Here is a 47,610-nt window from a genome sequence, read left to right on the forward strand (position 1 = left end):
GTCTGCGAGGAGACTTGTCCATCCTCTTTATAGACAAACGCCCTAAGCCAAATCGGCCTAGGGCGGTAAAAATATCAAAGACCCGATATCCTGTTAATCACAAGGCAGCTCCGCTTAAGTGAACTACGTTGCGCCATTTGGCGGGTGTTATCAAAGGTTTCAGTCTACCAGGCCTCGGCGCTTGAGCAGCGCATCCACTGTGGGTTTCTGGCCGCGGAACTGGATGTAGTCCTGCATCAGATCCTCACTGTTCCCCTTGGAGAGAATTGCCTGACGATACCTGTCACCATTGGCTCGTTTGAGGCCACCTTCAGCCATGGTATGGGCAAAGGCGTCGGCAGCGAACACTTCGGTCCACAGGTAAGCATAATATCCGGCCGAGTAGCCGCCACCGAATACATGGCTGAAATAAGTCGACTGGTAACGCGGTAACACAGGCGCGTAATCCAGGCCGTGCTTGGCGCGGGCCTTGGCTTCGAATGATTTAACGTCCGCCACTTGTTCACCGGCCTTTAAGGAATGCCACTCCATATCAAGCAGCGCCGCGGCCAGGTACTCTACCGTGTCATAACCCTGGTTGAAGCTGGCCGCTGCACGTACCTTTTCCAGCAAGGCTTGCGGAATCGGCTCGCCGGTTTTGTAGTGCTTGGCATAGTGAGCCAAAACATCCGGATCTATGGCCCAATCCTCGTTGGCCTGGGATGGGAACTCAACAAAGTCCCTCGGGGTAGCAGTGCCTGCAAGGCTTGGGTATTTCACCTGCGAGAACAAACCGTGAATGCCGTGACCAAACTCATGGAACATGGTGGTCACTTCATCAAAGGTCATCAGCGTAGGCTGACCTTCGGCCGGTTTGGGAATATTGAGCGCGTTATAGACCACAGGTTTGTTATCCAAAAGGAAACTCTGGGTCACCAACTCATCCATCCAGGCGCCACCGCTCTTGCCCACTCTGGCGTAAGGGTCCAGATAGAAAAGCCCGATGGAGCTGCCGTCTTCGTTGAATACTTCCCAGGCGCGGACATCCTCCTGCCATACCGGCAGATCCTTACGCTCTTTCATTGTGATGCCGTAGAACTTCTGCATGGCGTAGAACATGCCGTCATTCAGCACTGTATTGAATTCGAAGTAGGGCTTGATCTGGCTCTCATCCAGATCGTATTTGGCTTTGCGAACCTGCTCGGCATAGAAGGCCCAGTCCCATGGCTGCAGCTCAAAGTCGGCACCACTAGCCTTGATTTGCGCCTGGATATCCTTGCCTTCAGCCTTAGCCTTGGCAACGGCCTTAGGTGCCAGGTCATCCAAAATGGCAAATACCGCATCCGGATTAGCGGCCATCTGATCGGCCAGTACATAGTCAGCCCAGGTTTCATAACCCAGCAGTTTGGCCTTTTCGGCACGCAACTGTGCCTGCTTGAGTACGATAGGACCATTGCTGGCCATGGCGCGATTGGCCGAAGTCTGCCAAATTTTCTCTCTCAGACCTCTGTCTTCCAGGCTCGACAGCAATGGCTGACGGGTGGTGTTCACCAGGCTTATCAGGTAGCCCTCTTTCCCCGCTTCCTTGGCGGCGTTGGCCAGGGCGCCTATTTCATCCTCACTCAAACCTTTGAGCTGCGCCTTATCGGTCACCAGGATCACATCATCCTTGAACGACTTAAGAATGTTTTGCGAAAACTCAGTCGACAATGTGGCCAGCTCACCGTTGAGTTCACGCATTTGGGTTTTGTCGGCTTCGCTCAATTTGGCACCGGCACGGACGAATTGATTGTAATAGAAGTCCACCAGGCGCTGATCTTGAGCGCTCAGGCTATCTTTATGGTGGTAGACGGCTTCAACCCGGGCAAACAACTTGGGATTGAGGAAAATATTGTCGCTGTGCTCGGTGAGCTTGGGAACGATTTCCCCTTGAATGGCTTGAAGCTCATCATTGGAAAGCAAGCTCACCATACTGAAAAACACTCTTGTTGTGCGGTTGAGAAGAGCGCCGCTCTTTTCCATAGCCACTATAGTGTTATCAAACGAAGCGGCTTCGCTGTCGTTGATTATGCTGGCGATCTGCTGCTTGTGTTCCTTGAGCCCGGCTTCAAAGGCCGGCAGATAGTCTGCTGTCTTTATCTTGTCGAACTGCGGCGCATGATACTGCAGCGGACTTGGGCTGAGCAGCACATTGCTTGCGGTTTGCTCAGCGCTTTTTGCCTCTGGCATACTTTGACTCGCTTCTTTGGCCGGGGTATTGCTGACGGTTTCTTTGGTTTGCTGTTCGGCACAGGCACTCAGCACCAGTGCAGCGCCTATGGCGGTGGCGATTAATGTCTTACGCATCTTGACTCCATTAACGGCAGGCTATTGCTTAGTTATGATTAAATACCCGGGACACCCGTCTCGGCGGGGCAACAGCCCTGTTGATTCCCGCCATTACCTTAACAACTCTTCCGCTCTTTGGACAATGACTTAACTGTAAGAAATTCTGCTTACTTACCGTCAATTCGATATGAATGCGCACGCGTCCAGCCGATAGCTCAAGCATATCTGTTGGACAAGAAAAGTGTGCGCCTGCCACAGCATCGGGTGGCACCAGCCTGCTCGATGTCACAAAATGTCACTGTTTTTTACCGTCCAATGTCACATAAATGTCTTCGCCTTTAGCTATACTGCGCCTCGCCTAACCTGACTAATCATATGATTAACAGCAGGTTAACAAGGTGATGGCGGGAAATCTCCCGGGGTCAATAATAAAAAACAAGAGTAGTAAACAATGCAAACCAAAACATTAATCACATTGGCGATTGCCGCCGCACTGGGTCTCAGTGCCTGTAACAGCGACGACAATGATGAATCAACGGTCAGCGTAGATCTGCGGGTATTGGAAACCACAGATCTGCACACCAACATCATGGATTACAACTATTACAGCGGCAAGGAAGACCCCACTATAGGTCTGGCCCGTACCGCCAGCCTGATCCATGCCGCCCGCAAAGAAGTCACCAACACTGTATTGGTCGATAACGGCGATCTGCTGCAGGGCAGCCCCATGGGCGACTATATGGCCAAGGTAGGCATAGCCGATGGTGAAGTGCACCCCGCTTACAAGGCAATGAACCTGCTTGATTATGCCGTGGGTAACATAGGCAACCACGAATTTAACTACGGCCTGGATTTTCTGGAAAAATCCCTCGCCGGCGCCCAGTTCCCCTATGTCAACGCCAACGTCTATTGTGATGCCGATGATTGCTGGAAGGGAATCAAGAAAGGCGACAACCTGTTTACCCCTTACCTCATCAAGGAAACCGAGGTTAAGGACACTGACGGCAACAGTCACAAGCTCAAGATTGGTTATATAGGTTTTGTGCCTCCGCAAATTATGCTGTGGGACAAGCAGAACCTCACCGGCAAGGTACGTGCCGAGAGCATAGTGGAGAGCGCCAAGAAATTTGTGCCGCAAATGAAGGCTGAAGGCGCCGATATCATTATCGCCATTCCACACTCAGGCATTGGCTCCACCGAAAACCCCGGCGATCCTGATGCCGAAAATGCCACCTATGCCCTCACCTATGTCGACGGCATTGATGCCATCATGTTCGGCCACAGCCACTCCATCTTCCCCGATGCCCGCTATGGCGACTTGCCCAACACAGATGTGGAAAAAGGCCTGCTCAACGGTGTCCCCGCCGTGATGCCGGGACGCTGGGGCGACAACATGGGCCTGGTCGACTTCAAACTGCAACGTAAAGACGGCAAGTGGACAGTGCTCTCAGCCCGCACCGAGGCCCGCCCCATCTATGACGGCACCAACAAAACGCCTCTGGTGGATGCCGACAAGGATATTCACGACGCGGTTGAGCTGGAACACCAAGGCACTATGGCCTTTGTCGAGCAGCCAATCGGGGTCGCCGCCGCCGACATGTTCAGTTTCCTGACGCTGGTGCAGGACGACCCGACGGTGCAGATTGTCTCCGACGCCCAGATAGCCAACGTCAAGGCCAAGCTGCCGGAAGCGCTCAAGTCATTGCCGGTGCTCTCTGCAGCCGCGCCGTTCAAGGCCGGTGGCCGCCATAGCACCACCAGTGATGCCGATCAGTATGTGATGGTGGACAAAGGGCCGCTGACCTTCAAGAACGCCGCCGATCTCTATCTCTACCCCAACACTATGGTGGCGGTTAAGCTAAACGGCGCTGAGCTGAAAGACTGGCTCGAGTGTTCGGCCAACCAGTTCAACCAGATAGATCCTGTCAGCACTGAGCCGCAGGAGCTGGTGAACTATAACCACCCCACCTATAACTTTGATGTTATCGATGGCGTGACCTACAAGATAGACGTGACTCAACCGAGCAAATTTGACGCCGATTGTGCTCTGGTCAATGCCGATGCTTCGCGGATTATAGATCTGGCCTTCACCGACAGCGAAGGCACTGTCTATACCGGTGAAAACCTGGCGGCCAAGGAATTTATCGTCGCCTCCAACAACTACCGCGCCTTTGGCGGAAAGTTTGCCGGCACCGGCAGCGAGCACGTGGTACTGGAACTGCCGGACACCAACCGTGAAGCTCTGGCGGCTTACATCACAGAGCAGTCCAAATACAATCCTGAAACCGGCAAGTATGACGCCATGGTCAACCCCACAGCCGACTACAACTGGGACTTCAGGAATATAGATACGGATGTTGCTCTGGATATCCGCTTTGTCACTCAAGACAGTGATAAGGCCGCTAACTTCATCCAGGCCAACCAACAAAGGACCATGACCAAGCTGAGTACCGATGAGCTGGGCTTTGCTGTTTACCGCATAGATCTCAAGCCTGCCCAATAAGGCTGTCGATTGAGACTGAAAACAACCCAAGCGCCCTCAGGGGCGCTTTTTTATGTTCTACGCAAGATTAGTCTAAACCTCTGGCAATGTTATAAAGTAGGTACGATAAAACACCAGACTCACTCAGCCGTCACGACGGCAAGATTGCAGGAAATCTTTTATGTCTTCGATACCCGCGCTCTTCTCCCAAGCCTGTGAAAACAACCGCGAGCCGATACTCAAAATACTCAAACAGGCATTCTCAGGCTGCCGCAGGGTATTGGAGATCGGCAGTGGTACCGGTCAGCACTCGGTCTACTTTGCCCCAGAGTTGCCGCACCTGGTGTGGCAATGCAGCGATCAGCCCCAGTATCTGGATGGGATCCGCGCTTGGCATGCCAAACTCCCGGCGAGTAACCTGGCCGAGGTGATCACTCTGGAGGTATGTTCACCCTGGCCGCAGGCGGCAACTGAGCCGGCGCCGGATGCCATCTATAGCGCCAATACTGCGCATATCATGAGTCAGCCCATGGTGGAGGCGATGTTTGCCGGTATAGGCAGAGTATTGCAAAGCGGCGGCCGTTTCTGCCTCTATGGCCCCTTCAACTACCGAGGCGATTACAGCAGCGACTCCAACCGGGTGTTCGATGCCATGTTAAGGCAGCGCGATCCGCAAAGCGGCATTCGCGATCAGGAGTGGATCCTGATGCTGGCTGCAGCCCAGGGGCTTGAGCTTTATCAGGACCATGCCATGCCCGCCAATAACCGCGTGCTGGAGTTTATTCGTAAGACAGCTCTCTAACGAATAAAAATTAACTTGTAAAACAAACACTTTACCTGAAAAGAACAGGCGCTATCAGCCTCTGAAGTGCCTTTGTTTTTACACGGCTTTGGCGTAGAGAAACAGATCTGTGGCCTTAACCTCGCCCTGCTCCAGATAGGGTTTACGCAGGCTGTCGATGAGCTCAAACCCGGCCGCGGCCAACTCACTGACGAAAAACACTTCGGGATAATAGTGGATAAAAACCCTGTCTCCGGCGCTGGAGCTTTGATAGCCGGACTCTTGATAGTCATCCTCCATGGAGGCCAGATACAGGAGCCCGCCGTCATTCAGTAGCGCACGGCAATCTTGCAGTAAGGCAATCACATCCTGACGTTCAAGATAGGGCGTGACGAAGAGCAGAAGTATTGCATCAAAACCCTCTGGCGTGTCTAAGCCATCAAGGGCATTAAAGTCATCAAGGGTATTAAAGCCATCAGAAACCCCAAGGCTTAGGGGCGTTGCTGCACTTTCAGACACATCGAGGGGTGCGATAGCCTGCACGGCATCAGCTTCAAGCAGCGACGAAAGACGACCAAGCTCGCGGCTATCCAGCCGATAAAAACGTCCCTCTGGCAACAATTCACCGGCAAGTGCCACCATGGCCGGCGCCGCATCTATACCCACTATCTCGAGCTCAGGCACCCTTTTTGCCAACATGCCGCTGACATGCCCTGGGCCACAACCGATATCCAGTAACCGCAGGCGCCGTCCGGCACAGGCCTGATACTGCTTCAGCAAAGAGGCAAATCGGTTATGGGCCGAGTCATAACAATCGTTGCCGGCAAACTTATCCCGGTAGGGAAGCGCCATTTTGTCAAAGGTTGCTACGGTTTCCCGGTACTTATCCATTGTGCTTCTCTCCCTGCACCATCAAGAGTCGAGGCTCAGCATACTGACTGGCACAGAAAAAAGCCAACCTCAAGGGTTGGCTTTATCAGAGATTATCAAGGATGGCAGACGTTATGCAGCTCCAGGTTGGTACCTATATCCTTATTGCGGTTGGCCTTGGCATCGTCGTTACGCAACTGGGTCAGATGATCCAGATAGGCCTGATCCACATCCTTGGTGATGTAGTGGCCATCAAACACTGAGGTTTCGAAGCGCTTGATATCCGGGTTTTCCATCCGAACAGCTTCCACTAGGTCGTTCAGATCCTGGAAAATGATGCCATCTGCGCCAATGATACGGGCGATTTCATCGGCATCACGGCCATGGGCAATCAGCTCATTGGAGGTTGGCATGTCTATGCCGTAGACGTTGGGAAAGCGGATCTCTGGTGCAGCCGAGGCGAAATACACCTTCTTGGCGCCGGCTTCACGGGCCATCTCGATGATCTGCTCGGAAGTGGTACCACGCACTATGGAGTCGTCCACCAGCAGCACATTCTTATCCTTAAACTCGGCGCTGATGGCATTGAGCTTGCGTCTGACCGACTTCTTGCGCTCCTGCTGCCCAGGCATAATGAAGGTACGGCCGATATAGCGGTTCTTCACGAATCCCTGACGGTAAGGCAGATCCATGCCACGGGCAATTTCAAGAGCGATATCACAGGAGGTTTCCGGAATAGGGATCACCACATCGATATCATGGTCATACCATTCCTTGCGGATCTTCTCACCCAGCTTGGCGCCCATGTTGACCCGGCTGGCATAGACTGACACCTTGTCTATGGTGGAGTCCGGACGGGCAAAGTAAACGAATTCGAAGATACAGGGGGCATAGCTTGGCGCTTCGGCGCACTGACGGGTAAACAGCTCACCTTCCGTGGTGATATACACGGCTTCGCCGGGAGCCACATCGCGCATCACTTCAAAACCAACCGCATCCAGTGCCACGCTCTCTGAGGCCACCATATACTCGGTACCAGCGGCTGTCTCGTGCTTGCCGAGCACCAGAGGGCGAATACCGAAAGGATCGCGAAATGCCACCAGGCCCTGACCAATAATCATGGCCACCACGGCGTAGGCACCACGGGTATCGGCGTGCACCCGGGAGACGGCATCGAACACTTCATCCGGGCTCAAGGTCAGGCTGTCGGTCTTGTCCAGCTCATCGGCCAACAGGTTGAGCAGCACTTCAGAGTCGGAAGTGGTGTTCACATGGCGGCGCTTGTTGCGCAGCCCTTCGGCCAGTTGCAGTGTGTTGGTCAGGTTGCCGTTGTGCGCCAGAGAGATCCCGAAAGGAGAGTTCACATAAAACGGTTGGGCTTCAGAGGCACTGGAGCTGCCGGCGGTAGGATAACGCACATGACCTATACCCGCATTGCCCTGCAGCCGCTGCATATGTTTGGGTTCAAATACGTCCTTGACCAGACCATTGGCCTTACGCAGGCGAAAGGCATTCTGATCGATAGTCACTATGCCTGCAGCATCCTGGCCACGGTGTTGAAGCACTGTCAGTGCATCATAGATGGTCTGATTGACCGCTGAGCGGCCAACGATTCCGACGATACCACACATGGGTAAGCTTCCTCATTGTAAGATGTTCTGATAATTGTATTTTTTATATTTTGGGTACAAAGCTTGAGGTATTTTCCAAGTAGTCAAAAAACCACTGGATAACCACCCCGAATTCGGGCACCAGTTGCGAACCCTGCCACCAATCGGTTTTGGGCGCGCCGGTAAAGGCATCCATAAAAAAGAGTATGGCACTGACTATCAATGCGCCGCGCAGCGCACCGAAACACAGGCCAAGAATTCTGTCCGTTCCCGAGAGCCCTGTCTTGGAGACCAACTGGCCTATCAAATAGTTCACCAAGGCCCCCACAATCAGGGTGACTACAAACAAGATGGCGATGGCAACCCCGTTTCGCAGCACCTCATCATTAATTTGGGTGATATGAACGGCAAGGTCCTGATAAAACTGGCTGGCGATGAAAAAGGCGGCGAACCAAACCACCAGCGACATGGCTTCTTTGGCAAAACCACGGATCAGACTGATAAGGGTCGATAATCCGATAACTATGATAATGGCGTAATCTATCCAAACCATGGGTAGAAGTATCCGGTGAAGATTTAAGTCGGCGGGATTCTACCAGAGAAGGCAAGCATTCTCACCCCCGGGGCGTAAATAATTGCTTGCCGACTCGGGGCAAACTGTCATCTTTCCTGTGGGTTATAGCGAACCACTTTACCCTTGAGTTTGGTCAACTCTTCAACCTTCTTCTGTTGCTGTTTAATGCGATCACTGGAGACATCCGGACCGACAAATACCCGGGTCAATTTGCCGTCCACAGGCTTGTCCGGCAAGGTATAGGCGCTGAATCCGGCCTTGCGCAATTTGGCTACCAGGGCTTTGACATTGGCCGCATTACTGAAGGCGCCGAGCTGTAAAGTCCAGGCTGCATCACTGGGTTTAGCCTTGGGTTCGGGAGTCTTTTTGACCTCCTGAGGCTTGGATTGGGCGGTGTTGGAAACACTGTTTTCGGTAGCCTTCACCTCGGGCGCCGCCGGTTCGACTTCAACCTGAGGCTCGTCTGTCTCCTGTGCCAAGTCCAGAGTCTCAGCGACATCCAGGGTTTCAAACTCTCCCGGCTCCGCCAATTGCGATTCGGTATCCGGCCGCAGCGGAATTTCAGTGAACTGCTCCTGCTGGCGCTCTTTCTTGCCATCGAGAATGTCAGGTAAAAAGATCACCCCCAAGGCGACCAATACTACGGTACCTACCAGACGGTTATGAAACTGAGTCGACAAAATATCTTCCTTCCAGTCTTAGATAAGCGCTTTAAAGCCCGAAACAGTGTAAAAGGAGCCAAAGACAATTACCACATCTTCGGCGCCGAGTTTGGGTTTGAGGTATTGCCAGCAATCTTGCATCTGTTCAAATTCCCGGGCGTCACAGCCATCCGGCAGGGCTTTTCGCAAACGGCCAGCATCGGCACCACGCTCATTATGCAGCGTCACCAACAACCAGCTGTCTATGCTAGGCGCCAGCGCCTGCATCACGCCTTCGATATCCTTGTCCTTGAGCATACCGCAAACGCCATAGACTCGCCCCTTGGCTTGCAGTTCATCCAGCCTTTGCGCCAGATAACGGGCCGCGTGGGGATTGTGCGCCACATCCAAAATAATCAGCGGCGCCTCACTGATATGCTCCATTCTGCCACTGAGCCTGGCACTAGCGAGCCCTGAGCGAATCGCCGCTTCGGAAAGTTCTGGCCAGAGTTGTTCCAGCGCCGCCAAGCTGGTGGCGGCATTGGGCAGAGGTAATTTCGGCCTGGGTAAGCCCTCAAACTGCCAGTGCTCACCGCAAAAATCCCAGCCTGTGCTGGTTTGCTTGTAGGAAAATGCCTGCCCTACCGTCTTGAGTAAGGCGCCCTTTTCATTGGCAACCTCAACTACGCTGGCAGGCATCTCGGCATCCCCTACTATCGCCGGGCGGTTCTTACGGAAAATGCCGGCCTTCTCACGGCCAACCAGCTCCCGGGTGTCACCAAGATACGCCTGATGATCAAGATCTATGGCGGTTACCACACTGACATCGGCATCTATGATATTGGTGGCATCCAGCCTGCCTCCCAGGCCCACTTCCAGAATAACCAGATCCAGCTTGGCCTGCTTGAACAGCAGTAACCCAGCCAGCGTGGCATATTCAAAGAAGGTCAGCGAGGTGTCGCCCCTGGCCGCTTCTATGGTTTCAAAGGCCGAGATAAAGTCGCTATCCGGTGCATCGACACCGTCTATCCGCACCCGCTCATTGTAATTGAGGATATGGGGCGAACTGTAAACCCCGACCCGATAACCCGCCGCGCGCATGATCTGCTCCAGCATACGGCAGGTGCTGCCCTTGCCATTGGTACCGGCAACTGTGATCACCTTGGTGCAGCCCAGTGACAGCGCCCCGAGCCTGGTGGCAACTTGGGTAACCCGCTCGAGCCCCATATCGATTTCGGTCGGATGAATGGCCAACAGGTAGTCCAGCCAAACAGACAGAGGAGCGTCAGCTCCCGGTAGCTGATGCAGATGAGCGGATGATTGCGACATTTGATTCTTCCCTTAAATCTTGATGTTGCCGCAAGCAAAAGCGTGGCGGCAACAGCATGCTAACGGTTTCAGTCCGGCATAAACAGTGGGCCCATGGCCAACTTGGGCAGTTGATATTGCTCAGGGTAGCTGACATGCACCAGATAGAGGCCATTGGGTTTGGCCGTAGGGGCAGCCTGGGTTCTGTCTTTGAGCTCCAGCAACTGTCCCAGCCAATCCAGCGGCTGATTGCCAAGCCCCACTTCCAGCAGCGAGCCGACAATATTGCGCACCATGTGATGCAAAAAGGCATTGGCTTCGATATCCACTATCACATACATGCCCTGGCGGGTCACACTGACTCTGTGCACATTGCGAAACGGGGTGCGCGACTGGCATTGGATCGCCCTGAAACTGGTGAAGTCGCGCTCGCCCAGCAGATACTGGGCCGCTTGATGCATCTTCTGTTCGTCTAGATCGCCGTGATAATGGCTGACGCCACCACGCAAAATGCCGGGACGGAAATTGTGGTTGTAGATAATATAGCGGTAGCGGCGAGCGGTTGCCGAAAAGCGGGCATGAAAACTGTCATCCACCTCTTTGGCCCAGCGCACCGCGATATTGTCCGGCAGATTGGCATTGACGCCCAGGGTCCAGGCGCCTTCGTTACGAATGGCAGAAGTATCAAAATGCACCACTTGCCCGGTGGCGTGTACCCCGGCATCTGTGCGACCGGCGCATTGCAGGGCTATCGGTTCATTGGCCACTTGGGACAAGGCCCGCTCCAACTGCCCCTGAACTGAATCCACTTCGGCCTGGCGCTGCCAACCGTAATAGCCGCTACCATCATATTCGATACCCAACGCAATACGCATCTGTTTCTCCCCTGATCTCAAGGCGGCGAATTCTACCATAGAGCGGGCATTCGCCTCCAAGAAAAAGCCCGAACAAGCAACAGACTGCATAAAAAACGGCGCTCCAGGCGCCGTTTGAGTATTGACTGGGCTCTAACCCAAGGTTTTTATCAGGGCTGCGGCTTCCTCTTGCTGGCGGGCGTTGCCGTCCAGCTCCACCTCTTTAAGCAATGCCTTGGCGCTGTCTTTATCATCGATTTCGATATAGGCCCGCGCCAAGTCCAGCTTGGCGTTGACAGAGTTTTCCTCATCATCGACATCGACCATAGCGGCGGCGCCTACGAGAGAGTCGAGCTCACCCATATCCACATCCAGCTCCTTGTAGGGGTCGGTATCACTGTTGCCTTCATCGGCTTCACTGAGCAGGCGCTCAATATCGATAAAACCGTTTTCCTTCTGGAAGGCGCTGAGATCGTGCTCAGGCACCATGCTGGAAGCGACCTTGCCCTTTTCTTTGGCATCGAGGGCCGCCAGCGCTTCATCTACTGTCAGTTTATGATCTTCGAGATCCAGCGAGTCATCATCATCCAGTTCGAGACTGAATTCCTCATCCGCTTCGGCTTCCTTGGCAACGTTTTCAGAAAAAGCGGCCAACAGGTCATCGTCGCTCAGACTCTTATCACTGTCATCACTATCCTGGGCCAGGTCAATATCCAGAGCCTGCTCGATATCTGTTATGCTGTCTTCAACATCAACAGCCTGTTCCTGATTAGAGAGTTCCTCTTGAGCCAAGAGATCTTCTATGGCTGAAGGCTCTTGCTTTTCTTGCGCAGAAGGCTCTTCTTGCGCTAAGGGCTCTTCTTTCGCTGAAGGCTCTTCTTTCGCTGAAGGTTCTTCTTTCGCAGAAGGTTCTTCCTCAACAAAGGGCTCTTTAGGTGCGGAGGACTCCCACTCAAGAATATGGGGATCATGGCTCTTGCCGCCGGCCTTGAGATCGTCAAAGAAGCCAGAATCCTTGTCGCTGCGTTGACCGCTTTGCGGCGCGCTGTCGCTATCCCTGCTCTCATCAACTAAAGTGTCTGTTTCATCGGGCTTCTTAGGCTCATCCAAGTCCTCAGCCTGCGACAAGCCTGCCAGCATGGCATCCAATTCGGCATCGCTGCGCTCAGTGGCATCATCAGACTCAACCTCTGGGGTATCTTCCTCGTCAGTCTCAGCTATCGCCTCATCAACGATCGCCTCATCAACGTTATCTATCGCAATTACGTCATCCGCGAGCCCGGCCAACAAGGCGTCCAGATCTTCACTCTCTTCCTCTGCTTGAACCTTCTCTGCTTCCGCTTGAGTCTCGACAGCATCGTCCAAGTCATCGAAGCCTGCCAGCAAGGCATCTATGTCGGCCTCTGTGTCGCTGGAGTCTATGGCAACCTTGTCATCTTCAAGCTCGGCGGCAATAGCGTCGCTTAAGTCTTCCTCTTCAGAATTCTGTGCTGCCGGTGCATCGAATCCAGCCAACAAGGCATCAATGTCTGCTTCTTCGCCCAGCTCGGTATCAGCTGAATCAGCTTCATCCAGTTCGGCGGCAATGGCAGCGCTGAGATCTTCCTCGGCTTCAGTCTTACTATCGCCTTCAACTTGAGTACCGGCTTCAATTTGAGGTTCTGTATCTTCTTTGACATCAAACCCGGCCAGCAGCGCATCGATATCGGCTTCCTGTGTCTCATCCAGAGTCTCGTCAACCTGCTCATCTTCGGCCAACTCGGCTGCGATAGCGGCACTGAGATCTTCATCCAGATCTGCCTTCGCTTCTCTCTCTGAGAGCACCTCTTTGTCTTGTTCAAAAGCAAACTCTTGAGCGAGCTCTTGGCTAAAACCCTGTTCAAAAGCAGCAGTCACATCTTCCGGTAGGGTTTCACTCAGATCAGGCTCTGACGCTGGAATACTTTCGGTCTGCAAATCTTCAGGAATAGTTTCCTGTTTATCGGTATCGTCCAATCCAGCCAGCAATGAGTCCAAGTCCTCCTCGCTGGCATCTTCCTGCTCACCGGCCTCTTGTTCGCCCATGGCTTCGGCCCAGAGATCATCGAGCGACTGACCTTCATCTTCGGCCTCTTGGGGAGTATCCCCCTCGCCTGAGTCGATGAACATCTCCTGCGCCATGTCCATCTGCTCGCTGTCACTCTCAACTTCAGGCTCAGGCTGCAATACAGAGCTATCAACATCCAGCAATGAATCAATGGAATCGTTTTGATCATCGTCAAGACGCACGGCCAATTCGTCGTTGGCGTTGGCCATATCGGCCGTAGCCGCGCCGGCAACAGCTGCGGCAGCCATTGGAGCCGCTTCGGTCTGTGGTGCTTGGGCATCACTTTGTTTACGCCTGCGGCGCAGCATGCTCCATAGCAACAACAACAGCAATACCGCGGGTACTGCGGCAGCCAGTACCAAAAGTAATGGGTTACCCATCAAACTGCGCCAGAGATCGTCCGGCTCATTAGCCGTAGCATTGGCGACTTGAAGCTGCTGCTTGAGGTCAGCATTTTCAGCCTTGAGTTGCTGTTCCTGTTTTTTACTGGCCTGCAGTGACTCTTCCAATACCGACAGACGCTGATTCAGCTCATCAATTTGCGCTTGCAGCCCCTGGTTATCGGTATTGGCGACAGTAAGCAGATCCTGAGCACGCCCCAGTTCATCGGTCAGACTCAGATTGCGGCTCTGCAGCGCTTCAATGCTGTTATCGTCAGCCGTTTCCGGAGTTGCTTCTGTGGCTGTTTTTTCGGTTGTGATGGCTGGTGATTTGTCTGCAGCCACTTGAGCTGGCTCAGTCGATGGCTCACTGACTTTTGACTGCTCGCGGTTTTCCTTAGATGGCTGCGCCGCCGTTTGAGTTTGGGCGACCGCCGTTGGCTCTTTTGCGGCTTGGCTTGGGTGCCCGGGGGCTTTGGCGGTTTCAATTTTGCCATCATCTGCCTTTAGCCGCTTACCGGAAGACCAGCTCTTGTCATCCTGTTCGGCGCGAGCTCTGGCCATACTCAATGGAATAGCCTGCATCACCTCTTTGGAGGGGATCAGCAGTATCATGCCCCGTTCCAGGCTGTTGTAGTTATTGGATGAGAAAGCGTGCGGGTTGGCTTCAAAAATCGCGGCCATGACCTGATAGATACTGACGCCGGGATCCGGTCTGACTTTCTGGGCAATGCTCCAGAAGGTGTCCGATGGCGTTGTCGGACCATACTGGCGTACCTGTTGGCGCACTTGACCGTCGGGGCCGGTAATTTTCAGACCTTCTGCATGGGCCGGTTCTATAAGACTACTTGGGTTCAGGGCAAAAAAAGCGGCCATCAGGCCAACAAGATATGAAGTGCGAAAATTCATCCATTCTTCCCTTTCAAGCGCTGGTTTCGCCGACTGACGACTGGCTTTAGGCATTTGTATTTATTGAGATTACTATAAACCAGAAATGTCCGCGCTGCTACTGTTCACATTTGCAAAACAAAAAAAGCCTGCAAGCAGCAGGCTTTTTCAACAGAAACAAAGCGTTTAGAAAAGTGCTTCCAGCATTGTATTCAAGTCTGAAAGCACAGGCAGAGCCTCCGTAGGACTTACTCGCACCTTCCTTAGAGATAGTCGCGGATCAGGATCTCGCCTATCTGTACACTGTTGAGTGCCGCCCCCTTACGGATATTGTCAGAGACCACCCATAAATCTATCCCCAGATCGTGGGAGATATCCTTGCGCACCCGGCCGACATACACAGGGTCGCTACCGGCGCCTTCGGTCACGGCCGTTGGATAATCGTCATCATCTTCAAACAGCACCACGCCTTCGGCATCCCGCAACACTGCCTTGACTTCGGCAGCATCAACCGGTTGCAGCGTCTCGATGTGAATCGCTTCCGAATGACCATAGAACACAGGGACCCGCACCGCAGTCGGGTTCACCAGAACGTCGCTGTCGCCGAGGATCTTATGAGTCTCCCAGACCATCTTCATCTCTTCTTTGGTGTAGCCATTTTCCATAAACTTATCTATGTGCGGCAACACGTTGAAAGCTATCTGCTTATCATAAACCTTGGGCTCTGAAGGCAAGCCCTGCAACAGCTTGGCAGATTGCCCCGCCAGCTCCTCAATCGCCTTTTTACCGGTACCGGAAACCGACTGATAAGTGGCCACATTGATACGGCTGATCCCAAAGGCATCATAGATAGGCTTGAGCGCCACCAACATCTGAATCGTCGAGCAGTTGGGGTTGGCAATAATATTACGGTTACGGAAGTCGGCAATCGCTTCTGGATTGACCTCAGGAATAACCAGTGGAATATCCAGGTCGTAACGGAAGTGGGAAGTGTTATCTATCACCACACAACCCGCATCGGCCGCAATCGGCGCCCATTTGGCCGAGACATCACCGCCGGCAGAGAAGAAGCCTATCTGCGCCTGAGTCCAGTCAAAGCTTTCTACATCGAGGATCTCCACCTGTTTGCCGTGAAAACTCACGGTTTCACCGGCGCTGCGGCTACTGGCCAGTGGATACAGATTCGCCACCGGGAAGTTACGCTCCTCGAGGATTTCTATCATGGTTTGACCCACGGCTCCTGAGGCACCCAATACGACAACGTTAAATTCCTGCGACATTTACAGACCGACTCCTGAAAAACCTAAATGAGACAACCAATCTACCCCAGAACCGCCGACATTTGAAAGAGTCAAAGCACTGAATTCTCGCCTATGGCGGTGATTTTTTCTCATGTCATCAAAACCTGTGGGGTTTTTCAGCATTTTCCGGAATTTTTCATCGTCATCACGTAGATCATAAATAAATCGGCACAAGGACAATAATGCCTTTTCATCGGGCGAACTGCTGATATCGAGCCGGGAGTTCCAACGCTCTGGCAATAGCGCCACAAGCGACTTGTCCGCCGGGCGATTGAGTATCGCCATCAAGGCCTGATATAACATGAAAGTGCCCCGGGCCTTGCCCTCCAGACTGTAGCCGGCAATATGCGGGGTAGCAAACTCCACCAAAGGCACCAGCTCCAGCATGGGGTTAGGCTCCCCTTGCCAAACATCCAGCACTAACTTGATATCCGGCCGCTTGGCCTTGACCCGGATCAGCGCGCGATTATCTATCACTTCACCGCGACAGCAGTTAAGCAACCAGCAGCCGGGTTTCAGTGTCTCCAGTCGCTGCTCGTCAAACAGATACCAAGTAGGATGTTCGCCATCACGGGTCAAAGGTACATGCAGACTAACGATATCGGCGCCTGCAACCAGTTCATCCAGGCTGACAAAGCGGCGGCTGTCGCCAGCCTTGGCCAGTAAGGGGTCGCAGAGCAAGGTATTTATTCCGTAGGCTTCAAGACAGCGTGCCAGCGCCGAACCGGTATTACCGGCGCCGACTATGCCAACAGTTTTGCCCTTAAGCTGAGTATCAAACCTGTTGGCCAGCTCCAACATGGCGATAAAAGCATATTCGCCAACCGCGGTGGCATTGCAACCAGGTGCATTGGAAAAGGGGATATTGCGGGACGCCAGATAAGCCTTGTCCACATGATCTGTCCCTATGGTGGCACTGCCGACAAACTTAAGCTTATGTGCACCAGCCAACAGTGTCTCATTGACCTTGGTGACCGAACGCACCAGTAAAACATCGGCATCGGCTACTGTGGCCGCATCCAAATGACGGCCATCGACGGCTACTATCTCCCCCAGCTCGGCAAACAAGGGCTGCACATAGGGCATATTTTCATCAACCACCAACTTCATCGACTTTCCTGCTCTGTTGTGGATTAAACCGCTATTCTATCAGCGAGCTAGAGGCTTGTCTGAGTCCGGCGCACATTTGAGAAAGCTACTAACAAGTTCTGCGTCAGCTCATAAGCAAAGAAGGAAGCCATTTGGCTTCCTTCTTGTATTGAGTAGAACAAGGCGCTTACTTGTACTTGCGCATCACCAGGGTAGCGTTGGTGCCGCCGAAACCGAAGCTATTGCTCATAACAGTGTTGAGCTCGGCGTCGCGGTATTCACGCACAATTGGCATACCTTCTGCGGCCTCGTCCAGCTTGTCGATATTGATGGAAGGCGCGATAAAACCTTGTTCGAGCATCAACAGGCTGTATATCGCCTCATGAACACCGGCTGCGCCCAGGGCATGGCCTGTCATTGACTTGGTTGAGGCAATCGCCGGCATCTGGCCGTCGAAGACTTCACGCAGGGCTTCGAGCTCTCGCACATCACCGACAGGAGTAGAAGTGCCGTGAGTGTTAACGTAATCGATAGGTGTATCTACTGACTCCAGCGCCATCTTCATGCAGCGCACCGCACCTTCACCGCTTGGGGCAACCATGTCATAACCGTCGGATGAAGCGCCATAACCTATGACTTCGGCATAAATCTTGGCGCCGCGGGCCAGCGCGTGCTCCAGCTCTTCGACAATTACTATGCCGCCACCACCTGAGATAACAAAGCCATCACGGTCGGCATCATAGGTGCGGGAAGCTTTTTCCGGTGTGTCGTTATACTTGGTGGACAAGGCGCCCATGGCGTCAAAGCCCATGGTCAGGGTCCAATCGATCTCTTCGGCGCCGCCGGCAAAGACCATATCCTGCTTACCCATCTGGATCAGTTCCACCGCATGGCCGATACAATGCGCACTGGTGGCACAGGCCGAACTGATGGAGTAATTCATCCCTTTGATTTTGAAGGGCGTCGCCAGACAGGCACTGGCTGTAGAAGACATTATCCGCGGCACAATATAAGGTCCCACGCGCTTGACGCCTTTAGCGCGCAGGGTGTCAGCCGCCTGAACCTGGTTGGAAGACGAAGCGCCACCGGTACCGACAATGAGACCTACACGAGGATCTGAATACTGCTCTTCGGTCAGACTACTGTCTTCAATGGCTTGCTGCATAGCCAAATAGGCGTAGGCTGCGGCATCCCCCATAAAACGCAACGCCTTGCGATCGATAAGTTCTGCGGGATTGAGTTTGATGTCGCCCCAGACATGACTGCGCAGCTGCATCTCCTCAAACTGATCTGAGTGGGTGATACCACTGCGGCCAGCCTTGAGAGATTCTGTCACTTCTTGTTTGTTATTACCGATACTTGATACAACGCCAATTCCGGTGATCACGACTCTTTTCATGTTTTACTATCCATTCCGTACAATTCAGTACCTACTTTTGCTGACGCCATGTTAGCCGTTTTACAGCATTTAAGTGGTCAGCTTTCCGTAAACTTGGGTAAAATAATGCCGAACAAGGCCTCCAGAGTAAAAAATTGCCCGTGAAACAGGAACAACTTCGGCCATCCGGCAGTGAAAATACGCAAACTTGCAGTCAAAATCCCACATCTGTGGAAACAACACAAGCCCCGACGGCGACTCTTGCGCCCTACCAACAAATCCGTTTCGGTGACAAGCCCTTCGGGCGGCAAATTTGTCTGGCGGCGGTAGGCAGTGAAGCCCTGTTGCCTCTGCTGCAACTCTGGAGCCAACTGCGACAGGATTATCCCAAGCTTGTGTTACAACTCTTGCTGTTTGCCGCCGATAAAGACTCCCGGGCAGAATCGCTCAAGGTTCTGCAAAGCAAACTGCCATTAGGGCAGACCACCGAAGCTACCGCATCCGCCGAGCATCAAACAAGCGAAGTAATATCTCTCCTTGCCGAGCTGCAGGCAGGTAAACCTCTGGCAATCCCCGGCTGCCAACGCTTTGTGCTCGATGGCGGCAGGTTGACACTGGATCTTTACCTTGAATTTGACGCCACTTTGCTCAAAGAGTTGCCTGGTGTAAACCATAACGGCTGGATAGACAACTGGCTCTGGCTTGCTGAGCCCTTACCCTCTCAGGCAGAGGTCTGGCAGATGGCGCGCTTGGCTAAAGACTACGCTTCCTTGCTGTGCCTGCCAAGTAAGAGAAGCGCTCTTGCCTCTATTATGGTCAATAGCGGGCTCAATATAGTAGATTTTAACGGGCCGGCAGCACTGCTTTTGACTCAACAAACTGAGCTCGAGCCCATCGCCAAAGCAGAACGCCTTGCCTTGCGGCGCCAAAGCAATGCCAGACTGGCGCCCTGGCCGCTCTACCGCGAATCCACACTTGCAGCCGATGAATCTATTGCCATTATCGGCGCCGGTGTGGCCGGCAGCCAGCTGGCGTTGTCATTGGCCGAACGTCACCAGCCCAGCCAGGTATTTTGCAGCGAGGAAAACGCGGGTCAAAGTGCCAGTGGCAACCGACAAGGTGCACTATACCCGCTGTTGACACCGGAAACATCCGAGCTCAACACACTATTCCAACAAGGTTTTCTCTTCAGTCGGCGGCGGATAACCGCCTTGGTTGCCGCCGGGTTCGATATCGCCCATGACTTTTGCGGTGTATTACACACAGGCTTTGATGAGCGAAGCCGCACCCGCCTGAATAAGATTGCCGAGGGCCAAAATTGGCACCCGGATATTTTGCGCCGGGTCAACAACTTTGAGGCGACTGAGCTTGCGGGATTGGATATTAAAGAAGATGGTCTTTTTTACCCTCTGGGGGGCTGGGTCTGCCCCAGAGCCCTGTGCCGCGCCGCGATCCAATATGCCGTTGAATCAACTTACTGCGACTTTCAGCGCCGCACCCATATCAGCGAGATTTCAAGAGAAGGTAGCCACTGGTGGCTGAGTGCTACCGATGGTCGCCGTTTTGGGCCATTCAAAAAACTGGTGCTGGCAAGCGGCGCTTCGCTGACAGCACTGCCACAAACCTCGGCCCTGCCCGCCTCACCCTTTCGCGGCCAGGTCAGCGAAGTCGCAACCCAAGGCGGTTTGCGAGCGCTTAAGACAGTACTCTGTGCCAAGGGCTATCTCACCCCGGCCTGGGAGGGGATTCATTGTTTGGGAGCCAGTTATGTCAAAGATCCCGAGCAGCTGGCCTACAGCGACGTCGAGCAGAGAGAAAACCTGCAAAAAATCGCCATGAGTTATCCGGATGCCGACTGGCACCAGGGGCTGGTGATGGGGCAAGGAGCGCGAGTGGGGGTGCGTATGGTCACCCGGGATCACTTCCCCATGTTGGGTCAAGCACCGGATGTCGAGGCACTAATGCAAGTCTATCAGCAGCATCAGCACACTCCCGAGAGTGCCCGCTATTGGCAACAAACACCGGCCCCTGTGCATCCCGGTCTTTATGTTCTCGGTGGTTTGGGCTCCCGCGGTCTCAGCACAGGTCCGTTGGCGGCGGATATTCTGGCATCAGAGCTTTGTCATCAACCCTTGCCGGTAGGAAGTACGCTACTGCAGCGCCTTAATCCAAACCGGATGTGGATGCGTAAACTTATCAAGGGTAAAGCACTTTAATATTGATTGAATTATCCAAGACATACATGGGCGAACCGAGCTTTAGAGAGACAAACTGCCATAATGCACTATTCTAGCTAAAACAAGGCTCTGGATTGGTATTCACAACAGATGAGATAGTCATCAAAGCCTATCACTCAGAAACTATCGCAGCTTGTCAAACAGTTTAAGTTGAATGGAAAGTGCCCGCCCACGAATAACATTTCAAATGAACCAACACAGGAAATCGATCAAGATAAAAAAATGCCGCTCAGTATAACTGAACGGCATTGTGCTTTAAGACTGCTTTTAAAGACTTAAACTATATTACAGTTCTTCAGCATTCTCAGACAGATAGGCAGCAACACCGTCTGGGCTGTCTTTCATGCCTTTCTTGCCTTTTTCCCAACCAGCTGGGCAAACTTCACCGTGCTCTTCGTGGAATTGCAGCGCGTCGATCATACGCAGCATTTCATCGACGTTACGGCCAAGAGGCAGATCGTTAACGACCTGGTGACGCACCATGCCTTCTTTGTCGATCAGGAAAGAACCGCGGAAAGCCACACCGGCTTCTGGGTGTTCAACGTCATAAGCCTTGCAGATGTCGTGGCGAACGTCGGCTACCAGAGTGTATTGAACCTGGCCGATACCACCTTTTTCCACTGGGGTGTTACGCCATGCATTGTGAGTAAACTGAGAATCGATAGAAACACCGATCACTTCAACGCCACGCTTCTTGAACTCTTCCATGCGGTGATCGAAAGCGATCAGCTCAGATGGGCACACGAAGGTGAAATCCAGTGGGTAGAAGAACACTACCGCAGGCTTGCCTTTGATTGCTGCAGTCAGGTTGAAGCTGTCAACAATTTCGCCAGAACCCAGAACAGCTGCCGCAGTAAAGTCCGGAGCCGGACGGCCTACTAATACGCTCATTTTATACCTCCATCTATGGATTGAGCTGTGAATAAAACAGAATCCGTTTTAACTACAGGCCATTATAAGAGGTGCCATCCACCTGACAACCTATTTAGGATCAATATCACGCTTTTGCCCCAATTTAAGGCTTGTCTGGATAAGAAATCGGCAAGAGCGCGGTCACTGCAACAACATGGGTCACAAAGCGGTTCAATAACCTCAGGATCCAGTTCACAAAGGCAGATTTTTTCCCGCAAACACTGATTGCAGCTGGACATCCAAGCCCCCCCAGTCAAAAATAGCCCCTTTGTTTAGCGAATAAGACTTTACTATGAACGCAGTTGTGATTGCCGTCTGTCTGATGCTCGCTCTCAGCCTGGCCAGGGTCAATGTGGTGATCGCCTTGACGATCAGCGCCCTGGTCGCTGGCTTGATGGGGGGACTGGACATCCACCAGACCATAGAAGCATTCAATACCGGCCTGGGCGGTGGTGCCCAAATAGCCCTGAGCTATGCCCTGCTTGGCGCCTTTGCCGTAGCCCTGTCCCATTCCGGGCTGACCACTTTGATCTCCACTACTGTGATCAAGGCCCTTGGCAAGGATCCCAATAGTCAAAACCTCAAGTGGGTTCGCAGCCTGTTGCTGCTGTCGCTGCTGGCCATGGCCATCAGCTCACAAAACATTCTGCCGATCCATATCGCCTTTATCCCCATTCTGGTGCCGCCACTCTTGCATCTGATGTCCAAACTCAAGCTGGACAGGCGTTTGGTTGCCTGTGTTATCACTTTCGGCCTGGTCACCACTTATATGGTGTTACCTGTGGGCTTTGGCGGCATATTTCTAAACGACATACTGCTGGCAAACCTGCAGTCCAACGGCTTAGAGGCCCAGTCAGGTGACATTCCCCAAGCTATGCTTATTCCGGCCGCCGGTATGTTGGCCGGACTGCTGACGGCCGTGTTTATCAGCTATCGCAAGCCAAGAGAGTACCGGGAAGAGCAGATCCTCGCCGCTGAACCGGAAACCGGACTCAGCAAGCGCAACATCATCATTGCTGTGCTGGCTATTCTGGCGACTCTGCTGGTGCAGCTGCAGACAGATTCGATGATTTTCGGCGCCCTGGTTGGCTTTATGATCTTCTCATTCAGCGGCGCGCTCAAACATGTGGCCGATGAAGATATCTTTAACCAAGGCGTGCGCATGATGGCCAACATTGGCTTTATCATGATAGCCGCCGCCGGTTTCGCTGCCGTGGTCAAACAAACCGGTGAAGTACTGACTCTGGTCAGTGCCATAGGTGAGTTGATTGGTGACAACAAGGGCCTGGGCGCATTGTTGATGTTGGTGGTGGGTCTGTTGATCACCATGGGTATTGGCTCATCTTTCTCGACTATCCCCATTATTGCCACCATCTATGTGCCGCTGGCGCTGAACTTTGGTTTCTCTGTGCCTGCGGTTATCGCCCTGGTCGGCACCGCCGCAGCGCTTGGAGATGCCGGCTCACCGGCATCGGACTCAACGCTCGGCCCCACCGCCGGCCTCAATGCCGATGGTCAGCACGATCATATCCGCGACAGCGTGATCCCAACCTTTGTTCACTACAACATTCCGCTGCTAATCTTCGGCTGGATTGCCGCCATGGTACTCTAAGCACTCTTGGGGAGTGATAACCCTGAATACAAAAAGCCAGTCTGTATCAGACTGGCTTTTTTGCTTTAGCGGCCTGCTTTACAAGCCGGGGCCGAGCTTATCGGCGCTGTTTCAGGCCTGAGTTTCTTCTATCAGGCGGTTACCTGAGCCTATCTCAATTTTGCGCGGCTTCATGGCTTCAGGGATCTCGCGCACCAAATCTATATTGAGCAGGCCGTGTTCCAGATGGGCACCTTCGACGGTCACATAATCGGCCAACTGGAAGGTACGTTCAAAGCCGCGCTCGGCAATGCCTTGATACAGGTATTTACGCTCCGGAGCCTGCTCGCCCTTGGTGCCTTTCACCAACAGCTTTTCGCCCTCGCTGGTGATCTCCAGCTCATCCATGGCAAAGCCTGCAACCGCCATGGTGATCCGGTAACGGTTCTCACCCAGGAGTTCGATATTGTATGGAGGGTAACCGGCATTGCCATTGTTGGCGGCGGCATGTTCGGCCAAACGGGCCAGACGATCAAAACCGATAGCGCTGCGGTAAAGGGGAGTCAAATCATAGTTACGCATAGTCATATCCTCATAGATTAAGCAATATGTAGTGTCGGGCCGAATCATCGCACCCTAGGTTCAAACGGCCGCCCAATGGCACGGCCTTTAATTTATCGGTCAAGGCACTTTCCCTGCCGACACTCAATAGATAAGGTCGGGCAAAAGTATTTCAAGTGTCGGTAGAATTAATTGGTTAAAATTCACCCAAAGCCACATGACCACCCTGCTCTTTTGCCACAAAAAAGCAGCCCCGAAGGGCTGCCTGTAAAGTGACTTAATGTGCTATTTACTGAGGTACTTCACAACCCAGCGGGCTGTTGGAGTTTTCATAAACGATATCGCCTACCGGCTCGTAATCAACGGCCTTGATGCTTTGTTTCTCTTTCAGGAAGCTGTAGAAGACTTCGGCATCAACATAGCCAGTTTGTACCGGATCCAGCTTGGGATAGCCGTCACCGCCCGCTGCGTTGAAGCTGGGTACAGTGAAGGTGTAGCTATCTGTTGCGCTGTAATCCTTGCCGCTGACTTCGCTGATAGCGACCGACTTGGCCTGACAATCAACTGTCATTTTCACGCCCGTTATCTGGGCATAAGCCCCTGAACCGCGCTGCATGGTAGCCACTACACCCAGATAATCGCTGAGCTCGGCACCTGTCATAGTGCTCAGGGTTATCATGTTACCGAAAGGCTGCACTGTCAGTACATCACGGTAGCTGATATCACCGGCGGCGATAGAGTCACGTACACCACCCGAGTTCATAACGCCGATATCGGCATTAACCTTGGTGGCCTGCGCCATGGCGAGCAAACGGCCCAGGTTGGTCTGCTGACCACGAACCACGCCGCGATCGCCTTCCAGTTTGCCATCGGTAGTGGCGATGATTTCGCCCAGTTTTTCACTGCCCTTGTCCTGATATTGCTGCAGTACAGCTTTGACTGTGGTATCGGCAGGGATCTGCTCACCGGCCAGTTCCTCTGTCTTCTTGCCTTCGGCATCCAGTTTTCTCAGGTTGACCGGGATCAGCTTGTAGCTGGCCAGGTGCAGTTTGCCGCCATAATATTCAAAATCGGCGCGGCCAACATACTTACCCCACTCATGGGCCTGCATGATCCAGGTGCCTTTGTGCTGATCAGGAAGGCAATCATCACCGGGTTTGAAGTCGGCATAGCTCTGACTACCGGGTTCCATACAAACCGGATTCTGTGAGTGGCCACCTATGATGACCTGCAGCTGTCCCTCTTCCAGGGCGCGAGCCATGGCCACGTCACCCGGGGCATTGCTGCCGTTTTGGCCATCGGCATAGTGCCCCATGTGAGTGGTTGCCACTATGATATCGGCGGCTTTGTTATCATTGATCTCTTTGATGACCTTTTTGATCTCTTCTTTGGGATCAGTAAACTCAAGCTCGCCGATAAACTCAGGGTTACCTATCTTGCGGGTATCTTCTGTGGTCAAACCTATGACAGCCACTTTAAGACCTTTAACATCGAAAACCTTGTAAGGCTCGAAGTAACGACTGCCATCTTTTTTGTAGATGTTGGCAGCCAGCATAGGAAACTCGGCGAGCTCGCGCTGCATATCCAACACGCTCAGTGGGTTATCAAACTCGTGGTTACCCACGGCCATGGCGTCATAACCAATCAGGTTCATGCCGATAAAGTCAGGCTCGGCGTTTTGCAGATCCGACTCAGGCACACCTGTGTTGATATCACCACCGGAGAGCAACAGAGTCTGGCCGCCGTTGCTTTCCACTTCGCTGCGTAAGCGCTCAACCAGCGTCTTACGGGCTGCCATACCATACTCACCGTCACTGTTTTCCCAAAAGCGACCATGGTTGTCATTGGTATGTAAAATGGTGAACTTGGTGCAATTATCGGCGCCGCAGACTTCCGGTGCCGGATCCTTGTCATCACTGTTACAACCGGCGAGTGCAGCCAGAATGGCTGTCGCCAAAAGTCCTTTCATCAGCTTATTAGACATTATTAAATCAACCCCATGTTTTTATTTATTTTTACCATCATCATTAATGAGCGGAGAAGCGAACTTCCCGCGCCCGACATACTAGCAAGATTAAGTCAAAAATGTGTCATTTTTATTAACAAATAAACGTTAACTGCATGATTTTAAGGCGGGAAATAACACAACCTGTTCACAATCCAGAATAGGCTTCCAGGGGCTACTCATACTTTAGCGTGATCTGCTGCTGATATTAGAGTGTAATTAGCACCCGAAAAAAGCTATTTCACTGATATATATGAAAATAACTAAAGTATTAGCAGCAACAGGCTATTGTTTGATAATGGAAACAGCCGCTGAAGGGCCGTTTCTATTAAGGGACGACTTATTTTTCAAAAAATCAAAACTGGATATTAGGCAAGTGTAAACAAGTCCCATCTGTGCTCTGTGTTATTAGACTCAGGCAGGCCCCTGCATACCTTCGGTCCGTAGCTTTGAACGCCAATTCTGTGTAAGTCACTCTCTCAATGAGAACGTCGCTAGGACTTATTCGCACCTTCCCTAATTCAAACGCGCCTGCAGCCACTGACTGATGAGATTCAGCTCCTGCGGCACCACGCCGTGCGCCATTGGGAAAGTGTGCCATTCAAGTCGATATCCCCCCAGCTCGAGCGCTTCTTTGGCCATAAGCCCGGCACTGAGGGCAACCACATCATCCTGCTCACCGTGGCATTGCAAAATAGGTGTATCACGGTTGGCGCTGCTCACGTCTTCCGGCAACTGCTCACCACCCGGCAAATAACAGGACAGCGCCATAATACCGGCCAAGGCTTCGGGATAACGCAGTGCGGTAAAGAGGCTCATCACCCCGCCTTGGCTGAAACCGGCAAGCACAATACGGTTGGCGGCAATGCCCTGGGCGACTTGCTGCTCTATCAGTTGCCGAACCAAACGCTCGGATTGCAGTACCCCTGGCATATCGGCTCTGTCATGGAGATTGAGGCTCTTGATGTCATACCAGGCGCGCATCACATAACCACCATTAACAGTAACAGCCTGCTCAGGCGCATGTGGAAACACAAAGCGTATCGAGTGTTCGGCCGGCAGTCCCAATGCCGGCACCACAGGGGCAAAGCCGTCACCCGAGTCACCCAAACCATGCAACCAGATAACGCAGGCCGTGGCCGGCTCGCGGGGTTCAACAACAACGGCATCCAGGGTGGCTGACGACATAACAACATCCTTCTTGATAGGAAAAAAATGTGACCGACATCATATCAGGCTGTAGATTCCTTGCCAGTACCATTCTAAAAATTCGAATAAAAACACGTGTATTTCGCGCTTTACCCATAAATAACCACCACCTAGACTGAAATGCGAGCCATAGATCAAAGCGGTTAAAGGAGCGATAAATGGGATTGTTGCAGCAGGGCAAATGGGTCGACCTGTGGTATCAGACAGACAAAAACGGCGGCAAGTTCGTCCGTGAAGATGCAAAGCTACGAAACTGGATCACCCCGGATGGCAGTCCGGGCCCCAGTGGTCAAGGTGGATTCAAGGCCGAGCCGGGCCGCTATCATCTCTATGTTTCACTCGCTTGCCCCTGGGCCCACAGAACCTTGATATTTCGCGCCGTGAAAGGATTGGAAGCGCTGATCTCTGTGACTGTAGTCGAGCCCCATATGTTGGAAAATGGCTGGGAATTTGCCACAGAGGCGGGCCCCAAGGGTGGCCAGCCTATCCAGGGCGCCGAGCAAGACCCTTTGTTTGGCAAAGCATTCCTCTACCAAATTTACCAGCTCGCCGCGGTCGATTACAGCGGTCGGGTGACAGTACCTGTGCTGTGGGACAAACATCATCAGACCATAGTCAGCAATGAATCGTCGGAAATCATCCGTATGTTCAACTCCGCCTTCGATCATCTGACCGGCAATAACCTGGACTTTTACCCGCCCCATCTTAGAGAGGAGATAGATACGCTCAACGAATTCATCTATCCCAATATCAATAACGGGGTTTATCGGGCCGGTTTTGCCAGCTCACAACAAGCCTATGAAGAGGCCTTTGAGCAGCTGTTCAGTGCCCTTGACAGATTGGAGTTGCAATTGAGTGAACGCCGCTTTCTCACAGGTTCACAACTCACTGAGGCCGACTGGCGCTTGTTTACCACCTTAATCCGTTTCGATGCCGTCTATGTGGGCCACTTCAAGACCAATAAACGCCGCATTGAAGACTACCCGGCGCTGAGCCAATACCTGCGCGATCTGTATCAGTACCCCGGCATTGCCGCCACGGTCAACTTTGAACATATCAAACAGCACTATTACTACAGCCATGGGCAGATAAATCCCAGTCGCATCGTACCCAAGGGCCCCGAGTTAGACTATCAGCGCAGCCATCAACGCCACAGACTGGAATAGTAAATCACTCGGGCGTCAGACCGTAAAAGTCTGCCAGTTGCTCGAGCTGTTCATCTGAGTCGAGCCGCAGCTGCCAACGCACGGCGCCGGCATCGGCCAGCAGAATGCAAGGACCTTTGAGCAAACGGATATCGTCGCTCAGCGCCATCAACACTGTCTGCATGGCCGGCAAGCGTACCTGCAGCTCATTGGGACTCAGCAGCAATCGCCCCTGCTCGCAGTCAATTTTCATCCCCTCTCCTCTCAATGGTTTCTCAATCAAAAACGCCCGCTAAAGCGGGCGTATTCAGTTAAAGCCAAACTCAGTGGTGATGACCACCGACGCCATGGGCATGACCATGGGCTATCTCTTCATGGGTGGCTTCACGGGCTGAGACCACTTCGATATCAAAGGTCAGCTCGCGACCGGCCAATGGGTGATTGATGTCCACTGTGGCCATAAACTTGCCCACCTTGACCACAGTCACTTGACGCTGGCCTTGATCTGTATTGACGACCGCGCGCATGCCTGGCTTCCATACTTTGGCGCCCATCAGGTGTTTTACCGATACGCGCTGCTCGGCGCCTTCAACCCGCTCACCGTAAGTTTCAGAGGCAGGCAAGGTCACACTGAACTTGGCACCTATCTCTTTGCCTTCGATGGCTTTCTCGACTCCAGGCATCATGTTGTCATGGCCATGCAGATAGGCGATGGGATCGTGCCCCTCGTTGGTTTCCAGCACTTCACCCTTTTCATCGCGCAGTGTGTAATTGAACTGCACCACCATATCTTCTTTAACGCTCATTCTGAGTCCTCAGTATTCATGATTCCGGCGCAGCTTAACAAAACTGTCGCCTGCACTCCACTGCTTTGGATTAGCGCCCTGCGCCAGGCACTATCGCCAGATGCTCGAGTCGCTCCAGCACCTGGTGGTTTTTCAGTGCCAACTGACAAACACCACCATCAATTTGATGCTTAACAGAGCAATCCACACTCCAGCTGCGCAGCAGATATCCGGCCAAGGCCGCGTTGCTGGCCACCTTGAGCTCGCCATCCTCCATACGATAGTCGAGCATAATCGCCTCCGGGTGTTTCAGGCTCGGATGGGGAACCAACACCAGTTCCACCGGCGTCAACCAGTTGCTGTCGGCCGCCGGTTGCTCCTTGGGCAAGGGAGAGCCTTCAAGTTCTCTGGCCTGCTTGATACGGGTCACCACAAAGTCGTTGAACTTGCCATGCTGTCGGTCAAATGCCCGTACATGCCAGCGCTGGCCGTTGTTGACCAGGGCATGAGGCACAATTTCGCGCAGGGTTTCACCGCTTGAGGTGGAAACATATTGCAGCGCCAGCGCCTGCCCTTGCTGAATTGAACGCATCAGCGCCGCGATAATCTCGGTATCCGGATGAATAAGCCGCACCGCATCGAAACAGACCTGGCTGGGCACCAGGGGCTGTGACAAACCATCACCAAAGCCACGGGCCAGCCCCGAGAGAATGGCTTCGGGCTCGTGATGAAACAAGGGCTTGAATTCATGCTGGCGCTGATAATGACGGCTGGGGTGCATCAGCTTGAGGTTTTGCGGCGCCAGCTCGCGATAGAGGCTGAAGTCGCGGGTGGCGGCCGCCAATCCGGTGGCAAACTTGGCAATCAAATCCTGACGACTGACCTGGCCAAAATACTGCAGACTGAAATCGATAAAGGCCAGACGCTGTCGCTGGCCGTGACTCAATTTATCTATGTTGCTCATCTCGCTGCTCATATCATTCCCTGAGTTCTAATCGGTGCGGGAAAACGCCAATTTCTGCTGCCAACATTATCCGGGCAGTTGATTGGCGCCTTTATGAGCTAACATTAGCCAATCCCTTGGCTACTGGCAATCATTTTGATTAGCAGAATTAGAGTCCCAGGGCTTTAAAGGTTTCGGCAGAGGGGAAACCGTCGGCCACCAAGCCTTTGCTGAGCTGAAACGCCTGTAAACTGGCGCGGGAGTTACGCCCGAGAATACCGTCCGGCTTTCCGGCATCAAACCCCTGCTCATTGAGCTTTTGCTGCAGCGCCTTTATCTGGGCGCGGCTCAAGCGGGTTTGCTGCGGCGGTGCTTTGGCCAGCCGACCGGCGCCACTGATTCTGTCGGCCAAATGGCCTACTGAGATGGCATAAAACTCAGAACGGTTCCAACGCTGGATCACCTGGAAGTTATCGTAGCCGAGAAACGCAGGTCCCTCGTGCCCGGCGGGCAGATAGAGTCTGGCTTCCATCTGGGCCTGTGGCAGCACCTCGCCATTGCTCTGGGTCAATCCCAGCGCCTGCCAGTCGGCGAGAGACTTTTTCTGCCCCAGGTGCTGATAATCAAACGCCTCAGGTAAGCGAACCTCCCTGCCCCAGCGTTCGTTGCGCTGCCACCCCAGGTGAGCAAGAAAGTTTGCCGCCGAGGTCAGAGCATCATCTATGCTGTTCCAGAGATCCGCCTTGCCATCACCGTCACCATCGACAGCATAACTGGCATAGGCACTGGGCATAAATTGGGTGTGACCCATGGCGCCGGCCCAGGAGCCTTGCATATCGGCTGCGGCAAAACCATATTTCTGGCTCAGCTTCAGCGCTGTCATCAACTCCTGGGTAAAAAAGCCCGAGCGGCGGGAGTCGCAGGCCAGGGTTGCCAGCGAGTCCAACACAGGCATCTTCCCCTTGTAGCCTCCGAAATTGGTCTCCATGCCCCAGAAAGACAAGAGATATTGCGGCGGCACGCCATACTCGCGCTTGAGCTTATCCAGCAGTACCTTGTGCTCAACCAGCAGTTCCCGGCCCTTGGAAACCCGCCAATCTGTTACCCGTTTATCGAAATAGTTGGCAAATGTCTGGGTAAACTCGGGCTGACTGCGATCCAGCTCTATCACTCTGGGTACAAACTTCAGTGGCTTAAGATGTGAGTCGATGGTCTGTTGACTGATGCCCTCGTTAAGGGCCTTGTCCTGCAACTCCACAATACACTGAGGAAAAGCCGCTTCCCCGGCCTTTATCAGGGCTTCTACAGGATCCTCATTCTGGGGGGCTGCCAGCGTTTGCGTGGCCAACAGCAGGGGAAACCAGGATAAAACTCTGAACACCTTCCGACTCCTTAAAAAATTAAACACCCCATCGAGCTCCATCCTAACCAGTCGCACAGCGTTTTTTAAGACCCACAGGCATAATTCCCTGTCGTTGAGCCGATTTTTAAGCATTTATTCCTGTTTGTTCATCTGAGGTTAAGATTCACTTGGACTCCAGTGCTTATGCCGTATAATGGCGCCACTAACCCTTGCTCAAGAGAGAGATCATGACTGATTTAGCGCCGGCACTGAGCCAATTTATCGATAACGTCAAAGAGCACCAGCAGGTGTGGGGCTTGCAGGACGACTCCGGCGAAGGCTGGGTGGTGTGTGATTCCAGCGAATATGAAGACACAGATGTCATGCCTTTATGGTCTGATCAGGCGGTGGCCCAAAGCCATTGCACCGAGGAGTGGGTCAACTTCGCACCCGTGGCGATTCCATTGGAGGAGTTACTGGAGTTCTGGATTGAAGATCTCAACGAAGATGGCGTATTGATTGGTATCGATTGGCGCGCCGAGCAGGAATGTCCCGAAGTTGAGCCGGTAGAGCTGGCCAAGTTCCTGGTGGACGTGGAAGCCGAATAAGCTTTACCCGGTCGGGAGTCACCAAGGCTCCCGACTTCTTTTAAGACTCAGAGCAACATCTGCACAACCCTATGCCCTGTCCCTTGGTCGACATCCCCTTTAATTGCCGTCACAGCTGCTGGTTTTGTGCCGAGCCCTGCGAACACGTTTTTGCCTTTAGAGCCTCCCCCCATGCAGAACATGCCTCACTGAGCGTGCCCGCCTGTAAGGAGTGCCTGACGCTGGCCCGCCAACATACTCTCACCTCGATATACGAGTGCCGTATTGCGGTTAAAGATGCGCTGATGAAGCGCTACGCCAAACATCTGGCCATAGGGCTGAATTGGACCCGTGAAGAGCTGGAAGAATCGGAGTTTTCCTGCAAAATTCTTGGCGGCTTTAAACGCAGCGCCTGGTTTATGTATGAAGTGGCCAGAGACAGGATCAATGCCAAGGGTTGGTCCCTGTGTATTGAAGGCGTTCCGCTGAGCGACGAGACGCCAAATACCGGGTTTGACTTCGATGGCTTACACTACAGCTCTGTGTTTGCCGCCATAGAGCACTACGCCAAAAATTTTGCGCTGGACAAAGACTTTCTGCAGGCACTGACCGCCATCTGCGGCCGCGACAGATTTGCCTTTGCCGTGCGCCTGGCCAGGCTTAACATTGCCGCGGACAAACGCACCAAGAAGCAACTTATCCGCGAGCTAGAGCAGGAAAACAGCCGTTAATCAGCCCAGCTGGCGAATTCTGTCCTGTACGGCTTCCACCAGCAGATCCGGCTGGAACTTGGAAATAAAACGATCGCAACCCACCTTTTCCACCATCGCCTTATTGAAACTGCCGCTGAGGGAAGTATTGAGGGTAATAAAGAGATCGGCCATCCGCTTGTCGTTGCGCACCTCATAAGTCAAACGGTAACCGTCCATTTCGGGCATTTCAGCGTCGGTGATCATCATCAAAATCTGATCTGTCACCTTGAGCCCCTGATCGCACCAGGACTTGAGCAGCGTCAGCGCCTCGCGCCCATCGCTGCGTTCAATCACTTCAAGCCCCAACTGTCCCAAAGTATCGCGAACCTGGCGTCTGGCGGTGGGCGAATCGTCGACAATTAAAATCTTGTGTCCCGGCATCTTGGCCACCAAGGACTCATCCAACACACCTTCTGAGAGACGCACGTCATAGTGGATGATTTCCGCCAACACCTTTTCCACATCGATAATGGACACCAACTCAGTTTTACCCTGGGTTTCCATCCGAGTGATAGCTGTAAGGTAATGATTGCGGCCGGCGGTTTTCGGCGGTGGCATGATATCGCCCCAGGTCATGTTGACTATATGCTCAACCTTGCCCACCAGAAAACCCTGCACGCTGCGGTTGTATTCTGTGATGATAAGGTTGGCGTCTTCGCCCACAGGCATGGGTGAGAAACCTATGGCACTGCGCAAGTTGATAACGGGAATCGAAACACCACGGATATTGGCGACGCCGCTGATGGCAGGGTGGCTGCCTGGCATGGCCGAAAGCTCCGGCAGTTTTACTACCTCTTTGACCTTGAATACATTGATGGCAAACAGCTGGGTCGAACTGATCCTGAACAGCAATAACTCCAGCCGATTCTCACCGACGAGTTGGGTTCGTTGATCTACAGATTCCAATACATTTGCCATAACAACTACTTGTCCAATTCTACTGCTGAATATGACGTCGATTATAGTGGTAAAGGGGCGCAACAAACCATGCTTCAGGGCAAATTTAAGCTAAATTGTCTTAAATGATATGCACTTGGCTACAGTTATATAGGTTGCAAAGGAGGAGGGTAAAACGCATCTTCCTTCAAAGGGTTAAGCTGGGCTACAGCAAAAGCCCGCGTACGCCCTCTGGTTACCCGTCATTATCCCGTTCATGCTTTGCCGAAGGTTTTACGGGCCAGAATGATGCCCGCCAGCGCCGGCAATTGGTGTTGACGGACAATCTCAAAGTTGCCGCTATCTTCAACAACAGCCAAAAGTTCAGCGTGATTGAAACGATTTTCCTCGGGATGCTCAAACAGACGCCGACTCAAGGGATTACAGATGGCGGCGCGATAAAGCTCTTCCATGACGAAATAGCCGCCTGGGCGTAACACTCTGTGTACTTCGGCCACCGCCTGTTGCCAATCCGGAATATGATGAAAGGCGGCAAAATCAACCACAAGGTCAAACTGGCTATCGGCAAAGGGCAAGGCGCTGCCATCGCCCTGGCACAGATGCAGCCAGTTTTGCTCCAAATACCGCCCGGCGCAGTGGCTGACCATATCGAGATCAAAATCGAGCGCCCACACTTCTTTTGCCCCCAGCTCCTGACGCATAAGAGCTATTCCCTCACCAAAGCCGCAACCTATCTCCAAGGCACAACTAAAAGCCGGTAAAGGCTTGGCAAACAACTTCAACAACATCCGCCGCTCCAGCTGTCTTTGCAGCCACAACCGCAGCGGATGCCTGACTATCGATTTTTCAAAGCGATTAAGTTGCATGAATAGCGATCCACTCAAGACAATTCTTGGTTAACGTTTAAGCGCCCTTGCGGTGACTATCATCTTCACTCGTCCCCAAAAGATTCCAGCGGCAGTTGATCCCAATAAACGCCCTGACCGAAGAAGTCTTCCAACAGCTGATTGAGCCGCAAAAAACTGCTCACCCTTTGCGGCTTACCGCTGATACAGTGCCACACGTACCTGTGGCAGTTATTGTCAAACAGGTCGTAATCCCGATATTGAAACAGGCTCTCGCCGGCGCGTGCCAGCGCTTGTTCACTGACCAAGGGCATTCTTTGATGATCGCAGGCGACAAACACCTTGCTGCCGCTGCGACCGGCGAGAAAACGCCTCACCGACACTGGCCTCACAAGGCCGCTGCCGTGGAGCTCGGCCAACGTGCCGTCACCGAGCCAGATACCTGTGTGTTCAATAATCCCGAATACGTGGCAGCACACCAGCATCCCGGGCTGCACTTGTTTGACACTCTGACTGTGAAACCATTCACTGGGTGTCAGCCGCGCCCGCCCCTTGACTCGCTGTACCGACATATCCATGAGTACTCGATTCTGGGCGATCTTCTTACGCTTCTGCTGTTCATCGGCAAGCCAAACGGCGCCGAGGGCTGCAGACCCGAGCCATAGGAGAGGCAGTGCCATAGGCATACTCCTTATATTATCTTTCGCCGAAGATTTGCATCTCTGGCAGATCCGTACCGCGGCAGAGCATAATTCCAAAAAGCACAAATTGCAGATACAACAATTGCAATATAAAAAGCCTGACGCCGGTATCCGCGCTCCAAGGGCCCCTCTTTGCCCTTAAACAAGTCAATATGAGCCACAAGTTTAAATTCTAGTGAAGATTCAGCCAATTAAGCTCACCTTTTTTTGAGTAAATTAACACTCACCACTGCAAACTTTCCGGATCATCTTCTCAGGGACTGGTCAGATCTGCTTCACATAGTCCGTCAACAATGGGCGCTTTGGCAAACTTTTGCTAGTATCCGCGCCAAACAACAACACAAAAGTGTAAACCAGCATGCATATTGAAACCCCGGTAATGATTACTTTTCTGGGCTATTTGGCTCTGATGATGGGGATAGGTCTTTGGGCCTACAAGGCGACCGATTCGGTCGATGATTATATTCTCGGTGGCCGCAAGATGGGCCCGGCGGTGACCGCTCTCAGTGTCGGCGCCTCCGACATGTCCGGTTGGCTGCTGCTGGGTTTGCCCGGCGCCGTCTATCTTGGCGGTTTGGGCGAAGCCTGGATGGGAATAGGCCTGTTACTGGGCGCCTGGCTCAACTGGCTTTTGGTGGCCAAACGCCTGCGGATCTATACCCAAATGGCAGATAATGCCCTCACCCTGCCGGACTTTTTTGAGAAGCGCTTTAACGATAAGGGCGGCCTCCTGAAACTGGTTTCTGCCGTCACCATATTGCTGTTTTTCACCTTTTACGCCTCCTCCGGCATGGTTGGTGGCGCTGTGCTGTTCAGCAATGTCTTCGGCTTCGATTACCTAACAGCACTCTTGATAGGCTCCACAGTGATAGTGGCCTATACCTTTGTCGGCGGTTTTTTTGCCGTCAGCTGGACAGACTTCTTCCAGGGCTGCTTGATGTTGATAGCCCTGCTGATAGTCCCGGTCAGCATGTTTACCCAACCCGAGAGTCACCAAAGTCTGGATGCCCTGGACCCGGCTATGCTGTCGTTATGGAGCGATAAGCTAAGTCTGATAGGCCTGCTGTCGGCACTGGCCTGGGGGCTGGGTTACTTTGGTCAGCCCCATATTCTGTCGCGCTTTATGGCGATTAACAGTGTCAAGGATCTGCCGGTTTCGCGCCGCATCGCCATGAGCTGGATGTTTGTCTCCCTGATCGGCGCCCTGGCGACCGGTATTGCCGGCGCGCTCTACTTTGCCGATGAGCCGCTCAAGAATCCGGAAACTGTGTTTATCCATCTGACTCAGGTCGCCTTTAACCCCTGGATAGGTGGTCTGCTTATCGCCGCTATCTTGTCGGCCATCATGAGCACCATAGACTCGCAATTGCTGGTGTGTTCCAGCGTGATCACCGAAGATTTCTACCGTAAGTGGCTCAGGCCCGAGGCTTCAAGCAAGGAGCTGATGTTGGTCGGTCGTATCGGCGTGTTGGCCATTGCCATTATCTCAGTGGTTGTTGCCCTGGATCGGGAAGCCAGTGTGCTGGGTCTGGTGAGCTATGCCTGGGCCGGTTTCGGTGCCGCCTTCGGCCCTGTAGTGATCCTGTCGCTGTTTTGGCGTGGCTACAGCCGCAACGGCGCCATTGCCACCATTCTAGTCGGCGGCTTGACAGTAATCATCTGGAAGCAATTGGAAAGCGGTATCTTCGCCCTTTATGAAATATTACCCGGATTCATTCTGGCCACCCTGGCCGGGGTTGTGGTAAGCCTTCTATCACCACCATCCGAGGTCACAGAGGCGCAATTCAATCGCTTCGAACAAAGCCTCTAACCACGGTTCTTATACCGCCGCCATCGTTTGGCGTACACTTGTACGCCAAACTCGCCAGCAGTTTGTAATTTATTGTGTCTCTGATTTTTACAGCTTGGCAACACTGTCAGTGCCGGTCTTCAAACACTTAAAACACAGTTATCACTGCTTTTCCTGCCAAGTAGCTACTTGGAAGTTCGTCGCACGTTCGCAGCACATTTGCAGAAATTAACCAAAATATTACAAATTTTCACATCTGGTCGGAGTTGTTGACACTCTGGAGCATCCATAAGATGCACTGGACTAATAAGCGGGTGTCTGTGGGGTTTAAAGACTGACAGCCAACCTGCAAACATAAAAAGAGAAGATAATAATGAAGTATTTCAACAAGACTCTTATCGCAGTTTCTGTCGCACTGATCAGTGGCCAAACCCTGGCAGCCGGTTTCCAGCTCAACAGCCAATCAGCCACAGGTATCGGCCGTGCCTTTGCCGGTGATGCCGTGATTGCAGACAACGCATCCGTGTTATCCCGTAACCCAGCCGCCATGGCACTGTTTGACAAAGCCGCTATATCGGTTGGTGTCACCACTGTTGACGTCCAGGTAGATATCAAAGACGTTAACTTCATGGGCGGCCAGGTGGATCTGGGTGGGATTGATGATGCAGGCAGCGTCAAATGGATCCCCAACATCTATTACATCCAGCCGTTGAACGATAAATGGGCTGTCGGTTTTGCGGCCTTTTCCAACTTCGGTACCGGTACAGACAGCGCATCATTGGTCAATAGCAAGACAGTTGCGGCTCCCTATGATCTGATAGGTAATACCGAAGTAACCACCATCAACTTCAACACCAGCGTGTCTTACCGCATCAATGATATGCTGAGTTTGGGCGTCGGACTGGATTTGGTTTATGGCGAAGGCAACCTGGATCGCTATTACAATCAAATGCCATTGGTCGATGTGGATGCCGATGGTTGGGGTATTGGCGGTATTGTTGGTGCCACGCTTGAGCTGAATGAGAACAACCGTTTTGGCCTGAGCTACCGTTACAGCCCCAATGTCGATGTGAGTGGTCATATTGCGACACTGACACCTTTACCAGGCCAAACAAACAGTTTTGCTTCAACCCTGTTTGATGAGCTGGAAGTGCCTTTGGCCGATATCTTCCAGTTGGCCGGTTTCCACCAGTTAACCGAAAACTTTGCTGTCCATTACACGGCTCAATACACCCGTTGGGGCAACTTCGATCAAATTACTGCCAAAGATGGTGTCAGCAGCATTTATGGTACAGGTACTGTGATTGCCAACAATGTTAACGCCCCCCTGAAGCAGTACCAGTGGAAAAACTCCTGGTTGATGAGTATAGGCGGAACCTACGACATCAATGAGCAATTCACTGTTCGCGCCGGTTACATGTTCGACAATGGTGTGGTTGATGAAATCAGTTCAATCTCCATCCCAGACTCTGACCGTCAATGGTTCACCGCAGGCTTGAGCTACCACATCAACCAGCATCAAACCATCGACTTCGGCATGGCCTTTGTTAAAGGTGAAGAGGTTGAGTTGGTAGAAAACAGTGCAGTAGTTGGCCCGGTTAACGCCATTACCAAATCAGAAGCCATGTACTACTCAGTGCAGTACAGCTATCAATTCTGAGCCAAAGCTCCAACGAGTTTTAACTAACAAGGCCGCCCTTCTGGGCGGTTTTTTGTTGATTAACAGCAAGTTGTTCAGGCAGCATTCAAACTCATAGATGCATTCTCACCAAGGCTTGGTTATCTTATGGAAGGTGTAAATTGCGCTGTATAGGCTGACTTACAGGGCCGGATATCAAGCGTACTTTGTACCTTCCCTATATCACATAAAGGATTTTGAAATGAGCAAAAATTATTCTCTGGCGGCCCTGTTGCTTGGGGGTTTTATTTGCGCCGGTTTACTGCTGCTTGGCACCAGTATTGGAAACAGCCTGCTGGCAATGAAAGGTATGGAGCGAACCGTGGCGGTCAAAGGTCTGGCTGAACGCGAGGTCAAGGCCAACGTCGCCATCTGGCCGATTCGCTTCAATGAAGTGGATAACGATCTCAACACCTTGTATCAGACGGTGCAGCAAAAGACAGATAAAGTGGTAGCTTTTCTTGAACAGCAAGGTTTCAACAAGGATGAAATCTCTGTTTCTCTGCCTTCCATAGAAGACAGGCAAGCCCAGGGTTATGTCGATCCCAATGTTAAGTATCGCTACGCAGCCCGGGTGACAGTGTCGCTTTATACTCACCAGGTGGATCTGCTGCTTGAGAGCCGTAACAAGCTGCTGGCCCTGGCCAAAGAAGGCATAGCCATCGCCAGTCAGGACTATGACAGTCGCACCGAATTCCTGTTTACCGAACTCAACAGTATCAAGCCGGCCATGGTGCAGGAGGCTACCCAAAATGCCCGTGAAGTGGCCGAGAAGTTTGCCAAAGATTCAGACTCGGTACTTGGGAAGATCAAACAAGCCAGCCAGGGCACCTTCACCATTTCCGATCGCGACAGTAATACGCCTTACATCAAGAAGGTGCGAATCGTCTCTACCCTCACCTACTATCTCAACGACTGAACTTTTGAAGCGCAAACCTGAAACGGATTTTTCAATATAAGCAGGTGGCCAAGGCCGCCTGTTTTCGTATCTGTATTCTGGCTGTGTATATTCTGGCCTGGGTATTCAAGGTCTAGTCAGTTACTCAAGCCACCTCTTATTTAATCATATTTTTCTAATAATAGTTGCAGGCGACCACCTTATTCATTAGAATTTTCTCATAGATGTTTTTTTGAGAACAGTTCCATGCCCAGAATAACGCCAGTATTGACCCTGTTACTGCCCGCGCTGCTGCTCATTCAACCGGTTAAGGCAGCCGAGCCGGCCACAGTGACTGTCCGCCAGACAGAGCACTCCCAATTGCTGACCCTGGATGGCAGGCTCGAGGCTGTCAAGGCCGCAACCGTGTCGGCCCAGACCTCGGGACGGATCCTCAAGCTTTACTATGATGTCAACGACCGAGTCCCCGCCGGGGCGGCGCTGCTGGAGATCACCAGTGAAGAGCAAGGCGCGTCCCTGGCGGCGGCCGAGGCGGAATACGCCAGAGCCAGAGCCTTGGATACCGAAGCGCAGCTGACGCTCAAGCGCTATCAGGAACTGTTTCCCAAGGGCGCGATTTCCCGCGGCCAAATGGATCAGGCCATAGCCAATGCCAAGTCAGCCTCCCAGGCGGCCAGCGCCGCCAAGGCGAGGATCATTCAGGCAAAGGAATCACTGAAATACACAGTCGTCAGCGCGCCATATGCTGGCATAGTCACGGCCAGGCATGTGGAAGAGGGAGAAACAGTCGCTCCCGGTCAGCCGCTCCTGTCCGGTTTTGCCGACGATGAGATGCGGGTGGTGATGCAGCTGCCGCAGCGTTTTCTTCAGGCCGCTAAAGCCACAGACAAGATGACGGTTATCCTAGCCGATGGCCGCAGTTTTGATGTCACTACCCCCAAGGTCTTTGGTTTCAGTGATGAGCAGAGCCGCGCCTTTCAGGTGAGACTGCCACTGCCGACCAACACAGGCGATCTGCTGCCCGGCAGTTTCGTCAAGGTACGCTTTGCCATAGACAAACGCCAGGAGATAGTGCTGCCCAAAGAAGCGCTTTACAGCGTCAATGAGCTGTCGGCCGTCTACCTCAAGCGCGGCGATAACTTTGTCCTGCAACAGGTACGTCTGGGAGATGTGCGTGACGATGGCGTGACCATACTGGCAGGACTCGAAGCCGGAGACATAGTGGCCGCCAACGCCTACCAGTTGCTGCTCGAGCAGCGCCAGGCCAAGTAAGGGGAACTCATGGCTAATCACAGCGAAAATAACACCGGCATCTCCGGCCGCATTGCCGCCAGTTTCCAGCTCAGTGCCATTACGCCGCTCCTGGCCTTGCTGGGCTTGTTGCTGGGGATGTTTGCCATTATGGTCACTCCCAAGGAGGAAGAACCTCAGATAGATGTGACCTTTGCCGATGTGTTTATCCCCTTCCCCGGCGCCACACCGACCGAGGTCGAGCAGTTGGTTACCCTGCCGGCAGAAGAAGTGATCTCGCAGATAAAAGGCATAGATACCCTCTACTCCTTCTCGCAGCCCGATGGCGCAATGATCATCGTCATCTTTGAGGTGGGTGTGCCCCGCAACGAGGCGATAGTCAAACTCTACAATCAAATCTATTCCAACCTGGACAAGCTGCCCAGAGCCGCGGGTGTGGGCGATCCCTTGATAAAACCCATGGGCATAGACGATGTGCCCATTGTCAGCCTGACTCTCTGGTCAGAAGATCCCAATGTCTCGGCTCAGCAACTGACTCATGTGGCCCATGGGCTCGAAACCGAACTCAAGCGCATTCCCGGCACCCGAGATGTCGAGTCCATGGGATCCCATGAGTTGGTGCTCAATGTGCGCATCAATCCGGCCAAAATGAGTTTTTATGGTGTCAGCTTCGATGCCATCAACCGGGCGCTCGGCGCCAACAATGCGGTCTCCATGCCCGTGTCTCTGGTGCAGGATAACCAGGAGATCAAGGTGCAGACCGGCCAGTTCCTGCGTTCGCTGGAGGATGTGCAGCAACTGGTGGTCGCGGTGCACAATGATAGCCAAGGCAAAGCCGCCCCAGTGTTCCTCAGTGATATTGCCGATATCAGCCTCAAGGCCGATGTCCCCCTCTATGGCGCCTGGCATCAAAACGGTCACAGCGCCGAAGCAGAAGCTAAAGGCGTCTTCCCGGCAGTGACCATAGCCATAGGCAAACAACCGGGTGAAAACGCCGTGGATGTGGCCGATGCAATCCTTGCCAAGGTGGAAAAGAGCCGTAACCTGCTTATTCCGGACAATGTCAATGTCACTGTGTCACGCAACTATGGCGTGACGGCGGCTGACAAGTCCAACACTCTGATCTTCAAGTTGATCTTTGCTACCGCCGCTGTGGTTATCCTGGTGGTGTTCACCATGGGAATGCGCGAGGCACTGGTGGTGGGTGTGGCGATTGTCATTACCCTGGCGATTACCCTTTTCGCCTCCTGGGCCTGGGGCTTTACCCTCAACCGGGTATCCCTGTTTGCGCTGATCTTCTCCATAGGTATTTTGGTGGACGATGCCATAGTGGTGGTGGAGAACATCCACCGTCATATGGCCATGGGCAAACGCAGCCTGAGTGATCTCATTCCTGCCGCCGTGGATGAAGTGGGTGGCCCCACCATTCTGGCGACCTTTACCGTTATTGCGGCATTGCTGCCGATGGCCTTTGTCTCTGGGCTGATGGGCCCCTATATGAGCCCTATTCCCATCAACGCCAGCATGGGCATGTTGATCTCCCTGGCGGTGGCCTTTGTGGTCACCCCCTGGCTCAGCCACAAACTGCTCAGACACAAGGGTGGCGAGGGACATAGCGACAATGCCAGCCCTGTGATGCTCAGGCTGTTTACCCGGCTTATCAAGCCATTCCTCGAGAGCCGCAAGGCCCGAGTAGGCATGGCCGCCGGCGTGTTTGTGCTGATAGGCATGGCTGTTGCCCTGCCAGTTGGCCAGTTGGTGGTGCTCAAGATGTTGCCCTTCGACAACAAGAGCGAATTCCAGGTGATGGTGGATATGCCGGAAGGCACGCCGGTGGAGCAGACAGAAAAAGTCCTCAAGGCCTTGTCCGATTATCTGGTGACAGTACCCGAAGTGCAGCATCTGCAGCTCTATGCCGGCACCCATGCCCCGATTAACTTCAACGGCCTGGTCAGGCATTACTTTGTCCGCAACAGTCAGGAGCTTGGCGATATTCAGGTCAATCTCAGTGATAAACAGCACAGGGACAGAGACAGCCACAGCATAGCCCTGGCGGTGCGCGGCCCGCTGCAGCAAATCGCCCGGGGCTTCAACGCCAATGTCAAAGTGGTGGAAGTGCCCCCCGGCCCGCCAGTGTGGTCGCCGATTGTGGCCGAGGTCTATGGCCCCAGCCAGGATATTCGCCAGCAGGCGGCCAGGGAGCTGCAGTCCCTGTTCCAGGCGACCGAGGATGTAGTGGATATCGATATCTTCCTGCCGGCGGCACAACAGAAATGGCAGGTGCTTATCGATCGCAGCAAGGCCAGTCTGCTGGGCGTACCCTACGCCAACATAGTGGATCTGGTGGCCACCGCTGTCGGCGGCAAGGATATCAATGTGCTGCATAAACCGATGCAGAAACGCCCTGTGCCAATTCGCCTGGAACTACCTGAGGCCGACAAACTGGATTTGACTTCAGTGCTTAACTTACGCCTCGACAGCCTCCATGGCGGCACTGTGCCCGTGGCCGAATTGGTGACAATCCGCAAAGGACAGATAGACGCGCCCATCATTCACAAGAACATGATCCCGATGATCATGGTGATTGCCGACATGGCCGGGCCACTCGACAGCCCACTGTACGGCATGTTTGAAATGGCGGCGGATATCGACTCAGAAGGTGGCCTTGGTTTCAACCAGCACTATTTCAGCCAACCCGATGGCCTGGATGCCATCAGCGTACTCTGGGATGGCGAATGGAAGATAACCTATGAAACCTTCCGTGATATGGGCCTGGCCTATGGGGTTGGCATGATTGCCATCTATCTCCTGGTGGTGGCCCACTTCCGTTCCTATCTGGTACCGCTGATTATCATGGCGCCTATCCCCTTGACCATTATCGGGGTCATGCCGGGGCACGCCTTGCTCGGCGCCCAGTTCACCGCCACCTCCATGATAGGCATGATAGCGCTGGCGGGGATCATAGTGCGTAACTCCATACTCTTGGTGGACTTTATCAACCAGGAAACCGCTGCAGGAGTGCCATTTGAACAGGCGGTCATTCACTCGGGCGCCGTGCGGGCCAAACCTATTATGCTCACCGCCCTCGCGGCCATGATAGGCGCCATGTTTATTCTGGATGACCCGATCTTCAACGGTCTGGCCATCAGCCTTATCTTCGGGATCCTGATCTCCACCCTGCTAACGCTGGTGGTGATCCCGGTACTTTACTATGCCCTGATGCGCAAGCGCATCGACTCAGTGATCAACCAGGCCCAGGCGGCCAAAGGAGCTTAAAATGTCTGTAGAACGTGCCACTATGGCCTTTGCCGGATTTATGGTGATGTTGTCATTACTGTTAACCGCCACTGTCCATCACAATTTTGTATGGCTAACTCTGTTTGTTGGCGCTAACCTATTCCAAAGTGCTTTTACCGGCTTTTGTCCTGCCAGCATGCTGATGCGTAAATTCGGTATGAAAACGGAGGCTGAACAAGCCAAGGCCAATACCCACTGATTAAGGAATGTAAGTGAAGATAATAACCCGTACCCAGCGCCAATTCTTGTGGCTAACGACTCTGCTTTTTGGTGTATTGCTGAGCCTCAGCGTTCGTGCCGAGCAGATGGTTCCCGAAGTTGCGCTGACCAAGGTCGCCCAGGGCGCCATGCTGGTGGATGTCAGAACCCCGGAGGAATACGCCGAGGGACATCTGCCAGAGGCGGTTAATATCCCCTTTGAGCAGATAGCCGAAACCTTTGCCAAACAGGGCATTGCCAAGGACACCCCGGTAGTTGTCTACTGCCGTAGCGGGCGCCGCTCAGGTATCGCCAAAGAGTCGCTGGATAAAGCCGGCTATCAGGAAGTCTATAATGGTGGCGGCTATGATAGCCTCAAGGCCAGCGCCGGTAACTAGCTGACCAGATAGCCATTAAGTACTGCGCCTCTCATGCAACAGGGCCCACTCAAGTGGGCCTTCTCATGAAACGATTAACACAAATAATCAACAATCCCCAAGATAAAATGCAAGTGTCAAAAATGCACTTTTAGTCAAAAAGTCGCCTTTACCCTATACTAAAGTCTTCTTTTCGCAACTATTGTTCTTAAAAGTAATTGCTTATATCAAATTAAAATAACAGGCTTCATTAACTTTATAAATCAATTAATTGCACCTTAATTACATATCAGATTTCAATCCATCCTCACATCGACTCTTATTCAAGCCCGGCAAAATTTCATGCAATCGGCAGTGATGCACTTGGTAACATAAAACGCTTGATTGAATTTATATTCACAAAAAGCAAAATACAACCAAGCTGAAATAGAACGCCATTCCGTTGACATTTGTTTTACATGAATTTTTCGTGACGGTAGATTGCAAAAGGGTCATTTCAGTGAATGCTGAAATGTCCGAGGACAATAAACCAAGATCTGATACACGGAAGACAAGTATGAAAAAAATAACAAATAAACAGTTGGCCCTGAGTCTGTCCATGCTGGCCCTGGCAGTCTCTGCCGGTGTTCATGGCGCACCTTTCAAACCTCAAGCCAATGATCTGTCACAGCAGTCGCCCCTGCCCAAGCGCTATATCGTTAAGTTCAAGGACAACAACGGCCTGCAAACCATGAGTGGTCAAAGCGAACTGAATCAGGTATTCGGCCAGCACAGAGCGCTTAACGGCGTTAAGGCTCGCGAAATGAAGCGCATTGGTCGCAGCCACAGCTACAGCGTCAAGTTGGATAACCCAGGACTCAAGGCGTTGCGTGCCCGCACCGATGTGGAATATATCGAAGAAGATATGCCCCGCCGCTTGTTGAGTGAAACCACGCCCTGGGGGCAAACCTATGTCGGCGCGACTCAGTTGGCCGATAACCTCAGCGGTAATCGCACCATATGTATCATAGACTCAGGCTATGATCGTGCTCACCAGGATCTCAGTGGCAACAATGTCACAGGTACCAACAACTCGGGCACCGGAAACTGGTTCGAGCCGGGCAATAACAATGCCCACGGAACTCACGTTGCCGGCACCATAGCCGCCATCGCCAACAATGAAGGCGTGGTTGGAGTGATGCCGAATCAGAACGCCAATATCCATGTGATCAAGGTATTCAACGAGTCAGGTTGGGGTTACTCCTCTTCACTGGTATCCGCCGTGGATACCTGCGTCGACAATGGCGCCAATGTGGTCACCATGAGCCTGGGTGGCTCAGGATCCAGCACCACTGAGCGCAATGCCATGACCAACCACTTTAACAATGGCGTGCTCTTGATTGCCGCGGCCGGTAACGATGGCAACAACACCCACAGCTACCCGGCTTCCTATGATGCGGTAATGTCGGTGGCCTCGGTCGACAGCAACAAAGACCATTCGGCCTTCTCCCAGTACACCAATCAGGTCGAAATCTCCGGCCCGGGTGAAGCAATCCTCTCAACCGTGACTCGCGGCGAAGGACGTCTGGCTGATATTGTCATTGCCGGTCAGTCGCTGTTTGCCGAAGGGGTGGTGCCTCACAACCGCTTTGTACCATCGGGCAGCAACTATGTGCCCTCACCCATCAGCGCCAGTGCCAGCGGCGAACTGGCCGAGTGTGACACCAGCGCTGGCAGCTACAACTGCGGCAATATGACGGGCAAAGTCTGTTTGGTGCAACGTCTGGAAAACCAAGGTGCCGGTTATCCCGAGATCAATGCGGTTCGCGCCTGTAACAACGCCGGTGCTGCAGCGACTATTGTCTACTCCAACAGCACTCTGCCCGGATTGCAAAACCCCTTCCTGGTTGACTCAAACACTGAATTGACCAAGGCTTCTGTGTCTGTAGACCGTGAAACCGGTCTGGCGCTACGTAACCAAATCGGTCAGCAGGCCAGCGTATCCAACACCACCGGCGAAGACTATGAGTACTACAACGGTACTTCCATGGCGACGCCACACGTATCCGGCGTCGCAACTCTGGTATGGAGCTATCACACTGAGTGTAGTGCCGCCCAGGTGCGTCAGGCGCTGAAAGCCACCGCCGAAGATCTGGATGTCCCCGGTCGTGACGATCGCACCGGCTATGGTTTGGTCAATGCCGTGGCTGCCAAGGAATATCTGGATGCCTCCTGTAATGGCCCGAGCGATCCCGGCACGCCAAGCGATGGTCAGTTGGAAAATGGAGTGGCGGTCAACAACCTAAGCGGTGCCAAAGACGATGAACTGCACTTCTTCCTCGATGTGCCAGCCGGCGCTTCCAACCTGAGCTTCAACCTGAGTGGCGGCACAGGTGATGCCGACCTTTACATGCAGTACGGCGCGGCTCCAACCACCAGCAGCTTTGATTGTCGCCCCTGGAAAGGCGGCAACACTGAAAGCTGTTCGGTCAACAGTCCTCAAGCCGGTACTTACTATGTGATGGTTCGCGGTTACAGCAGCTTCAGCGGTGCCAGCCTGGTGGCTAGCTACACAGGCTCAAGCAGCACCAATCCAGGTGGCGGCGCAGCGAGCTACACCAATGGTGATAATGCCAATATTCCCGACAACAACAGCACAGGTATTACCAGCCCCATCAGTGTCAGCCGCAGCGGTGATTCGGGTGTGGTCACTGTAGATGTCAGCATAGTGCACCCTTACATTGGCGATCTGCAGGTTGAACTGCACAGCCCCAATGGCCAGATTGCCGTGCTGCACGACAACACAGGCAAAGGCACCGACAATATCATCCAGAGCTATTCGGTCGATATGACAGGTGTCGAGTCCAGTGGTACCTGGCTGCTCAAGGCCGTCGACTCGGGTCGCCGTGACCTAGGCTACATCGACAACTGGTCACTGCACTTTAAATAATCTCTCTTTCAAGGGGCCGCTACGGCTAATGCCGTTCACTTAGTGTGAACGGCATTTTTCTTAGGCTTAATGGGATACTTGTTTTTACTCATTTTTAACGCACGTGGATAGGCTCTATCCCGTTTCCCATCA

The 47,610-nt window shown here is 53.0% G+C and carries 37 protein-coding genes; 15 read left to right on the plus strand and 22 right to left on the minus strand.

Going from position 1 to position 47,610, the window contains the following annotated elements:
• Nucleotides 1-159: 159 nt before the first annotated feature.
• Nucleotides 160-2,325 carry a M3 family metallopeptidase gene (locus tag CX651_RS12690; protein WP_101056349.1) on the minus strand — a complete coding sequence of 722 codons (2,166 nt, stop codon included), beginning with the start codon at nt 2,323-2,325 and terminating at the stop codon, nt 160-162.
• Nucleotides 2,326-2,758: 433 nt separating this feature from the next.
• On the opposite strand from CX651_RS12690, the gene CX651_RS12695 reads away from it, so the two are divergent.
• A complete protein-coding gene (locus CX651_RS12695) occupies nt 2,759-4,810 on the plus strand; it encodes a bifunctional 2',3'-cyclic-nucleotide 2'-phosphodiesterase/3'-nucleotidase (protein ID WP_101056350.1) in 2,052 nt (683 codons plus the stop codon).
• Nucleotides 4,811-4,970: 160 nt separating this feature from the next.
• The gene (locus CX651_RS12700) at nt 4,971-5,591 is read left to right on the plus strand and encodes a DUF938 domain-containing protein (RefSeq protein WP_101056351.1); all 621 of its coding nucleotides are present in this window, start codon (nt 4,971-4,973) and stop codon (nt 5,589-5,591) included.
• A gap of 78 nt (nt 5,592-5,669) precedes the next feature.
• Here CX651_RS12700 and CX651_RS12705 read toward each other — a convergent pair whose 3' ends face one another.
• From CX651_RS12705 to fabB, 10 genes are all read right to left on the minus strand, one after another.
• Nucleotides 5,670-6,461 carry a class I SAM-dependent methyltransferase gene (locus tag CX651_RS12705; protein ID WP_101056352.1) on the minus strand — a complete coding sequence of 264 codons (792 nt, stop codon included), beginning with the start codon at nt 6,459-6,461 and terminating at the stop codon, nt 5,670-5,672.
• 95 nt (nt 6,462-6,556) lie between these two features.
• Entirely contained in the window at nt 6,557-8,071 is a 1,515-nt protein-coding gene (purF, locus tag CX651_RS12710; RefSeq protein ID WP_101056353.1) for an amidophosphoribosyltransferase, read from the minus strand.
• 43 nt (nt 8,072-8,114) lie between these two features.
• Nucleotides 8,115-8,603, minus strand: coding sequence for a CvpA family protein (locus CX651_RS12715; RefSeq protein ID WP_025010464.1), 489 nt, complete (start codon nt 8,601-8,603; stop codon nt 8,115-8,117).
• A 107-nt stretch (nt 8,604-8,710) separates the two neighbouring features.
• Nucleotides 8,711-9,304: an SPOR domain-containing protein gene (locus CX651_RS12720; RefSeq protein ID WP_025889044.1), complete on the minus strand. Its 594-nt coding sequence runs from the start codon at nt 9,302-9,304 to the stop codon at nt 8,711-8,713.
• 18 nt (nt 9,305-9,322) lie between these two features.
• Nucleotides 9,323-10,594, minus strand: a complete 1,272-nt coding sequence (folC, locus tag CX651_RS12725; RefSeq protein ID WP_101056354.1) for a bifunctional tetrahydrofolate synthase/dihydrofolate synthase — start codon at nt 10,592-10,594, stop codon at nt 9,323-9,325.
• 68 nt (nt 10,595-10,662) lie between these two features.
• The gene (truA, locus tag CX651_RS12730; RefSeq protein WP_100142821.1) at nt 10,663-11,448 is read right to left on the minus strand and encodes a tRNA pseudouridine(38-40) synthase TruA; all 786 of its coding nucleotides are present in this window, start codon (nt 11,446-11,448) and stop codon (nt 10,663-10,665) included.
• Nucleotides 11,449-11,580: 132 nt separating this feature from the next.
• Entirely contained in the window at nt 11,581-14,802 is a 3,222-nt protein-coding gene (locus CX651_RS12735) for a FimV/HubP family polar landmark protein (RefSeq protein WP_101056355.1), read from the minus strand.
• A gap of 242 nt (nt 14,803-15,044) precedes the next feature.
• Nucleotides 15,045-16,061, minus strand: coding sequence for an aspartate-semialdehyde dehydrogenase (locus CX651_RS12740; protein WP_101056356.1), 1,017 nt, complete (start codon nt 16,059-16,061; stop codon nt 15,045-15,047).
• Complete coding sequence (locus CX651_RS12745; protein ID WP_101056357.1) at nt 16,062-17,192, minus strand: 4-phosphoerythronate dehydrogenase; 1,131 nt, start codon at nt 17,190-17,192, stop codon at nt 16,062-16,064. It abuts the gene before it with no gap.
• A gap of 166 nt (nt 17,193-17,358) precedes the next feature.
• Nucleotides 17,359-18,570: a beta-ketoacyl-ACP synthase I gene (fabB, locus tag CX651_RS12750; protein ID WP_101056358.1), complete on the minus strand. Its 1,212-nt coding sequence runs from the start codon at nt 18,568-18,570 to the stop codon at nt 17,359-17,361.
• Nucleotides 18,571-18,779: 209 nt separating this feature from the next.
• Here fabB and mnmC point away from each other — a divergent pair, with 209 nt between their 5' ends.
• Nucleotides 18,780-20,765 (plus strand): FAD-dependent 5-carboxymethylaminomethyl-2-thiouridine(34) oxidoreductase MnmC, encoded by a 1,986-nt coding sequence (mnmC, locus tag CX651_RS12755; protein WP_110691262.1) that lies wholly within the window; start codon nt 18,780-18,782, stop codon nt 20,763-20,765.
• 306 nt (nt 20,766-21,071) lie between these two features.
• On the opposite strand, the gene CX651_RS12760 is transcribed toward mnmC, so the two are convergent.
• Nucleotides 21,072-21,677 (minus strand): peroxiredoxin, encoded by a 606-nt coding sequence (locus CX651_RS12760; RefSeq protein ID WP_025009505.1) that lies wholly within the window; start codon nt 21,675-21,677, stop codon nt 21,072-21,074.
• 313 nt (nt 21,678-21,990) lie between these two features.
• On the opposite strand from CX651_RS12760, the gene CX651_RS12765 reads away from it, so the two are divergent.
• Nucleotides 21,991-23,310 carry a Na+/H+ antiporter family protein gene (locus CX651_RS12765; protein ID WP_101056360.1) on the plus strand — a complete coding sequence of 440 codons (1,320 nt, stop codon included), beginning with the start codon at nt 21,991-21,993 and terminating at the stop codon, nt 23,308-23,310.
• A 111-nt stretch (nt 23,311-23,421) separates the two neighbouring features.
• On the opposite strand, the gene CX651_RS12770 is transcribed toward CX651_RS12765, so the two are convergent.
• From CX651_RS12770 to CX651_RS12780, 3 genes are all read right to left on the minus strand, one after another.
• On the minus strand, nt 23,422-23,871 hold the full coding sequence (locus CX651_RS12770) for an Hsp20 family protein (RefSeq protein WP_028779347.1): 450 nt from the start codon (nt 23,869-23,871) through the stop codon (nt 23,422-23,424).
• 268 nt (nt 23,872-24,139) lie between these two features.
• The gene (gene ushA, locus CX651_RS12775; RefSeq protein WP_101056361.1) at nt 24,140-25,834 is read right to left on the minus strand and encodes a bifunctional UDP-sugar hydrolase/5'-nucleotidase UshA; all 1,695 of its coding nucleotides are present in this window, start codon (nt 25,832-25,834) and stop codon (nt 24,140-24,142) included.
• A 537-nt stretch (nt 25,835-26,371) separates the two neighbouring features.
• Nucleotides 26,372-27,043 carry an alpha/beta hydrolase gene (locus CX651_RS12780; protein ID WP_101056362.1) on the minus strand — a complete coding sequence of 224 codons (672 nt, stop codon included), beginning with the start codon at nt 27,041-27,043 and terminating at the stop codon, nt 26,372-26,374.
• Between the two features lie 179 nt (nt 27,044-27,222).
• Between CX651_RS12780 and CX651_RS12785 the strand changes: the two genes are divergently transcribed.
• Nucleotides 27,223-28,230 carry a glutathione S-transferase family protein gene (locus CX651_RS12785; protein WP_101056363.1) on the plus strand — a complete coding sequence of 336 codons (1,008 nt, stop codon included), beginning with the start codon at nt 27,223-27,225 and terminating at the stop codon, nt 28,228-28,230.
• Nucleotides 28,231-28,234: 4 nt separating this feature from the next.
• Here CX651_RS12785 and CX651_RS12790 read toward each other — a convergent pair whose 3' ends face one another.
• The 4 genes from CX651_RS12790 to CX651_RS12805 form a co-directional block, all read right to left on the minus strand.
• Entirely contained in the window at nt 28,235-28,462 is a 228-nt protein-coding gene (locus CX651_RS12790) for a DUF3389 family protein (RefSeq protein WP_025009501.1), read from the minus strand.
• A gap of 70 nt (nt 28,463-28,532) precedes the next feature.
• Entirely contained in the window at nt 28,533-29,015 is a 483-nt protein-coding gene (locus CX651_RS12795) for an FKBP-type peptidyl-prolyl cis-trans isomerase (RefSeq protein ID WP_071239052.1), read from the minus strand.
• 70 nt (nt 29,016-29,085) lie between these two features.
• Nucleotides 29,086-29,970: a WYL domain-containing protein gene (locus tag CX651_RS12800; RefSeq protein ID WP_229839795.1), complete on the minus strand. Its 885-nt coding sequence runs from the start codon at nt 29,968-29,970 to the stop codon at nt 29,086-29,088.
• 136 nt (nt 29,971-30,106) lie between these two features.
• Nucleotides 30,107-31,318 carry a lytic murein transglycosylase gene (locus tag CX651_RS12805; protein ID WP_373296851.1) on the minus strand — a complete coding sequence of 404 codons (1,212 nt, stop codon included), beginning with the start codon at nt 31,316-31,318 and terminating at the stop codon, nt 30,107-30,109.
• 209 nt (nt 31,319-31,527) lie between these two features.
• Between CX651_RS12805 and CX651_RS12810 the strand changes: the two genes are divergently transcribed.
• Complete coding sequence (locus tag CX651_RS12810) at nt 31,528-31,887, plus strand: DUF2750 domain-containing protein (RefSeq protein ID WP_101056364.1); 360 nt, start codon at nt 31,528-31,530, stop codon at nt 31,885-31,887.
• A 71-nt stretch (nt 31,888-31,958) separates the two neighbouring features.
• Complete coding sequence (locus tag CX651_RS12815) at nt 31,959-32,597, plus strand: hypothetical protein (protein ID WP_101056365.1); 639 nt, start codon at nt 31,959-31,961, stop codon at nt 32,595-32,597.
• Here CX651_RS12815 and CX651_RS12820 read toward each other — a convergent pair whose 3' ends face one another.
• From CX651_RS12820 to CX651_RS12830, 3 genes are all read right to left on the minus strand, one after another.
• Nucleotides 32,598-33,536, minus strand: coding sequence for a chemotaxis protein CheV (locus CX651_RS12820; RefSeq protein ID WP_101056366.1), 939 nt, complete (start codon nt 33,534-33,536; stop codon nt 32,598-32,600).
• 233 nt (nt 33,537-33,769) lie between these two features.
• Nucleotides 33,770-34,381, minus strand: a complete 612-nt coding sequence (locus CX651_RS12825; protein ID WP_101056367.1) for a class I SAM-dependent methyltransferase — start codon at nt 34,379-34,381, stop codon at nt 33,770-33,772.
• 65 nt (nt 34,382-34,446) lie between these two features.
• Nucleotides 34,447-35,040, minus strand: a complete 594-nt coding sequence (locus tag CX651_RS12830) for a C40 family peptidase (RefSeq protein ID WP_101056368.1) — start codon at nt 35,038-35,040, stop codon at nt 34,447-34,449.
• A gap of 379 nt (nt 35,041-35,419) precedes the next feature.
• Between CX651_RS12830 and putP the strand changes: the two genes are divergently transcribed.
• The 8 genes from putP to CX651_RS12870 all read left to right on the plus strand — a co-directional run bounded on the left by putP (nt 35,420) and on the right by CX651_RS12870 (nt 47,478).
• Nucleotides 35,420-36,871 carry a sodium/proline symporter PutP gene (putP, locus tag CX651_RS12835; RefSeq protein WP_101056369.1) on the plus strand — a complete coding sequence of 484 codons (1,452 nt, stop codon included), beginning with the start codon at nt 35,420-35,422 and terminating at the stop codon, nt 36,869-36,871.
• Nucleotides 36,872-37,223: 352 nt separating this feature from the next.
• Entirely contained in the window at nt 37,224-38,510 is a 1,287-nt protein-coding gene (locus CX651_RS12840) for an OmpP1/FadL family transporter (protein WP_101056370.1), read from the plus strand.
• Nucleotides 38,511-38,730: 220 nt separating this feature from the next.
• Nucleotides 38,731-39,447, plus strand: a complete 717-nt coding sequence (locus CX651_RS12845) for an SIMPL domain-containing protein (RefSeq protein WP_101056371.1) — start codon at nt 38,731-38,733, stop codon at nt 39,445-39,447.
• A gap of 225 nt (nt 39,448-39,672) precedes the next feature.
• Nucleotides 39,673-40,698 carry an efflux RND transporter periplasmic adaptor subunit gene (locus tag CX651_RS12850; protein ID WP_101056372.1) on the plus strand — a complete coding sequence of 342 codons (1,026 nt, stop codon included), beginning with the start codon at nt 39,673-39,675 and terminating at the stop codon, nt 40,696-40,698.
• Nucleotides 40,699-40,707: 9 nt separating this feature from the next.
• On the plus strand, nt 40,708-43,953 hold the full coding sequence (locus CX651_RS12855) for an efflux RND transporter permease subunit (RefSeq protein ID WP_101056373.1): 3,246 nt from the start codon (nt 40,708-40,710) through the stop codon (nt 43,951-43,953).
• Nucleotide 43,954: 1 nt separating this feature from the next.
• Complete coding sequence (locus CX651_RS12860) at nt 43,955-44,173, plus strand: YgaP family membrane protein (RefSeq protein ID WP_101056374.1); 219 nt, start codon at nt 43,955-43,957, stop codon at nt 44,171-44,173.
• Nucleotides 44,174-44,249: 76 nt separating this feature from the next.
• Nucleotides 44,250-44,570, plus strand: a complete 321-nt coding sequence (locus tag CX651_RS12865; protein WP_224867614.1) for a rhodanese-like domain-containing protein — start codon at nt 44,250-44,252, stop codon at nt 44,568-44,570.
• A gap of 535 nt (nt 44,571-45,105) precedes the next feature.
• Entirely contained in the window at nt 45,106-47,478 is a 2,373-nt protein-coding gene (locus tag CX651_RS12870; RefSeq protein WP_101056375.1) for a S8 family serine peptidase, read from the plus strand.
• Nucleotides 47,479-47,610: the final 132 nt, after the last annotated feature.

This window comes from Shewanella chilikensis (assembly GCF_002836945.1).
Taxonomy (GTDB): Bacteria; Pseudomonadota; Gammaproteobacteria; order Enterobacterales; family Shewanellaceae; genus Shewanella; species Shewanella chilikensis.

What these genes read in the sequence shown, in the direction of transcription:
- CX651_RS12845 (WP_101056371.1), top strand. Translation starts at nt 38,731, where the DNA reads ATGAGCAAAAATTATTCTCTGGCGGCCCTGTTGCTTGGGGGTTTTATT.
- CX651_RS12735 (WP_101056355.1), bottom strand. Translation starts at nt 14,802, where the DNA reads ATGAATTTTCGCACTTCATATCTTGTTGGCCTGATGGCCGCTTTTTTT.
- CX651_RS12830 (WP_101056368.1), bottom strand. Translation starts at nt 35,040, where the DNA reads ATGGCACTGCCTCTCCTATGGCTCGGGTCTGCAGCCCTCGGCGCCGTT.
- CX651_RS12765 (WP_101056360.1), top strand. Translation starts at nt 21,991, where the DNA reads ATGAACGCAGTTGTGATTGCCGTCTGTCTGATGCTCGCTCTCAGCCTG.
- CX651_RS12795 (WP_071239052.1), bottom strand. Translation starts at nt 29,015, where the DNA reads ATGAGCGTTAAAGAAGATATGGTGGTGCAGTTCAATTACACACTGCGC.
- CX651_RS12700 (WP_101056351.1), top strand. Translation starts at nt 4,971, where the DNA reads ATGTCTTCGATACCCGCGCTCTTCTCCCAAGCCTGTGAAAACAACCGC.
- CX651_RS12760 (WP_025009505.1), bottom strand. Translation starts at nt 21,677, where the DNA reads ATGAGCGTATTAGTAGGCCGTCCGGCTCCGGACTTTACTGCGGCAGCT.
- folC (WP_101056354.1), bottom strand. Translation starts at nt 10,594, where the DNA reads ATGTCGCAATCATCCGCTCATCTGCATCAGCTACCGGGAGCTGACGCT.
- CX651_RS12715 (WP_025010464.1), bottom strand. Translation starts at nt 8,603, where the DNA reads ATGGTTTGGATAGATTACGCCATTATCATAGTTATCGGATTATCGACC.
- CX651_RS12870 (WP_101056375.1), top strand. Translation starts at nt 45,106, where the DNA reads ATGAAAAAAATAACAAATAAACAGTTGGCCCTGAGTCTGTCCATGCTG.
- CX651_RS12840 (WP_101056370.1), top strand. Translation starts at nt 37,224, where the DNA reads ATGAAGTATTTCAACAAGACTCTTATCGCAGTTTCTGTCGCACTGATC.
- CX651_RS12705 (WP_101056352.1), bottom strand. Translation starts at nt 6,461, where the DNA reads ATGGATAAGTACCGGGAAACCGTAGCAACCTTTGACAAAATGGCGCTT.
- CX651_RS12770 (WP_028779347.1), bottom strand. Translation starts at nt 23,871, where the DNA reads ATGCGTAACTATGATTTGACTCCCCTTTACCGCAGCGCTATCGGTTTT.
- CX651_RS12690 (WP_101056349.1), bottom strand. Translation starts at nt 2,325, where the DNA reads ATGCGTAAGACATTAATCGCCACCGCCATAGGCGCTGCACTGGTGCTG.
- CX651_RS12820 (WP_101056366.1), bottom strand. Translation starts at nt 33,536, where the DNA reads ATGGCAAATGTATTGGAATCTGTAGATCAACGAACCCAACTCGTCGGT.
- CX651_RS12790 (WP_025009501.1), bottom strand. Translation starts at nt 28,462, where the DNA reads ATGAAAATTGACTGCGAGCAGGGGCGATTGCTGCTGAGTCCCAATGAG.
- fabB (WP_101056358.1), bottom strand. Translation starts at nt 18,570, where the DNA reads ATGAAAAGAGTCGTGATCACCGGAATTGGCGTTGTATCAAGTATCGGT.
- CX651_RS12745 (WP_101056357.1), bottom strand. Translation starts at nt 17,192, where the DNA reads ATGAAGTTGGTGGTTGATGAAAATATGCCCTATGTGCAGCCCTTGTTT.
- CX651_RS12695 (WP_101056350.1), top strand. Translation starts at nt 2,759, where the DNA reads ATGCAAACCAAAACATTAATCACATTGGCGATTGCCGCCGCACTGGGT.
- truA (WP_100142821.1), bottom strand. Translation starts at nt 11,448, where the DNA reads ATGCGTATTGCGTTGGGTATCGAATATGATGGTAGCGGCTATTACGGT.
- CX651_RS12815 (WP_101056365.1), top strand. Translation starts at nt 31,959, where the DNA reads ATGCCCTGTCCCTTGGTCGACATCCCCTTTAATTGCCGTCACAGCTGC.
- CX651_RS12860 (WP_101056374.1), top strand. Translation starts at nt 43,955, where the DNA reads ATGTCTGTAGAACGTGCCACTATGGCCTTTGCCGGATTTATGGTGATG.
- putP (WP_101056369.1), top strand. Translation starts at nt 35,420, where the DNA reads ATGCATATTGAAACCCCGGTAATGATTACTTTTCTGGGCTATTTGGCT.
- CX651_RS12740 (WP_101056356.1), bottom strand. Translation starts at nt 16,061, where the DNA reads ATGTCGCAGGAATTTAACGTTGTCGTATTGGGTGCCTCAGGAGCCGTG.
- ushA (WP_101056361.1), bottom strand. Translation starts at nt 25,834, where the DNA reads ATGTCTAATAAGCTGATGAAAGGACTTTTGGCGACAGCCATTCTGGCT.
- CX651_RS12810 (WP_101056364.1), top strand. Translation starts at nt 31,528, where the DNA reads ATGACTGATTTAGCGCCGGCACTGAGCCAATTTATCGATAACGTCAAA.
- CX651_RS12800 (WP_229839795.1), bottom strand. Translation starts at nt 29,970, where the DNA reads ATGAGCAGCGAGATGAGCAACATAGATAAATTGAGTCACGGCCAGCGA.
- CX651_RS12785 (WP_101056363.1), top strand. Translation starts at nt 27,223, where the DNA reads ATGGGATTGTTGCAGCAGGGCAAATGGGTCGACCTGTGGTATCAGACA.
- CX651_RS12825 (WP_101056367.1), bottom strand. Translation starts at nt 34,381, where the DNA reads ATGCAACTTAATCGCTTTGAAAAATCGATAGTCAGGCATCCGCTGCGG.
- CX651_RS12780 (WP_101056362.1), bottom strand. Translation starts at nt 27,043, where the DNA reads ATGTCGTCAGCCACCCTGGATGCCGTTGTTGTTGAACCCCGCGAGCCG.
- CX651_RS12855 (WP_101056373.1), top strand. Translation starts at nt 40,708, where the DNA reads ATGGCTAATCACAGCGAAAATAACACCGGCATCTCCGGCCGCATTGCC.
- purF (WP_101056353.1), bottom strand. Translation starts at nt 8,071, where the DNA reads ATGTGTGGTATCGTCGGAATCGTTGGCCGCTCAGCGGTCAATCAGACC.
- CX651_RS12850 (WP_101056372.1), top strand. Translation starts at nt 39,673, where the DNA reads ATGCCCAGAATAACGCCAGTATTGACCCTGTTACTGCCCGCGCTGCTG.